Here is a 57,097-nt window from a genome sequence, read left to right as displayed (position 1 = left end):
TTCGAGGGCGAGCAGAAGAGCAGCACCTTGGTCTCGTCGGTCCGGGCGGACTCGAGCTGGTCGACGGTGACCCTGTAGCCCTGGTCGGCCCCGGCGAACACCTCGACCGTGACGCCGCCGGCCAGCGAGATGGCCTCGGGGTAGGTGGTCCAGTACGGAGCGGGCAGCAGGACCTCGTCGCCGTCGTCGAGCAGGGCCTGGAACGCCTGGTAGACCGCCTGCTTGCCGCCGTTGGTCACGATCACCTGCGAGGTGGTGACGCTCGTGCCGCTGTCGCGGAGGGTCTTCTCCACGATGGCCTCGCGCAGCTCGGGCAGACCGGCCGCCGCCGAGTAGCGGTGGTTGCGCGGATCGCGGGCCGCGACCACCGCGGCCTCGACGATGTGCTCGGGGGTGGCGAAGTTCGGCTCGCCCGGGCCGTAGCTGATGATCGGGCGGCCGGCGGCCACCAGGGACTTCGCTTTCGCGTCGACCTTGAGGGTAGCGGACTCGGCGATGGACGAGATGCGGGACGAGAGACGGCGGGCTGGCGTGGTCACGGCGTCAGCCTAGCCGCGGCACGGTTCCCGTGACAGGAGACGACCGCGACGTCGTCGCGGTCGGCCGTGCGGGGGACGCCGCCGCCGCCGACCCGCCGGTGTCGGCCCGGCTTTACACGCCCCCGCGGCGTCGCCTACACTGGTCCAGGCGGTCGACGATTGCCAAGCTTTTGCGCGCCTCACGGTGTCGTGTCCCGCTCTTCGCGAACGGGGTCGAGCTTGGTGTCGACGCCGAAGGGCGGTGGCTCAATTGGTAGAGCAGCGGTCTCCAAAACCGCAGGTTGCAGGTTCGAGTCCTGTCCGCCCTGCAGCCCGGCCGGGGCGTCGCGACTGGTCCACCAGAGACTCAGCGCGGCGGCCCGGATCACGGACACAGGCCCTCGGGCCGAGCTCGGAAGGTACCCACAGTGGCGAGAAAAGACGTTGACGTTCCCAGTGAGGACGTCGTCGACAAGGCGAAGAAGGACAGCGCGACACGTCGTGGTCCCTTCGCCCGGATCGCGCTGTTCATCCGCCAGGTGATCAACGAGCTCAAGAAGGTCGTCACCCCGACGCGCAAAGAGCTGTTCAGCTACACGGGCGTCGTCCTCGTCTTCGTCGTCATCATGATGGCTCTGGTGAGCGGCCTCGACACGGTGTTCGGCATCGTGGTCGGCTACGTCTTCGGCAACGGCCCCACCGGCAGCTGAGTCCGGCGTCGTCCCGACGCCACACGAGATTCGCCGCCTCCCGATGGTCGGCCGATCCAACCCCCACGAACGGAAGTAGAACCCTTTGCCTGACAACGAGCGCGACGACATCGATCTCGCCACCGCTGCTGAGCAGTCCTCCGAGGTCGAAGAGGCCCAGGAGGGCGGCACGCTTGCCGCCGACGAGGACGCCGTCGAGTCCGCCGAGAGCGAGGCCGTGCACGTCGTCGACGAGGGCGAGTCCGGCTCCGACGACACCGGCGACCTCGACGGTCTGCTCGACTCGCTGGCCGAGGCCCGCGACCCTGAGGCCGACGCCATCGTCGACGACGCTCTCGACATCGATGACGCCGCCGAGGCGGAGGCCGCCGTCGAGGCGACCGACGACGAGGCCGACAGCGAGGGCGAGGCCCTCGCCGCCGAGGGCGACGCTCTCGGGGCGGACGCCGTCATCGCCGAGGCCGAGCAGTCCGTCCAGGACGCCGACGCGCAGGCCGCCTTCGGCGACGACGTCCTCGACAGCGACGACGTCGCGACCGACGACGACGCCGAGCCGGTCGAGGTCGACCCCTACGAGGCCTTCCGCTACGAACTGCGCGGCAAGCCCGGCAAGTGGTACGTCATCCACAGCTACGCGGGCTTCGAGCGTCGCGTCAAGCAGAACATCGAGAACCGCATGGTCTCGATGACCATGGAGGACTACATCTACCAGGTCGAGGTCCCGATGGAGGACGTCGTCGAGATCAAGAACGGGCAGCGCAAGCTGGTCACCCGCGTGCGGATCCCCGGCTACGTGCTCGTCCGCATCGACCTCAACGAAGACAGCTGGTCGGTCGTCCGCCACACCCCCGGTGTCACCGGCTTCGTGGGCAACGCGCACAACCCCACGCCCCTGCGCTTCGAGGAGGCCTTCAACATGCTGAAGAGCCTCGTCCAGGTCGACACCACGCCGGCTCCCGCCAAGGGCGGTGCGAAGGGCGGAAAGCAGGCCCAGCGCGTCATCCCCGCCGAGGTGGACTTCGAGATCGGCGAGACGATCACGATCAAGGAGGGCTCGTTCGCGGGTCTTCCCGGTACGATCAACGAGATCAAGCCCGAGAGCGGCAAGCTCACGGTGCTCGTCTCGCTGTTCGAGCGCGAGACCCCGGTCGAGCTCAGCTTCGATCAGGTCACCAAGCTCTAGCCCACATACTTATAGATCACCGGAGTCCGTCCGCGGACCACCGGGAGAGCCGATCGCGACCGCGACCGGCTCGACACCCACAAGAAGGAAAAGAAGAATGGCACCGAAAAAGAAGGTCACGGGTCTGATCAAGCTTCAGATCAACGCCGGCGCCGCGAACCCCGCCCCGCCCATCGGCCCGGCCCTGGGTCAGCACGGCGTGAACATCATGGAGTTCTGCAAGGCCTACAACGCCGCGACCGAGTCGCAGCGCGGCAACGTCGTCCCCGTCGAGATCACCGTCTACGAAGACCGTTCGTTCACGTTCGTCCTCAAGACCCCGCCCGCCGCGGAGCTCATCAAGAAGGCCGCCGGCGTCGCCAAGGGCTCGTCGACCCCGCACACCGACAAGGTCGGCAAGCTCACCATGGACCAGGTCCGCGAGATCGCCACCACCAAGCAGGCCGACCTCAACGCCAACGACATCGACGCCGCGGCGAAGATCATCGCCGGCACCGCCCGCTCCATGGGCATCACGGTCGACGCGTAGTCACCCGCCGTCACGGCACCCGCCGCGTCGGCCGCACGGCCGTCGCAGCACCGAACAGACATCCGTGGGAGAGCCGGCCAGGCTCGTTACCGCACTCTCGAAATCAGGAGATTTCCACATGGCTCAGAAGTCCAAGGCGTACCGCGCCGCTGCCGAGAAGATCGAGGCAGGCAAGTTCTACAGCACCAGCGAGGCCGTCGCCGTCGCCCGTGAGACCGGCTCCAAGAAGTTCGACTCGACCGTCGAGGTCGCGCTGAAGCTCGGCGTCGACCCCCGCAAGGCCGACCAGATGGTCCGTGGCACGGTCATCCTGCCCCACGGCACCGGCAAGACCGCTCGCGTCATCGTCTTCGCGACGGGTGCCGCGGCCGAGGCCGCCATCGCGGCCGGCGCCGACGAGGTCGGTGGCGACGAGCTCATCGAGAAGGTCGCCGGCGGCTACACGTCGTTCGACTCCGCCGTCTCGACCCCCGAGCTCATGGGCAAGGTCGGTCGTCTGGGTAAGGTCCTCGGCCCCCGTGGCCTCATGCCCAACCCGAAGACCGGCACCGTGACCCCCAACGTCGCGCAGGCCGTCAACGACATCAAGGGCGGAAAGATCGAGTTCCGTGTCGACAAGCACAGCAACGTGCACTTCGTCATCGGCAAGGCCGGCTTCTCGGAAGAGCAGCTGAACACCAACCTCGACGCCGCGCTCGACGAGGTCGTCCGCCTCAAGCCGTCCTCCTCGAAGGGCCGTTACATCACCAAGGGCACGCTCTCGACCACCTTCGGTCCCGGCATCCCCCTCGACATCAACGTCTTCTAGGCTCCGGTCTCGATCACACGATCGTCACGACAGGCCGTCCCGCTCTCCAGCGGGGCGGCCTTCGTCGTCCCCGCCGTGGGGCCCCGTCCACCCCACACGGGTGCGGTCCCACCCGAGCCGGGACGCCGTCTGCCGTGCCCTGTGTGCCGGGTGCCGTCTACGGACTCGTCGGCCCTCCACGCTGTCGGCAACTCCTGCGCCCTGCGCCCGCGGCCGTTCGTCGCACGCGTGTCGCGGGGTGTCTGCGGCAGGAGTGTGGAGTTGCCGACGCCCGCTTGGTAGTACCGCACCCGTGCGCGCCCGGTCGGTAGTACCGCCCCCGTGCGCGCCTGGTCGGTAACTCCGCACCCCTCCTCTGCGCCCCCGGTCGGTAACTCCGCACTCTTGCGCCCGCAGCCGTCCGTCGCAGGCGTTTCGCGGGGTGCGTGCGGCAGGCGTGCGGAGTTGCCGACGCCTGGTCGCCCCAACTCCGCACCCGTGCGCGCGGTCGCTAACTCCGCACCTGTGCGCGCCCGGTCGGCAACTCCGCACTCCCGCGCCCGCGGCCGTTCGTCGCAGGCGTGTCGTGGGGTGTGTGCGGCAGGGGTGTGGAGTTGCCGACGCCCGGTCGCCGACTCCGCACCCGTGCCCCCGGCCGGTAATTCAGCACCTGTGCGCGCCCGGTCGGTAACTCCGCACTCCTGCGTCCGCGGCCGTTCGTCGCAGGCGTGTCGTGGGGTGTGTGCGGCAGGGGTGTGGAGTTGCCGACGCCCGGTTGCCGACTCCGCACCTGTGCGCGCCGGTTCGGTAACTCCGCACTCGTGCGCCCGCGGCCGTTGGTCGCCGGGGTGTCGTGGGGTGTGTGCGGCAGGGGTGTGGAGTCGCCGGCGTGCGGGAGGGGCGAGGGCGGCCACGATCCGGCGGCAGGAGAGCAGGGCTGCCGAGCGGCTGCGCGAGCCGAGTGCGGCCGGGTGCGGCACGATGGGCGGGTGACCGTCTCCATCCGCCTCGCCGTCCCCTCCGACGCCCGCGCGCTCGCCCACGTGGCCGCCGTGACCTTCCCGCTCGCCTGCCCTCCCGGGACGACCCTCGTCGAGATCGCGCGGTTCGTGGTCGAGAACCTGAGCCAGGATCGTCTCTCCGAGTACATCGCCGACGCCCGCCGCACGGTGCTCGTGGCCGTCGACGAGGACTCCCTCGACCTCGTCGGCTACTCCATGCTGGTCGAGGGCGAGCCGACCGACGGTGACGTCGCGCGCGCCGTCGAGGCCCGTCCGACGGCGGAGCTGAGCAAGTTCTATCTCATGCCCGACGTGCACGGCAGCGGCGTCGGCGGGCGTCTCATGACGGCCACCCTCGAGGTCGTGAGCACGGGCGGGGCCGAGTCGGTCTGGCTCGGCGTGAACGCCGAGAACGGCCGGGCCCAGGCCTTCTACGCGAAGCACGGTTTCGAGCAGGTGGGGACGCGTCGATTCGTCGTCGGCGGTCGCACCCACGACGACCTCGTCTACGAGTGCGCCCTCTAGCGGTGCGGGCTCATTCGTCGGCGACCCGGAGGACGAGCTTGCCCCGGGTGTGGCCCTGCTCCAGCCGTCGCTGGGCGTCAGCCGCGTCGGCGAGGTCGTAGACGTCGTCGACGTACACGTGGACGTCGCCTGAGTCGAGCAGGCGGCCGATGACGGCGAGCGTCGCCGCGTCAGGAGTCACGGCGAAGCCGGTCGCCCGCAGTCCTGCGTCCGCCGCCCGGCCGACCAGCGCCTCCCGGTTCGAGGACGGTGCCTGCACCATCAGCCCGCCGGGCCGCAGGACGGCCAGCGAGCGGGTCGCCACCTCGTCGTCGTCGAGGAGGTTGAGCACGACGTCGACGTCGCGCGTCGTCCGATCGAACTCGGCCGACGAGTAGTCGACGACCTCGGCGGCACCGAGCTCCCGCAGCCAGCCGGAGTTCCGCTGCGACCCGGTCGCGACGACGTGCGCGCCGAAGTAGGAGGCGAACTGGACGGCGAAGTGCCCCACCCCGCCGGCGCCGGCCTGGATCAGCATGCGCTGACCCTCGTGCGCCTTGGCCACCTCGACCACCATGCCCCATGCCGTGAGCGCGGCGAGCGGAACGCCGGCCGCCTCGACGTGCGACAGCGACGCGGGCTTCCGCGCCACCGACATCGACGGCACGCTGATGTACTCGGCGTAGCTGCCGCCGCCCCGCGGGAACGTCCCCATGCCGTAGACGGCGTCGCCCGGACGGAGCGGATGCGCCGCGTACGGCGTCTCGACCACGACGCCGCTGAAGTCGTGTCCGAGCACGGCTGGGAACGTGGCGAGGGCGGCGCCGTCCGCCCTGCCCTCGCGCGCCTCCACGTCGCACCGGTTGACGCCCGCTGCCGTGACCTTGACCAGCACCTCGCTGCCGACGCGCTGCGGCCGGGGGACGTCCCTGGCGACGAGACGGTCGGGTCCGCCGACCTCCTCGATCACCATGGCGTGCATCGTCGTCGGCGTCATCGCTCTCCCCTGGACTGGTGGTGCGCGGTGCAGAGCAGGCGCGTGGTCGCCACCAGTAAAGAGCGGACGTGAGTCGGTCGTGTTTCGTCGGTGTCACTGGCGCGCAAACTATCGCGCCGGCGGCCCGGAGCGGGCTCCGCGTCGAGGTCGGGAGGGGGCGGACGACCCCCGTGGCCCGCGGCGGAGTCAGTGCAGCGGGTCGTAGGGCGGCGGCACGTAGGCCCGCCGTCCGGGTGCGAAGGGGTCGACGGGAGCCTGCCGGGCGAGGGTGTCGAGCACGCGATCGGCGAGGTCGACGAGTCGGTGGATCTCGTCGTCGTCGCGATCGACCCATCGGCACAGGGGGACGTCGTCGACGGGCACGAAGTCGAGGTGCTGCTCCCACACGACGAGGGTGCGCTCGGCGCCGAGCACGTACTGCTGCCAGAAGACCTGGCGCAGGTAGGTGCGGGGGATGCTCGACCAGGCCTTCTTCGTCGTCTTGATCTCGCAGAGCTCGACGCGGCCGTCGTCGCGGACCACGACGCCGTCGGGGGTGGCGAGGTGACGGCGCTGCTGAGCGGCGTGGAAGAGACGCGAGCTGGGGGCGATGCCGTGCTCGTCGAGCACCCAGCGGGCGATCTCCGGCTCGCGGGCGCGCCCGTGATCGGTGTACGCGTTGCCGCCGAACCCGTTGCCGTAGAGCTTGTCGAGGACGACCGCCTGTACCGCCCGCGGGCTCGACAGACGGGCCACGTCGGTGGCCGTGATGCCCTGGCTGCGGGCCCGCAGCCAGGCGATGCGGTCGGACGAGTCGGCGAGCACCCGGTCTTCGTGGGCGGCCCGAGGCACGGGTCGAGGAGGCGCGGTGACGGTCTCGTCGTCGTCCCACAGCGAGAGCATGGGCTGGACGACGGTCATGCCTCCATTGTCCCTCGTGCGGAGCGCGTGGTCGACCCGTCCGCGGTGCCGTGTCGCCGCCTGCGGGTCAGACCGCGGCCGCGAGCTCGTCGATCGCGGCGGGGGAGAGGGCGTGGTGGATCGCGAGCATGCTGGCCCCGATCATCGCGGCCCGGTCGCCCGAGCGCGACTGGACGATGCTGAGATGCTCGGTGGCGAGCGGCATCGACCGGGTGTAGACGATCTCGCGGACGCCCGCGATCAGGTGCTCGCCGGCCTGGGCCATCGAGCCCCCGATGGCGATGACCGAGGGGTTGATGACGTTCACGCAGGCGGTGAGCACCTCGCCGAGGTCGCGGCCCGCCTGTCTCACGGCCTGGATGGCGTCGATGTCGCCGCGGCGCACGAGCTCGATGACCTCGCGGCCGCCGGCGACGTCGTGGCCGGACGCCCGCAGGGCGCGGGCGATGGCGGGCCCCGAGGCGACGGCCTCGAGGCAGCCGACGTTGCCGCAGTGGCACGCGATCCCCGCGCCGCGGGGGATCTGCACGTGGCCGATGTCGCCCGCGATGCCCTGGGCGCCGCGCTGCAGGCGGCCGCCCGAGATGATGCCCGACCCGATGCCGGTCGCGACCTTGACGAAGAGGAAGTGGTCGGTGTTCGGGAAGGAGTGGCTCCGCTCGCCGAGGGCCATGATGTTCACGTCGTTGTCGACCAGGACGGGCACGTCGAGGTGGCGTCTCACCCAGCCGGGCACGTCGAAGCCGTCCCAGCCGGGCATGATCGGCGGGTTGACCGGGCGGCCGGTGCTGAACTGCACGGGGCCCGGCAGGCCGATGCCGACGCCGATCAGGTCGGCGCGACTGCGTCCGTAATGCGAGAGCAGGGCGTCGGCGGTGGCCACCATCGCGGTGAGACCGGCCTCGGGGCCGTCGGCGATGTCGATCTCGGTGCGCCGGCTGACGAGCTCGTCGCCCATCAGGTCGGTGAGCGCGAGGTTGAGGTGGCCGGCGCCGAAGTCCGCACCCAGCACGACACGGGCGGAGGGGATCAGCGCGACCCGCGAGGGCGGTCGACCTCCCGTCGAGACGGCGTCGGCGAACGGGCCGACGAGGCCCAGCTCGGTGAGGGCGTCGAGGCGCAGGCCGATCGTCGACCGGGCGAGGCCGGTCATCGTCGCCAGCTCGGCCCTGGTCCGCGGGCGACCGTCGCGCAGCAGCTGGAAGAGCTCGCTGGCCCCGGTGCTGCCGAGGGCGGACGACCGGGTCGTGTCGGACATGGGAGCAGTAAAGCACAGGCTCAGGTGACGATCGAGACAAGGTCGTCGATTCGTGTCGACTTTTGCTTGCGCGTCGACAGAAGCGGTCCTATGGTGAGTTCCGATCACCGGCGATCGACTCCCGAACGGGGGTGGTTCGCCGCTGCCACCACCACTCGAAGAGGAGTCCACCAGGTGACCACACCGATCTCGGTCCAGCTCTACACGGTCAGAGGGGCCATCGCGGCCGATCTGCCCGGCACCCTCCAACGACTCGCCGACATCGGCTACACCCAGGTCGAGCCCTGGGGCTTCGTCGAGCGGGTCGACGAGTACGCCGAGGCGCTCCCCGCGGCCGGCCTCGTCGCTCCGAGCGCGCACGCCAAGCTCGTGGGGCAGGACCTCGAGCCGATCTTCGAGGCCGCCGTGCGACTCGGGGTCGGCACCGTCATCGACCCGCACATCGACGAGACCCGCTGGATCACCCGCGAGGACGTCGAGGCCGTCGCGGCCGAGCTGGGCCGGGTCGCCGAGGCGGCCAAGGCCCACGGGCTCACGGTCGGCTACCACAACCACGCCTTCGAGCTCGAGAACCTCATCGACGGCACCCCGGCGCTCGAGGTCTTCGCGGCGGCGCTGCCCGCCGACGTGGTGCTCGAGGTCGACACCTACTGGGTGGAGGTCGGCGGCGTCGACGCCGCCGAGCTCCTCGCCCGCCTGGGAGATCGCGTGCAGTTCCTGCACGTCAAGGACGGCCCCAAGACGAAGGACGACACCGAGCAGGTGGCCGTGGGCCGGGGCGACATGCCCGTCCGCGACATCCTGCGCGCCGCACCGCAGGCGCTCGCCGTCGTCGAACTCGACGACCACGTCGGAGACGTCTTCACGGCGCTCGAGCAGAGCTTCGCGTTCCTCGAGGGGGTGCGCGCGTGACCGACACGACCACCGCCTCCTCGACCTCTTCCCTCGGCGCGGCGAAGACCGGCCCGGTCGGCGTGGGCCTCATCGGCGCCGGCGTCATCAGCGACCAGTACCTCGGTAACCTCACGCGGTTCCCCGACCTGCGAGTGCTGTTCATCGCCGACATCGACGAGGCGCGCGCTGCCGCGCAGGCCGAGAAGTGGGGCGTGCCGGCCAGCGGCTCGGTCGACGAGCTGCTCGCGGTCGACGACGTCGAGATCGTGGTCAACCTCACGATCCCCGCGGCGCACGTCGAGGTCGCCCTCAAGGCCGTCGCCGCCGGGAAGAACGTCTGGGGCGAGAAGCCCTACGCCCTCGACCGCGAGAGCGGGGCCCGACTGCTCGCCGCCGCCAAGGAGGCGGGCGTGCGCGTGGCCGTGGCCCCCGACACGTTCCTCGGCGCGGGCCTCCAGACCGGCCTGCGGGTCGTGCGTCGCGGCGACATCGGCACGCCCCTGACCGGGCTGGCGCTCTTCCAGGTGCCCGGCCCGGAGTCGTGGCACCCGAGCCCGGAGTTCCTCTTCGCCCACGGCGCCGGCCCGATGTTCGACGTCGGCCCGTACTACCTGACCACGCTCGTCCAGGTCTTCGGGCCGGTCGCCAAGGTCACGGCCACGGCGTCGAAGGCCCGCGAGACCCGGGTGATCGGCTCGGGTCCGAAGGCGGGCACCGAGTTCCCCGTCGAGGTGCCCACGCACATCAGCGCCCTCCTCGAGTTCGAGAGCGGGGCGAGCGCGCAGGCCGTGTTCAGCTTCGACTCCAAGCTGGCCCGCGCCGGCTTCGTCGAGATCGCCGGCACGACGGGCACGGCGGTGTTCCCCGACCCGAACGAGTTCGAGGGCGACACCGTGGTGCACACGGGCGCCGACGAGCCCACGGTGGTCGCCGCGAGCGGGTCCACGTTCACCCGCGGCACGGGGGTCGCCGAGCTGGCTCAGGCCATCCGCGGCGGCCGTCGGGAGCGCGTCCCCGGCGAACTCGCCTTCCACGTGCTCGACGTCATGGTCTCGCTCGCCGAGTCCGCCGACCGCCACGAGGGCGTCGTCGTCGACTCGACCCTGGAGCCCACGCCCGAACTGCCCGAGGACTGGGACCCGTCCGTCCCGACCCTCGGCTGACACCGTCACGGGTGCCGTCCTCGACGGCGAGGTCGGCACCCGGACGCGACACCCTCCCCTACCCCCGATAAGCACCACCGCACCACCGCACCACCGCACCACCGCACCGCACACAGCACCACCAGCTCGCTCCCCGCTCGAAGAAGAGAAATCTCGAAGATGAGACACCAGGAGAAGTCATGAGAACGAAGTTCCGTTGGATCGCGGCACTCGCCGTCGGAGTCGTCGCCGCAGGGTCGATGACCGCCTGCTCGGCATCCGGCAGCGATGGCGACAGCGACACGATCACGTACTGGGCCAGCAACCAGGCCCCCACGGTCGAGAAGGACGCAGAGATCCTGCAGGAGTCCATCGACCGCTACACGGAGGAGACCGGGGTGAAGGTCGACCTCGAGGTCATCCCGTGGTCCGATCTCTACAACCGGATCCTCACCGCCGTCTCGAGCGGCGAGGGCCCCGACGTGCTCAACATCGGCAACACCTGGGCCGTGTCGCTGCAGTCCAGCGGGGCCTTCGTCCCCTGGGAGGGCGACGCGCTCGACGCCGTCGGCGGACAGGACCGCTTCGTCCAGTCGAGCTTCGCCACCGGCGGCGCCGAGGGACAGGCGCCCACGTCGGTCCCGCTCTACGGGCTCGCCTACTCGCTGTACTACAACACGGCCATGTTCGAGGCCGCCGGCATCACCGACCCGCCGGCCACCTGGGACGAGTTCGTCGAGGACGCCAAGAAGCTGACGATCGACACCGACGGCGACGGCACCATCGACCAGTGGGGCGTCACCATGGCCGGGTCGAGCATCTCGAACAACTCGCACCAGGCGTTCGTCCGCGGGCTGCAGAACGGCGGAGCGCTCTACGACGACAGCGGCGAGCCCGACTTCGCGAACGACGGCGTCGTCGCCGGCGTCAAGGAGTGGGTCGACCTGATGGCGGTCGACAAGGTGGTCTCGCCCTCCGACGCCGAGAGCGTCAACGGCTCGGACATGGCGGCGACCTTCGCCGACGGCCAGGCCGCGATGTTCTTCGACCAGGCGCCCGACGCCAACCTCGCCGCGCGTGACTTCACCGACTACGCCGCGGCGCCGGTGCCGATGGAGACCGCCGACGCGACGGACCTCCTCGGCACGCAGAGCCACGTCGCCGGCATCAACATCAGCGTGTTCGACAACTCGGACAACAAGGATGCGGCGATCGACTTCGTCAAGCACCTCACGAGCGACGACGAGCAGGTCTACCTCAACCAGGCGTTCAGCTCGCTGCCCGTCGTCACCAGCGCCTACGACGACCCGGCGTTCCAGTCGGACACGATCAAGCTGAAGCAGGTCACGCTCGCCGACCACGCTCAGCCGATGCCCCTCTTCCCCTCGGAGGGACAGATGGAGACCCTGGTCGGCACGGCCATCAAGGGACTCCTCGCCACCGCAGCCCAGGGCGGCTCCGTCAGCGAGGCCGACGTGAAGTCGGCGCTCGAGGACGCGAACAGCCAGATGAGCACGGGTCAGTAACCCGACCCACCGCCGCAGGTCGGGGCGGCCGGTCCACGCGACCGGCCGCCCCGGCCGAGGCCCCGAGAGGACCCTCATGACCGTCAACGTGCTGCCCCCCGCCACCTCCGAGAAGGACACCCCGCCCGACCCGCACCAGCAGGCTCCCCTCGAGCCCGCGAAGCGCAGGAAGCACCGCTCGCCGCTCGCCTACATCCTGGTGACCCCGGCCGCTCTGGCCGAGCTGCTCGTCCACATCATCCCGATGGTGCTGGGCGTCTGGATCGCCTTCATCACCCTGAACCAGCTCAGCATCGCGAACTGGGTCAACGCCCCCTTCGTCGGTCTGCAGAACTTCGTCACCGCTCTCGATCCGAGCTCGCCCATCGCGGGTCAGCTCTACGGGGCCCTGGGCCGCACCCTCCTGTTCACGGTGATCGTCGTCGCCATCGCCTGGAGCATGGGCATGCTCGGCGCGGTCCTCCTCACCAGCTCGTTCAAGGGCCGTGGCGTGCTGCGCACGCTGTTCCTCGTGCCCTACGCGCTGCCCTCGTACGTCGGCACCATCGCGTGGGCGTTCATGTTCAACCAGCGCGACGGGGCCATCAACCGGTTCCTGGTCGACGACCTGGGCATCCTTCAGGACCGCCCGTTCTGGCTGCTGGGCGGCAACTCGTTCTGGGCCATCGTCATCGTCACGGCCTGGCAGTTCTGGCCCTTCGCGTTCCTCATGCTGCTGGCCGCGCTGCAGAACATCCCGGGCGACGTCTACGAGGCGGCGAGCCTCGACGGCGCGAGCCTCTGGAAGCAGTTCACCCAGATCACGCTCCCCATGGTGAAGCCGGCCAACGCCGTCCTGCTGCTGATCATGAGCCTCTGGATCTTCAACCAGTTCAACGTGCCCTACGTCCTCTTCGGGCCCGCGTCGCCCGAGCAGGCGACGCTGATCTCGCCGCTCATCTACCAGCAGTCCTTCAACAACTGGAACTTCGGCCTGGGCGGTGCGATGAGCGTCATGCTCCTGGTCGTGCTGCTGATCGCGTCGGCGTTCTACATCCGCATGGTGCTCCCGAAGGGACAGAACGACAATGATTGAGACGCGCGGCTTCAAGATCTTCCGGTTCTTCGGACTGGCGTTCCTGTCGATCGTCGTGATCGTGCCGCTCTACGTGGTGCTCACGACGTCGATCAAGCCGCTGGCCGACGTGCAGGGGCTCTTCACCTGGATCCCCTCCCGCGTGACCCTCGAGCCGTACCTGCAGATCTGGCAGACCGTCCCGCTGGCCACGTACTTCAAGAACAGCCTCATCGTGACGGTGTCGGCCACGATCCTCTCGGTGGCGATGGCCGTGCTGGCCGCCTACGCCCTCGCCCGGATGCGGTTCCGCGGGCAGCGGAGCTTCAGCCTGGTCGTGCTCTCGACGCAGATGTTCCCCGGCATCCTGTTCCTGCTGCCGCTGTTCCTCATCTTCGTGCAGATCCAGCGCACGGTCGGGGTGCAGCTGACCGGCAGCTACCTCGGGCTCATCATCACCTACATGACGTTCTCGCTGCCGTTCTCCATCTGGATGCTGACGGGCTACTTCGCGTCGATCCCCAAGGAGCTCGAGGAGGCCTCGATGATCGACGGCACCGGCCGCCTCGGCGCGCTGTTCCGCGTCGTCATCCCGGTCGCCAAGCCGGGCATCATCGCCGTCGCCGTCTACGCGTTCATCACGGCCTGGGGCGAGGTCCTCTTCGCCTCCGTGCTGACCAGCAAGGACACCCGCACCCTGTCGATCGGTCTCCGGGCCTACGCCTCGCAGCAGGACGTCTACTGGAACCAGCTGATGGCGGCCTCGGTCGTCGTCTCGCTCCCGGTGCTCATAGGCTTCATGCTCGTGCAGAAACACTTGATCACCGGGCTGTCGTCCGGGGCCGTGAAGTGACCGACCTGGGGGAGGTCGCGGCGGTCGGGGTGGCCGAAGCGACCGCGGGAGGCGCGGTGCCGGTCGAGCCGTTGCGCATCGGCATCGTGGGCGGGGGCTTCATGGCCCGTGTGCACGCGGCCGCCGCTCGGTCGGCCGGCGCCCGTGTGGTGGCGCTCGCGTCGTCCAGCGCCTCCCGCGCGGCGGAGGCCGCGACCCTGCTGGGGATCGACACCGCCCACGACAGCGTCGACGATCTCGTGCGCGACCCCCGTGTCGACGTGGTGCACGTCTGCTCGCCGAACGCGACGCACGCGCCCGTGGCACTCGCGGCCCTCGACGCCGGCAAGCACGTCGTCTGCGAGAAGCCGTTGGCCACCTCGGCGGCGGACGCCCGCGCCCTCGTCGACGCCGCACGCGAGCGGGGCCTCGTCGGGGCGGTGCCGTTCGTCTACCGCTACCACCCCCTGGTGCGCGAGGCGCGCCACCGGATCGCCCGCGGCGGGGTCGGACGCGTGCTCAGCATCCGGGGCACCTACCTGCAGGACTGGCTGCTGGGCAGCGACGACGTCGACTGGCGGGTCGACGCCGCCGCGGGCGGCCCGTCGCGGGCGTTCGCCGACATCGGCAGCCACCTGGTCGACCTGCTCGAGTTCGTCGTCGGCGACCGTCTGGCGCGGCTGACCTCGACCACGAGCCGGGTGCACGACAGTCGCGGGGGGACGGCCGTCGACACGGAGGACGAGGCCGCGGTCCTGTTCGAGACGAGCCGAGGCGCGATCGGCACCCTCTTCGTGTCGCAGGTCGCCCCGGGGCGGAAGAACCGCCTCCTCCTCGACGTCTCGGGCACCGCCGAGAGCCTCGAGTTCTCGCAGGAGGAGCCCGAGACGCTCTGGGTCGGCCGGCGCACGGGCAGCCGGCTCGTCGCGCGCGACGCGGCGGTGCTGTCACCCGACGCGGCCCGCCTCTCCACCGTGCCCGCCGGTCACCCGATGGGCTACGTCGACGCGTTCGCGGGGTTCGTCCGCGACGCCCACGCCGCCGTCCGGGGTCCGGCGCCCGAGGGTCTCCCGACCTTCGCCGACGGCCTCCGCGCCGCGCAGGTCACCGAGGCCGTGCTGGCGTCGGCCGAGTCCCGAGCCTGGGTCGACCTGCCCTGAACGACCCGCACGCACCCCACCGACACCGCGCACCGAGAAGGACCCCCATGACCGAGAGCTCCCGTCCCGTCACCCTCTTCACCGGCCAGTGGGCCGACCTGCCGTTCGAGGAGGTCGCCGCGCTCGCCGCGGGCTGGGGCTACGACGGGCTCGAGATCGCGGCGTCGGGCGACCACCTCGACCTCGAGCGCGCCGACCAGGACGACGCCTACCTGCGGTCGCGTCTCGAGGTGCTCGACCGGCACGGCCTGAAGGTCTGGGCGATCTCGAACCACCTGACCGGGCAGGCGGTCTGCGACGACCCGATCGACTTCCGCCATCAGGCGATCGTCCGGCCCTCCACCTGGGGCGACGGCGACCCCGAGGGGGTGCGTCGGCGCGCGGCGGAGGACATGAAGAGGGCGGCCCGCGTCGCCCGCAAGATGGGCGTCGACACCGTCGTCGGCTTCACCGGCTCGAAGATCTGGCCCTACGTCGCGATGTTCCCCCCGGTCCCGGCGAGCGTGATCGACGCCGGGTACCAGGACTTCGCCGACCGCTGGAACCCGATCCTCGACGTGTTCGACGCCGAGGGCGTGCGCTTCGCCCACGAGGTGCACCCGAGCGAGATCGCCTACGACCACTGGACGAGCGTGCGCGCCCTCGAGGCGATCGAGCACCGCTCGGCGTTCGGCTTCAACTGGGACCCGTCGCACCTGCTCTGGCAGGGGGTCGACACGGTGTCGTTCATCACCGACTTCGCCGACCGGATCTACCACGTCGACTGCAAGGACACCCGGATCAAGCCGCCGACCGGCCGCTCGGGCGTGCTCGGCTCGCACCTGCCCTGGGGCGACCCGCGGCGCGGGTGGGACTTCGTCTCGACCGGGCACGGCGACATGAACTGGGAGGACGCGTTCCGCGCCCTCGACTCGATCGGCTACGACGGCCCCATCTCGATCGAGTGGGAGGACGCCGGCATGGACCGCCTGCACGGCGCACCCGAGGCGCTGGCCCACATCCGCTCGCTGCTCTGGCGGCGACCGAGCGCCTCCTTCGACTCCGCCTTCTCGAACCAGTGACGCGGTACTGATCCCATGCCCCGCACCCTTCTCCCCGGCCAGCGCTGTCGCGTGCTGATCGTCGACCCCGCGACCGGGGCGACCGAGATCGTCTTCGAGAGCAGGACCGTGCTCGTCGAGGCGCCGAACTGGAGCCCCGACGGCCGATGGCTGGTCGTCAACGGCGACGGCCTGCTGTGGCGCCTGCCCTCCGACGCGCGCGGCGTCGACGAGACCGCTCTCGAGGCCGTGCCGATGGGCGACGTCCCCGAGATCAACAACGACCACGTCATCGCTCCCGATCAGCGGACGGTCGTGGTCAGCTCACGCGACGGGCACCTGTACGAGGTGCCGTGGGGCGGGGTCGACGCCGGGCGCACGGCCCGACGCATCACCCGCGACCACCCCGCGGGTCGCAACCACAAGAACTACCTGCACGGCGTCTCGCCGGACGGCAGCACGCTCAGCGTCATCGTCGGCGCCCTGCCGGCCCCGGTCGCCGATCCCGAGGAGGCGCGGTCCGGCTGGCGCACGAACGTCACCCTGGTCGCGACGGCCGACGGAGCCACCGCAGCCGTCACCGACGACGAGCACCCCGACGACGGCGCCGGGTTCTCGCCCGACGGCGTGTGGCTCTGGTTCAACTCGGAGCGCGCGTCCGGGGGAGTCGCCGGCCACGCCCAGCTGTTCCGCGCCCGCCTCGACGGTGCGGACGCCGTGCAGATCACGGACGACGAGCGGGTCAACTGGTTCCCGCACGTCTCGCCCGACGGGCGCACCCTGCTCTACGTGTCGTTCGAGCCCGGCACGCTCGGCCACCCCGAGAACCGTGACGTCGTGCTGCGCACCCTCCCGCTCGGCGACGACGGGCTGCCCGTGCCGGGGTCGACGCCGCACGACGTCCGGGCGCTCTTCGGCGGTCAGGGCACGATCAACGTGCCGTGCTGGGCCCCCGACTCGACCCGGTTCGCCTGCGCCGACTACCCGCTCGCCTGACGGCGGGTCCCGGCCGGGAGCCCGACGCGGATCAGATGTCGCGCACCTGCCCGCCCTTGAGGTGCAGGCGACGCTGGGCGCGGCGGGCGACGGCCGAGTCGTGCGTCACGATCACGAGGGTCAGCCCCCGATCCCGCCAGACGCCTTCGAGCAGGTCCATGATCTCGTCGCGGGTCGCCTCGTCGAGCGAGCCCGTCGGCTCGTCGGCGAGCAGCACCGAGGGCTCCTTGACCAGGGCGCGGGCGATCGCGACGCGCTGCTGCTGACCGCCCGACAGCTCGGCCGGCAGGTGCTCGGCCCGCTCGGCAAGTCCGACCGAGGCCAGCGCCGCCGCCGAGCGACGACGCCGTTCGTCGCGGGGGACCGATCCGTCCGCGAAGGCCGTCTCGACGTTCTCGGCGGCCGTCAGGGTCGGGATCAGGTTGAAGCCCTGGAACACGAAGCCGATCTCGCTGCCGCGGGCCGCGGCCAGGGCGTGGTCGCCCGCCTTGGAGAGGTCCTGGTCGCCGAGCATGACCGTGCCGCTCGTCGGGCGGTCGAGGGCGCCGAGCATCTGCAGCAGCGTCGACTTGCCGCCGCCGGTCGGCCCCTGGATCGCGACCATCTGCCCCGCGGGGATCTCGAGGTCGACGCCCGAGAGGGCGGTGACGGTGCGCTTCTTCTGCGTGTACGTCTTGGTGACGTCGGTCAGGGTGTACATGGGTCGTGAGCCTCCGGAGGCGCGGGTCGGGTGGGTCGGGTCGGCGGGCTGGGTCTCGACGGCGGTCATGCGACGCTCCGCAGGGCCTCGGCCGGACGCAGCCGCGAGGCGCGCCAGCCGCCCACGGCGCCGGCGAGCAGGCCGCCGACGATCGCGAGCCCGACGGCGATCAGGATGATCGAGAGGGTCACCGGCACGTGCAGGGCGATGTCGCTGGTCGTCTGCGCGACCTGCTGACCGAAGCCGCCGGTCGGGGCGCCGCCCTCGGCGCCACCGGGCATGCCCCCGCCCGGGCCGGCCGCCTCGGCGGCGGCGCCGGCCGACAGCGTCGGCGCGATCAGGTTGACCACGAGGATGCCGACGAGGCCGACCGCGACGCCGACGACGCCGCCGATCAGACCCTGCACGAGCGACTCGCCCGCGACCTGCCGGGTGATGCGGGCGTTGCTCCAGCCGATCGCCTTGAGCGTGCCGAACTCGCGCGTGCGGCGGCTGACCCCCGACACGGTGAAGAGGATCGCGATCAGGAACGCCGCCGCCAGGACGGTGATCGACAGCCAGGTGCCGAGGTTGGAGACCAGGTTCGACGCCGTCGTGAGCGAGCCCGATACGCTCGACGCGAGGTCGGACTGGGTGCTGACGGTCGCGTCGGGCAGCGCCGTCTCGAGGTCCGACTTCAGGGCGTCGACGTCGCTCGCGCTCGCCGCGGTGACGTAGATGTCGCTGATCTGGCCGGTCAGGCCGCTGAGGGTCTGGGCGGTGTCGAGGGGGATGTAGGTGTCGGAGGCGGTGGCCGCGTCGGACGAGGTCGAGGCGACGATGCCGATCACCTGGAAGTCGGTGCCGCCCACGCTCAGCGTGTCGCCCACGGCGAGGTCGGCGCCGGTGGCGTAGGTCTGGTCGAGCACGACGACGTCGGTGCCGGCGTCGTCGGCGGTGAAGGTGCGGCCGTCCGCGAGGGTGACGCTGGTGAGCGGTCCCACGGCGTCGGCGGTCACGTCGATGCCGGTCACGGCGAACTGGTCGACGTCGAACGAGCTGCCGCCCGCGCCGTCGGCCCCGCCGGTGGGTGGCGCCGCCTGGGTGCCCGACTCCGCGTCGGTGCCGGACCCCGGTGCGGTGCCCGTGCCTCCTGCGCCCTGGCTGAAGTCCGGCAGCGTCCCGGAGAAGCTCGAGTTCTGCAGGCTGAGCGTCGCGGTCGCGGCGGCGACGCCGTCGACCCCCTGCGCCGTGGTCAGGTCGCTCGCGTCGAACGTCGCCGTGCCGCGGGCGGCGGAGAGCGTGCTCTGGGCGACCTCGGTGCTGCCGTCGTCGGTGGTGCCGTCGTCGGAGCCGAAGGAGAACTGCTGCCCGGGCCCTCCGCCGTCCGCGCCGGGCTCGGCGGTCCGGCTGATCGTCACGTCGGTGCCGACGCCGTAGACGGAGTCGAGCACCGACGACTGCGCGTTCCGCACGCCGGCCGCGGCTCCGTTCACGATGATGACCAGCGCGATCGCGAGGGCCATGCCGATCGCGATGATCACGGTCTGCTTGCGTCTGTTGCTCAGCTCTCTGAACAGGTAGGTCAGGAACATGGGGTGGTGATCTCCTCGTGCTGTGGGGGCGTCGGTGCGGGCGGTGGGATCCGCCTCGCCGACCGTAGGGAGGAGCGTTATCGGGGCTCTATGGCGTCGCTATGAGCGGCATATGAGATCTGCACGGCTCCCGCATCGGTTCAGCACAGTCGACTCATAGGAATCTCTCGATACTTGGAGTCGTGACCACGACAACCCCCGCCACCGCAGCCGCCCCGAGACTCACCCGGGCCGACGGATCGCCTCTCCGCGTCCTCGTCGTCGACGACGAGAACAGCCTCACCGACCTGCTCTCGATGGCCCTCCGCTACGAGGGCTGGGACGTCAAGGCCGCCTCCGACGGGCAGACCGCCCTCACCCTCGCCCGCGACTTCAAGCCCGATGCGATCGTGCTCGACTGGATGCTGCCCGACATCGACGGCATCCAGGTGCTCGGTCGGCTGCGCCAGGGCGGCGACGACACCCCCATCCTGTTCCTCACCGCGAAGGACGCCGTCGAGGACCGCGTCTCGGGCCTCACGGCCGGCGGCGACGACTACGTCACCAAGCCGTTCTCGCTCGAGGAGGTCGTGGCGCGCCTGCGCGGGCTGATCCGCCGCTCGGCGTCGGCCATCAGCGAGAGCGGCGACTCGCGCATCGTGGTCGGCGACCTCGTGCTCGACGAGGAGAGCTACGAGGTCCACCGGTCCGGGCGCGAGATCGAGCTGACGGCGACCGAGTTCGAGCTGCTGCGGTTCCTCATGCGCAACCCCCGCCGGGTGCTGAGCAAGGCGCAGATCCTCGACCGGGTCTGGAGCTACGACTTCGGCGGCAAGTCGAGCGTCGTCGAGATCTACATCTCGTACCTGCGCAAGAAGATCGACGTCGGCGAGGAGCCCATGATCCACACCGTGCGCGGCGTGGGCTACGTCATCAAGCCCACGTCGTGAGCGACGCGCTCCCGGGGCGCACCCGGGATCGTCTCCGGCGCCTCGGACGCCGCCTGCCCGGCGTGGCGGGTCCGTTCACCCTGCGCCAGCGCCTGATCCTCAGCATCGTCGCGCTCGTGGTGCTGCTCACCATCGTGATCGGCGCGATCAGCGTGCTCGTGCTGCGGACCTCGCTCATGCGCCAGCTGGACGACGAGCTCAAGGGCGCCAGCGATCGCGCGACGCCGCTCGTGAACTCCCAGAGCTCGAACGCCCGGCCGAACCTGTCCCCGGACGGCGACGACCTCACCGGCCCCCGGCAGTCGCCCGGCACGTTCACGGCCGTCGTCGTCGACGGTCAGGTGATGGTGGCCTACCGTGTGGCCGACACAGGTCAGATCGTCACCCCGGCCCTGACCGACGATCTGACGACGACCGTGCAGTCGGTGACGGGCACGGCTCAGCCGGAGACCGTCTCGCTCGGGTCCGCACTCGGCACCTATCGCGTCGAGTCGCTGGCCGTCAGCTACCAGGAGACGACGGCGTCGGGCGTCACCTCGACGCCGGCCTACCTCGTCGTGGGTCTGCCGACCAGCAGCGTCGATCGCACGATCACGGTGATGGTCGTCACCATCGTCGCGGTCACCGTGATCGGTCTCGCCATCGCGATCGCGATCGCCTTCGCGGTCGTGCGGTCGGCCCTCCGCCCGCTCGAGCGCATGTCCGACACGGCCCTCCGGGTCGCTGAGCTGCCGCTCGACCGCGGAGAGGTCGCGCTCGCCGAGCGCGTCGACGAGCAGGACACCGACACCCGCACCGAGGTGGGGCGGGTGGGCGCCTCGCTCAACCGCATGCTCGGGCACGTCGCCGGGGCGCTGGAGGCACGGCAGCAGTCCGAGAACAAGGTGCGGCAGTTCGTCGCGGACGCCTCGCACGAGCTGCGCACGCCGCTCGCCTCGGTCCGCGGGTACGCCGAGCTCACGCGCCGGATGAACGCCGACCTGCCCGAGGACGTCGTCTACTCGATGGGGCGCATCGAGTCCGAGGCCGTGCGCATGACGTCGCTGGTCGAGGACCTCCTGCTGCTCGCCCGTCTCGACGAGGGGCGCGATCTCGTGCTCGCCGACGTCGATCTCACGCGCATCGTGCTCGACGCGGTCAACGACGCCCATGTCGCGGGCCCTTCGCACGACGTCGACGTCGTCGTGCCCGACGAGCCGGTCGTCGTCTCGGGCGACGGCATGCGTCTGCACCAGATCATCGCGAACCTGCTGACCAACGCGCGCACCCACACGCCGGAGGGCAGTCACGTGCACGTCACGCTCGGCGTCGAGTCCGGTGAGGCCGTGGTGCGGGTGGCCGACGACGGCCCGGGCATCGAGCCCTCGGTGCTGCCCGTCCTGTTCGAGCGGTTCGCTCGCGCCGACAGCTCCCGCTCGCGCAAGGCCGGGTCGACCGGGCTCGGGCTCGCCATCGTCGACGCCGTCGTGCACGCGCACGGGGGCACCGTGGGCGTCGACAGCTCCGACCGAGGCGCCACGTTCACCGTGCGGCTCCCGCTCGGCGCACCCGTGCCGGTGGGCGCCCCGCCGGCCGGTGCGGCGCACGTCTGACCGGAATCCCGAGAAGCCGAGGAGGCGCGACTTGCGCGGACGCGCCTCCTCGGTCTATTGTGATCGAAGCCCAAGACCGCCGGTTGTGGTCGCCTGCTCGCAGACGATCACCGAAGGTTCTCGAGAGAGAGCGACCAGCGCAGGTGTGTGAAGTCGTTCCTCTTCTCGAAGAGATCCAGCTCCGTGCCCTTGCGCCGGAGCTTTTTCTTTGCCCTGAGCGGATCGTCCGCGATCCGTCGGAGCAGATCGGGATCCCAGGGGCTGCCGGCACACCCACGTTTTAGGAGAGCCATGGCGAACAAGGAAGCATCGGTCGCCGAGCTCACGGAGAACTTCCGTGACTCGACCGCCGTTCTGCTCACCGAGTACCGCGGTCTCACTGTTGCCGAGCTGAAAGAGCTCCGCAAGTCCATCAGTGCAGACGCGACGTACGCCGTGGTGAAGAACACGCTCAGCAAGATCGCGGCGAACAACGCCGGAATCAGCTCGTTCGACGACGAACTCGTCGGACCTTCTGCGATCGCCTTCGTGCACGGTGACCCTGTCGCCGTCGCCAAGGGCCTGCGTGACTTCGCCAAGGCACACCCCGCTCTGATCGTGAAGAACGGTTACTTCGACGGTAACCCTCTCTCGGCAGACGAGGTCAAGAAGCTCGCCGATCTCGAGTCGCGGGAGGTGCTGCTGGGCAAACTGGCCGGCGCCTTCAAGGCTTCGCTGTTCGGCGCTGCTTACCTGTTCCAGGCACCGCTGTCGCAGGCCGTTCGCACGGTCGAGGCGCTGCGTGCCAAGCAGGAAGCAGACAGCTAAACAGCTGTCGCACCAACCCCAACTTTAGAAAAACCAGAAGGAGAACACCATGGCGAAGCTCACGCAGGACGAACTGATCGAGGCTTTCAAGGAGCTCACGCTCATCGAGCTCAGCGACTTCGTGAAGAAGTTCGAAGAGGTCTTCGAGGTCACCGCCGCCGCCCCCGTGGCCGCTGCCGGTGCCGCCCCCGCCGCCGCCGCTGAAGAGGTCGAGGAGAAGGACTCCTTCGACGTCGTCCTCGAGGCTGCCGGCGACAAGAAGATCCAGGTCATCAAGGAGGTCCGCGCGCTCACCAGCCTCGGCCTCGGCGAGGCCAAGGCCGTCGTCGACGGTGCCCCCAGCACCGTCCTCGAGGGCGCCAACAAGGAGGCCGCCGAGAAGGCCAAGGCTCAGCTCGAGGCTGCCGGCGCCACCGTCACCCTCAAGTAAGTCCGCTTCACCGCTTCACACGGAAGGCGCCGCCCCTCGGGGTGGCGCCTTCCGCCGTCTCCGCAGCCGATGCAGTGGTCGGGGCAGCGCGGCGTGGGGCGGCCGGGCTCGGAGCGGCGTGGGCTCAGGAGGCGCGGTCGAGCACCGAGTGCCGGCGCCCGTAGCCGAGGTACACGCCCGTGCCCACGAGCATCCACACGGCGAACGCCAGCCAGGTGATCCAGCCGAGCGTCACCATCAGGAGCACGCAGAAGGCGCAGCCGAGGATCGGCACGACGGGGTAGAGCGGCACGCGGAACGTGCGGTCGAGCTCCGGCCGGTTGCGGCGCAGCCAGATGACCGAGACGTTGACCAGGGCGAAGGCGAAGAGGGTGCCGATGCTGGTCGCGTCGGCGAGGGCTCCCAGGGGGATGAGCGCCGCGGCGATCGCGACGGCGACGCCCACGATCAGCGTTCCGGCCACGGGCGTCCGGGTGCGGGGCGAGATGCGGCCGAGGATGCGCGGCACGAGTCCGTCGCGCGCCATCGATACGAAGATCCGGGTCTGACCGTAGAGCACGGTCAGCACGACGCTCGCGATCGCGAGCACCGCGGCCACCGCGAACACGAACGCCACCCAGGGCTGTCCGGTGATCTCGGCGACGATGCCGACGAGCGACGCCTCGCCGTCGGTGAACGTCCGCCACGGGCGCGCGCCGATGGCGGCGACGGCGACGAGGATGTACAGCACGGTGATGATGACGATCGAGGCGATGATCGCGCGGGGCAGGTCCCGTCTGGCGTCGCGCGCCTCCTCGCCGGCCGTCGACGCGGCGTCGAACCCGATGTACGAGAAGAAGAGCCGCGAGGCGGCGGCCGAGACCCCGGCGGCGCCCATCGGGGCGAGCGGTTCGAAGTTGCCCGCGCTGAAGGCGGTGAACGCCACGACGACGAAGAACACGAGCAGGGCCACCTTGACGACGACGAGCAGCGTGTTCACCCAGGCGCTCTCTCGGGCTCCCGGCACGAGGATCAGCATGGCGACGATGACGAGCGCCGCCGCAGGCAGGTTGAGCACCCCGCCGGCCCCGGGCGGAGCGGCGACGGCGTCGGGCAGGGCGAGGCCGAACACCGACAGCGCCTCGTTGACGTACTGGCCCGCGCCCACGGCGACGGCCGCCACCGACACCGCGTACTCGAGCACGAGGCACCACCCGCAGACCCAGGCGATGCCCTCGCCGAGGGTCGCGTAGGCGTAGCTGTAGCTCGAGCCCGACACGGGCACGCTGCCGGCCATCTCGGCGTACGACAGGGCCGAGAGCAGGGCGGCGACGCCGGCGAGCACGAAGGCGATCCAGACGGCGGGCCCGGCGAGGGGGACGGCCGTGCCGAGCACGACGAGGATCCCGGTGCCCAGCGTGGCGCCGATGCTGATCGCGGTCAGGTGCCAGACGCCGAGCGATCGGCGCATCCGCGGCCCGTCGTCGGCCGAGGCCTCGCTCTCGGCCACGTACGTCTCGAGGGGCTTCCGCCGGCGCAGCTGGGCACCGAGGGGCGAGCGGGAGGAGGGGGAGGACCGGTTCTGTGACACCGCGAGAGGCTACCAGCCCACGACGGCCGGGTCAGTCGTCGATGTGCAGGCCGAGCTGCCGGACGCGGGCCATCGCCTCGCGCCGCGACGTCGCCTGGAGCTTGCGGTAGATGCTCCGCACATGGCTCTTCACCGTGTTGACCGAGATGTAGAGCTGGCTGCCGATCTGGCCGAGGGTCTGACCCGTCGCGAGATGGCGGACGATCACGAGCTCGCGGTCGCTCAGGGGCTCGGCCAGCTGGTGGACGGAGTCGACGGCCGAGCCGAGGAGGCGCTCCAGGCTCGCGCGGATCACCGGGGGCTGGTCGCGCTGGGCCGCCCGATCGAGCAGGTGCCGCAGCACGTCGGGGTCGAGCGTCGCGAACATCCAGACCGAGCCGTTGCGGCCGGCCGCGAGCAGGGCGCGGTCGAACGCGATGTCCGCGCGCGCCGCGTCGCCGAGCGCGAGGTGGGCCGCCGCCACGATGGCGTGCACGTGCGGCATGGTCCGTTCGCTGTGCAGGTCGCCGAGCGCGAGGCAGGGTCCGAGCGCGTCGAGGGCGGCCTCGGGCTCTCCCGCGGCGAGGTGGACGAGCGCCAGGACCCGTCCGGGGCACTGGATGTGTCTCGGGGTCGGGACCAGCGGTGCCGACAGACGACGCGCCTCCTGAGGCTGACCGAGCGATCGCATCGTCTCGGCGCGGAGCGACGCGACGGCTCCGGGCAGGGTCGGCTGGCCGGTGAAGCCCTCGACCAGCCGTGTGATGCGCGCGAGCAGGTCGAGCACCTCGATGTACCGCCGATCGGCGAGGCACGCGTTCGCCTCGGCGAACCAGCCGAGAGCCTCCCAGTCGCTGCCGCGGGTGGCCAGCCGGACCGAGTCGATCAGCGGCGCGACGCCGCCGAGCACCTCGTCGCGCTCGAGGGCGAGCTGCAGCCGGGTGATCTGGGCGAGCGCGGCGAACGAGCTGGTCATGAGGTCGGTGCCGTCGCTCAGCTCCACGGCGACCGAGAGGTGCTCGTCGGCCAGCGTGAAGTCGCCGAGCAGCATGGCCACGTAGGCCAGCGCCGACGCGCACTCCACGCGTTGGGCGACGCTCAGGTGCTCCTCGGAGAGACCGCTCGCGAGGCCGAGGGCGAACTGCGCCTGGTCGTACTCGCCGTAGTGGATCCGGATCAGCCCGAGCTCCAGCGAGAACTCCGCGCTCAGCGAGATGCGGGCGCTGATCGACTCCGTGATGTCGGTCTCGATCATCGTGCGGGCGACCTCGAGGTGCTCGTGCGCGACCACGAAGTTGCCGAGGGTGCGGAGCGAGGCCGCGAGATGCACGTGGTAGCCGGCTCGGACGTCGAGGGGCATCGCCGGATCGGCGTCGATGGCCTTCGCGACGCCGCGGAACCAGGGCAGGGCGGCGCTGCGCGAGCGCGAGCCGATCGAGCGGTGGCTGGCGGCGAGGGCGAGCAGGATGCGCGGGCGGCCGCGCCACTCCTCCTCGGGGGTGGAGCGGATGGCCTCGCGCAGTCGGGCCCCCTGCAGCGGCGCGATCGTGGTCCAGGCGCGTTCGATGGCGTCGAGTGCGGCCCGGTGGTCGGCGGGCTGGATCTCGGCGCTCGGGGAGTCGACGGCCGTTTCGTCAGGCGTGTTCACGGGTCCTACCTCTGCCGCATCGGGTAGTTCCTCGTCGGGTGTGAGGAATGCGGCGTCGGGATGGGGGTCAACCATCCGTCGCCCTCATCCTAAGCTGAGACTTCTTCTTGAACAGGGTTCTCCGCCGAAAACCCCGGATTGGGGGGACGTTCCTGTACCCCGGTCGAGCGGGTGTCCCGCGCGCATGACGTCGCCCGCGGGGGCGTACCGTGAGCGGATGAGCAGGATGGACTCCGTCGCCTCGGGCGGCGGGATGCGCGGCGGCGGCACGCGCCCCGGTCGGGTCTCGAGCGGCGACGCCCGCGCACAGAAGGCCGCGAACGCCGACGCGCCGCGGATCCCCGACCTGTTCCGCCGCATCCGGGGGCTCTTCGCGCCGCACCGTCGGGCGCTCGTCGTCACGGTGATCCTCGTCTTCGTGGGCGCCGCGATCAGCGTGCTGCCGCCGCTGCTGACCAAGCAGGCCTTCGACCGGGGGCTGTTCCCGAGCGGCGGCCCCGACGTGCCCGTGCTGCTCGAGCTCGTCGGAGCCATGATCGGGCTCTGGGTGCTGTCGGCCGGCATCGGCGTCTGGCAGACGTACCTCACCGCGACGGTCGGAAACACGGTGATGGGCTCGCTGCGGATCCGGCTGTTCGGGCACCTCCAGCGGATGGAGCTCGCCTTCTTCACGCGCACGAAGACCGGCGTGATCCAGTCCCGGCTGCAGAACGACGTCGGGGGCGTCGCCAACGTCTTAAGCAACACGATCTCGAGCGTGCTCGGGAACACCGTCACGGTCATCGCCGCCTTCGTCTCGATGCTCGTGCTGAGCTGGCAGATGACCGTCGTCACGGTGATCCTGCTGCCGCTGCTCGTCGTCGCCCAGCGGCGGGTCGGCCAGGTGCGGGCGCGCATCGCCACCAGGACGCAGGAGTCGCTGAGCGACATGACCGCCATCACGCAGGAGGCGTTGAGCGTCAGCGGGATCCTGCTCGCCAAGAGCTTCAACCAGCAGCGCGCCGAGGTCGAGCGCTACTCGGCCGAGAACCGCACGCAGATCGGTCTGCAGGTGCGCCAGCAGATGAGCGGCCAGTGGTTCTTCGCCGTCGTGCAGATCTTCCTGTCGGTCATCCCCGCCGTCATCTACCTGGTCGCGGCCTGGCTCATCCTCCGCGACGTCCCGGTCACGGCGGGCACCATCGTGGCCTTCACCACGGTTCAGGCGCGGCTGACGTTCCCGCTGATGGGGCTCCTGCGGGTGGCCCTCGACCTGCAGACCTCCGGCGCGCTGTTCGCCCGCATCTTCGAGTACCTCGACCTGCACCCGGCGATCAGCGACGACGGCTCGGCGCGACGCGTCGACGAGTCCGCGCTCGGCCGCGTCGAGTTCGACGACGTCTCGTTCTCGTACCCCGACGCGGAGCCGGGACAGCGGACCCTCGACGGGGTCTCGTTCGACATCGAGCCGGGCCGGTTCGCCGCGTTCGTGGGTCCGAGCGGCGCCGGCAAGACGACGGTGTCGTACCTGATCCCGCGGTTCTACGAGGCGTCGGGAGGCGCGGTGCGGTTCGCCGGGACGGACGTCCGCGACCTGCAGCACGAGTCGCTGATCGAGCACATCGGCATCGTCAGCCAGGAGACGTACCTCTTCCACGCGACCATCGGCGAGAACCTCCGCTACGCGCGCCCCGACGCGACCGACGAGCAGCTCGTCGCGGCGGCCCGCCAGGCCAACATCCACGAGACCATCTCATCGTTCCCCGACGGCTACGACACAGTCGTGGGCGAGCGGGGCTACCGGCTGTCCGGCGGCGAGAAGCAGCGCATCGCGATCGCCCGCGTGCTCCTCAAGGACCCCGCGGTGCTCGTGCTCGACGAGGCGACCAGCGCGCTCGACACCGTGTCCGAGCGCGTCGTGCAGGACGCCCTCGACACCGCCGCCCGTGGGCGCACCACCATCGCCATCGCCCACCGGCTCTCGACCGTGCGGCACGCCGACGTGATCTTCGTCGTCGACGCGGGGCGCATCGTCGAGCGGGGCAGCCACGACGAGCTCGTCGCACGGGGCGGGGTCTACGCGGGGCTCTACGGGCAGCAGGCCTCGGCGGCGCGGTGAGGGGGAGCGGGTCGCTGCGGACGCCGTGTCGTCGCGGGCGCCGTCAGGGAGTCGGAGGGCGCGTCACTCGCGTTCGGCCAGCATCTCCTGCATCGCGGTGATCTCGCTCTCCTGGCTCTGCACCATGCCGGTCGCGAAGACCCGCACCTGCCGCACGTCGCTGCGGGCGAGGATCGCGTCGGCCATCTCGACGCCGCCGCGGTGGTGGGCGATCATCAGCGTGAGGAACAGCCGCTCGGCCTCGACGCCGCTCGCCGCCTGCAGCGCGGCCAGCTGATCGTCGGTCGCGAGCCCCGGCATGCGACCGCCGGGCTCGTGGGTGGCGACCGGCGTGGCGGTGCCTCCCGTGCCTCCTGCGGTGGTCGCCTCGTGCTCGTGGTCGCCGTAGGCGCCGTCGAGCGTGGGGCGGGACATCCAGGTCATGGTCGGTTCGGACGGCGCCTGCGGCAGGCTCCAGAGCTCGAGCCAGGCGAACATCTGGCCCGCCTGCTGGGACTGCGTCAGGGCGATGTCGTACGCCAGCGAGCGGACGGCGGGGTCGTCGGTGCGTTCGCGCACGATCATCGCCATCTGCACGGCCTGCTCGTGATGCACCTGCATGTCGCGCGAGAAGCCCGCCTCGACGCTCTCGGTGCCGGGCGTGACGGGGTTCGGCGAGCTCAGCCGGCCGACGGCGATGCCCACGAGCAGCACCAGCGCCACCGTCAGCACGCCGGCGACGACGAGCCGGAGTCGACGCCCCCGGGAGGCGCGGGTCGGCACCGCCGCGTCGGTCGCCTCGTCACGCCCCGTGTCGGTCACGCGATCTTGCCCTCGCCGTCCACGCCGCCGGTGCAGGGCGCGCCGGGCTCGGGGGCGTCGCCGGACTTCCAGTACTTGGTGACGAAGTCCGAGACGGAGGCCTCGTCGTCGGTGACGTTCGCGAACGGCAGCTGCGCGCCCCAGGCCGAGACGTACATCGGCGAGTCGAGGCCCTCGAAGGGCGAGACGACGGCGTACGTGTCGGGCGCGAAGTCCTGCAGGGCCTCGATCTCGGCGTCGCTCACCTGGGCGGGGTCGTACGTGAACCAGATCGCCCCGTGCTCGAGGTCGTGCACGGCGTTCTCGTTCGGGACGGGCTCGGTGTAGACCCCGCAGTTGAGCCAGATCTGGTTGTGGTCGCCGCCGGCCGGGGGAGTCATGGCGTAGTCGACGGCGCCGGCGACGTGGTTCGCCGTGAGGTCGGAGTAGGTCTGGACGCCGTCGATCTCGATCGCCTGGGGGTCCTGTCGGGGCTGTCCGCTGGTGACCACGTAGGCGACGACGAGCGCCACGACGGCGGCGCCGGCGACCGAGGCGGTCACGATGCCGATGAGGCGGTTGCGCCTGGCCCGCTCCTGCTGCTTCTTGAGAGCCGCGACCTTCTCCTGTCGTCGGGCGTCGCGCTGCTGCTTGACGGAGGGCTTGTCGTTGGTGCCGTTGGCCACGTGGGGTCCTGTCGTCCGGGGATCGATCGAGATCGGGGATGCGTCACCATTGTCTCTCACGGTTCGCTGGGAACTCCTTCCTTCTTTGCACGCCGTGCAGCGCGTCCGTCCCGTCGTCCCCCGTAACACGCCAGGGCGCGTCGTTAGACTCGACGCCGGGCCGCCACCGTCGCGACGCCCGCCCGCCACCCCGATCCGCACCCCACGACGGCAGCGGAGAACCCGGAGCACCCGTGAAGTACGCCGAGACCGTCCTGGACCTGGTGGGCGACACCCCGCTGGTCAAACTGAACAAGGTCACCGAGGGCATCGCCGCCACGGTCCTCGTCAAGGTCGAGTACCTGAACCCCGGCGGCTCGTCGAAGGACCGCATCGCCACCCGCATCATCGACGCGGCCGAGCGCGAGGGTCTCCTGAAGCCCGGCGGCACGATCGTCGAGCCGACCAGCGGCAACACAGGCGTCGGGCTCGCGCTCGTCGCGCAGCAGCGCGGCTACCGCTGCGTCTTCGTGCTGCCCGACAAGGTCGGCGAGGACAAGCGGAACGTGCTGAAGGCCTACGGCGCCGAGATCGTGGTGACCCCGACGGCCGTGGAGCCGACGAGCCCCGAGTCGTACTACAGCGTCTCCGACCGGCTGGTCACCGAGATCCCCGGCGCCTTCAAGCCGAACCAGTACGCCAACCCGAACGGGCCGCTCAGCCACTACGAGACCACCGGTCCCGAGATCTGGCGCGACACCGACGGTCGCGTCACGCACTTCGTCGCCGGCGTGGGCACCGGCGGCACGATCAGCGGCACCGGCCGGTACCTGAAAGAGGTCTCGGGAGGCGCGGTGCAGATCATCGGCGCCGATCCCGAGGGCAGCGTCTACAGCGGGGGCACCGGTCGGCCCTACCTGCTCGAAGGGGTGGGCGAGGACTTCTGGCCGAGCGCCTACGACCCGAGCGTCGTCGACCGCATCATCGCCGCCTCCGACGCCCGCTCGTTCGAGCTGACCCGTCGGCTCGCCCGCGAGGAGGGCCTCCTGGTGGGCGGCTCGTCCGGACTGGCCGTGGCGGCGGCGCTCGACGTGGCCCGCGAGCTCGGCCCCGACGACGTCGTCGTCGTCCTGCTGCCCGACAGCGGGCGAGGCTACCTGGGCAAGATCTTCAACGACGCCTGGATGCGGTCGTACGGGTTCGCGGACAGCACCGACGAGCGCACGGTCCGCGACCTCCTCGCGTCGAAGACCGGCTCGCTGCCCGACCTCGTGCACGCCCACCCCTCGGACACGGTGCACGACGTCATCGGCATCATGCAGACCTACGGCGTCTCGCAGATGCCCGTCCTGTCGGCCGAGCCCCCCGTCGTCATCGGCGAGGTCGTCGGGGCCATCGAGGAGAAGTCCCTGCTCGAGGCGCTGTTCACCGGCGGCGCCACCATGGGCGACGCCCTGTCGTCGTTCGTCGGCGCCCCGCTGCCGCTGATCGGCATCAACGAGTCGGTCACGGCGGCGCGCACGGCGCTGCAGACGACCGACGCCCTCCTCGTGACCGACGACGGCAAGCCCGCGGGCGTCGTGACCCGTCACGACGTGCTGGCCTTCGTCTCGGCCTGAGCCGTCCCCTTCTCCGTTCCGTCGTCCCCCTCGAAAGGACACCTCGCATGACCCACGGCTTCTCCACCCGCGCCATCCACAGCGGCCAGGCCTTCGACCCCACCACGGGTGCGGTCGTCCCGCCGATCTACCAGTCGTCGACGTTCGTGCAGGACGGCATCGGCGGCTTCCGCGGCGGGTACGAGTACGCCCGGTCGGCGAACCCGACGCGCGACTCCCTGCAGACCCTCCTCGCCGACCTCGAGGGCGGAAGCCACGCCTTCAGCTTCGCCTCCGGACTCGCCGCGGAGGACGCCCTCCTCCGCTCGGTGCTGAGGCCGGGGTCGCGAATCGTCATGGGCAACGACGTGTACGGCGGCACGCACCGCCTGGTGAACCGCCTGCACGTGCCGTGGGGCGTCGTGCTCGAGACGGTCGAGATGACCGACCTCGACGCCGTCCGCGCCGCCGTGCGCCCCGGCGAGACCGCGGTGCTCTGGGTCGAGACGCCGAGCAACCCGCTCATGAAGATCAGCGACGTCACCGCTCTCGCCGAGATCGGACACGCCGCCGGCGCCCTCGTCGTCGTCGACAACACCTTCGCGTCGCCGTATCTGCAGCAGCCGTTGGCGCTCGGTGCGGACGTGGTCGTGCACTCGACCACCAAGTACATCGGCGGACATTCGGACGTCGTCGGCGGGGCCGTCGTCGTCCGGGACGACGAGCTGGCCGACAAGGTCGGGTTCCTGCAGTTCGGGGCCGGAGGCGTCTCGGCGCCGATGGAGTCGTGGCTGACCGTCCGCGGCATCAAGACCCTCGGCGTGCGCGTCGACCGCCACTCGTCGAACGCGGCGACCATCGCCGACGCCCTCGAGGGGCACGCCGCCATCGAGCGGGTCTACTACCCGGGGCTGGCGTCGCACCCGGGTCACGAGATCGCCGCCCGGCAGATGAAGGCGTTCGGCGGCATGATCTCGGTGTCGTTGGCGGCGGGCCCCGCGGCGGCGCGCCGGTTCGCAGAGTCCACCGAGCTCTTCCAGCTGGCGGAGTCGCTGGGCGGCGTCGAGTCGCTCATCGGCTACCCGACCGAGATGACCCACGCGTCGGTGCGCGGCACCGAGCTCGAGGTGCCCGAGACGGTCGTCCGCCTCTCGGTCGGCATCGAGGACGTCGACGACCTGCTCGCCGACGTGCTCCAGGCGCTGGACCGCGTCACGGCCTGATCGGAGGGCCCGGCGCGGCCTAGGGTGGGTGGATGTCCCACGGCGCGCCGAGCACCCGACCCGAGGGGGTGCTCAGCCGGCGGTATCGGCTGGCCACCCTCGGCATGTGCGCGCTCATCGCCATCGCGGCCTTCGAGTCGCTGGCCGTCACGACGATCATGCCGATCATCAGCGCCGAGCTCGACGGCGAGTCGCTGTACTCGCTCAGCTTCGCGGCCCCCCTCGCCTCCGGCCTCGTCGGCATGGTCGTGGCGGGCAACTGGGCCGATCGGAGCGGCCCGAGGGTCGTCGTGATCGCGTCGATGCTGCTGTTCGCCGTCGGGCTCGTCGTGGTGGGGACCTCTCCCGACATGGTCGTGCTGCTGCTCGGTCGTCTCGTGCAGGGGCTGGGCTCCGGGGCGGTGATCGTCGGTCTCTACGTGATGGTCGCGCGTCTGTACCCGCCCGCCCTGCATCCGTCGATCTTCGCGGGCTTCGCCGCGGCGTGGGTCGTCCCCGCGCTCGTCGGCCCCCTGATCGCCGGGGTCGTGGCCGACACGGTCGGGTGGCACTGGGTGTTCCTCGGCGCGGTCGGCCTGGCGGTCCCCGCGTTCGTCATGATCCTGCCCAGCCTCGAACGGGTCCCGCCGCCCGTCGTCGGCGACGGCGAGCGGCCGGTGCGCTGGAGCGTGGCGCGCATCCTGTGGGCGGTCGGCGCCGCCGTCGGCGTGCTGCTGCTCAACCTCGTCGGCGAGTTCCCGGCCGGCGTCTCGGCGGCGGTCATCGTCGGCGCGGTCGCTGTGCTCGCGATCGCTCTGCGGCCATTGCTGCCGACGGGCACCCTGCGGGCCGCCCGGGGCCTGCCCACGCTCGTCCTGCTGCGGGGCCTGGTGGGCGCCGCGTTCCTGGCGAGCGAGGTCTACATCCCGTACATGCTCGCCGCAGAATACGACTTCAGCTCGTCCACCTCGGGCATCGCTCTGACGCTCGGCGCCCTGGGGTGGGCGTTCGCGAGCTGGCTGCAGGGGCGACTGGGCGACCGGGTCCGCCAGCGGGCGGGCATCCGTCTCGGCATCGCTCTCGTCCTGACCGGGCTGGTCGCGGCCACGCTCACGCCGCTGCTGCACCTCGCGCCCGTCGGGCTGATCGCCACGTGGACCGTCGCCGGCTTCGGCATGGGGTTCATGTACCCGCGCTTCTCGGTGCTCGCCCTGGCCCTGTCGACCGCGGCCGACCGCGGGTTCAACAGCTCCGCCCTCACGATCTCCGACTCCGCCGGTTCGGCGGTGGTCCTCGCGCTCAGCGGCGCCGCCTTCGGGGTGCTCGGGGGAGCGTCGAACCCCGCCGCGTTCGTGGCCTGCTTCGCGATCGGGGTGGCCGTGGCGGCGCTCGCGCTGGTGCTCAGCGGACGCGCGGTGCCCCGCGGTCGCTGACCCGCGCTGGTCGTCCGGGTGCCCGCGAGTCTGCATAATGGTCTGCAGACAGCGATGTGTACGGTCACACCGCTCGGCAGCAGAGCGACGGAGCGACGGTGAAGCCTGACATCGACAAGGTGCGCGCGCCGAACATCCGCGACGTGGCCGCGCTCGCCGGGGTCTCGTACCAGACCGTCTCCCGCGTGCTCAACGACAGTCCGAGCATCCGACCCGCGACGCGTCAGCGGGTGCTCGACGTCATCGAGCAGGTGGGCTACCGTCCGAACCAGGCCGCCCGCGCCCTGGTCACCAGCCGCTCGCGCGCGATCGGCGTCCTGACCCTCCAGAACGTGCACTTCGGTCCGCAGACCATGGTCAACGCCATCGAGGTGGAGGCCCGGGCCGCCGGCTACCGGCTCAGCATCGCCAGCACGACGCGGGCGGACGGCGACGTGCGGGCGAGCCTCGACCTCCTGACGAATCAAGCGGTGGAGGCGATCATCGTCATCGCGCCCCAGAGGAAGTTCTTCGACGTCATCGACGAGCTCGACCTCGACGTGCCGATCGTCGCGCTCGACTCGACGCAGCGGACCCGTGCCCACAGCCTCTCGGTCGACCAGTTCGCCGGGGCCCGTCTGGCGACCCGGCACCTGATCGATCTCGGGCACCGGCACATCGTGCACGTCGCCGGCCCGCAGGACTGGATCGAGGCCGACGAGCGCATGCAGGGCTTCCTGTTCGAGATGGGCGAGGCCGAGCTCTCGATCGAGCCGCCGATCCTCGGCGACCTCACGGCCGACTTCGGCTATCTGGCGGGTCGGGAGCTCCTCCGCCGACGGGACTTCACGGCCGTGTTCGCCGCGAACGACCTGATGGCCGTGGGGCTGCTCCACGCGTTCCGCGAAGCCGACGTCGACGTGCCGCGCGAGGTGAGCGTGGTCGGCTTCGACGACGCCCCCACCGCCGCGCACCTCTGGCCGCCCTTGACGACGGTGCGGCAGGACTTCGAGCTGATCGGCCGTCGCGCCATCGAGCTCGTCATCGCCGAGCTCGAGGGCAACGAGGTGGTCGACCGCACCCTGCTCGCACCGGAGCTCATCGTGCGGGCGTCGACGGACCGGCCCTGGTTCCTGTGACGAGAGCCGTCCCGGTCGGTGTCACGAGCCTCCCCGGCCTCGATCCGGTCGCCTGCCGACGGGCCGTTCATAACAGATCGGCATCGGCATTTGACACGGAGCATTCCCAGGATTAGCTTTGCTCCAGTCGCGGTGTGAACGGTCACATTCGTTTGCTCGCATCGACACCGGTGCCGAGTGCACGGGCCGCCACCACGACGACGATCAGAGAGTGCCCACCACGCCCTTCCGGCGCGGCGGACCGACGAGGAAGTCGAACGTGGAGGTCAGCGTGCCCGGTGCACACATCACGACGAGCGGGACCCCTGGGGGTGCCGAGCGTGGTTGAGTCCCCGATCATCCTCGAGATGCGCAGCATCACGAAGGAGTTCCCCGGCGTCAAGGCGCTCGACGCCGTGTCCATGCAGGTCAGGGCCGGCGAGGTCCACGCGATCTGCGGCGAGAACGGCGCCGGCAAGTCGACCCTCATGAAGGTCCTGTCCGGGGTCTACCCGTTCGGCACCTACGCGGGCGACATCGTCTACCAGGGCGACGAGATGCGGTTCCGCGACATCAAGTCGAGCGAGTCCGCCGGCATCGTGATCATCCACCAGGAGCTCGCGCTGATCCCCGAGCTCTCGATCACCGAGAACATCTTCCTCGGCAACGAGCCCACCCGCTTCGGCGCGATCGACTGGTCGGCCGCCAAGCTCCGGGCGATCGACCTGCTCGCGCGGGTCGGCCTCAAGGACGACCCCGACACGGCCATCAAGAACCTCGGCGTCGGCAAGCAGCAGCTCGTCGAGATCGCCAAGGCGCTGAACAAGAACGTCAAGCTGCTCATCCTCGACGAGCCCACCGCGGCCCTCAACGAGGCGGACTCGCAGCACCTGCTCGACCTCATCCGCGGTCTCAAGGGCCGGGGCATCGCGTCCATCATGATCAGCCACAAGCTGAACGAGATCGAGGCGATCGCCGACTCCATCACGATCATCCGCGACGGCAAGACGATCGAGACGCTCGACGTCAAGGCCGACGGCGTCAACGAGGACCGCATCATCCGCGGCATGGTCGGCCGCAACCTCGCGAGCCGGTTCCCCGACCGCACGCCGAAGATCGGCGAGGTCTTCTTCGAGGTCAAGGACTGGTGGGTCCGCCACCCGCAGACCGCCGAGCGCTTCGTCTGCAAGGGCTCGAACATCACCGTCCGCCGCGGCGAGATCGTCGGTCTGGCCGGACTGATGGGCGCGGGCCGCACCGAGCTGGCGATGAGCGTCTTCGGCCGTTCGTACGGTCAGTTCGTCTCCGGCACGATCGTGAAGGACGGCCGCGAGGTCGAGATCAAGAACGTCCGCGACGCCATCGACAACGGCCTCGCCTACGTCTCCGAGGACCGCAAGGTGCTCGGCCTGAACCTGCTCGACGACATCAAGCGCTCGACCGTCTCGGCGAAGCTCGCCAAGATCTCGCGCGGCACGGTCGTCGACCGCGACCAGGAGCACACGATCGCCGAGGAGTACCGCAAGAGCCTCCGCGTCAAGACGCCCACGGTCGACGAGGGCGTGGCCAAGCTGTCGGGCGGGAACCAGCAGAAGGTCGTGCTGGCCAAGTGGATGTTCACCGACCCCGACATCCTGATCCTCGACGAACCGACCCGCGGCATCGACGTGGGCGCCAAGTTCGAGATCTACAACATCATCAACCAGCTGGCGGCTCAGGGTAAGGGCGTCATCGTCATCTCCTCCGAGCTGCCTGAGCTGCTGGGCCTCTCGGATCGCATCTACACGATCTTCGAGGGCACCGTGACCAACGAGATCGACGCGTCGGAGGCCGACGCCGAGACGCTGATGAGAACAATGACGTCCAAGAAGAAGGAGCACGCCGCATGAGTGGCATCAAAGACCTGAAGAAGGTGTTCGGCGGCAACCAGTCGAACGCCCGACAGTTCGGGATGATCGCGACACTCGTGGTCGCCATCGTGATCTTCCAGGTGCTCACCGGCGGGCTCACCCTCGACCCGCCGAACCTGATCGCCCTGGTCAGCCAGTACTCGTACATCCTGATCCTCGCGATCGGCATGGTGATGGTGATCGTCGCCGGCCACATCGACCTCTCGGTCGGTTCGGTCGCCGCCTTCGTCGGCATCATGGTCGCGACGTCGATGACCACCTGGAACTTCCCCTGGCCCGTCGCCATCCTCTTCGGCCTCGTGGTCGGTGCGGCGATCGGCGCCTGGCAGGGCTTCTGGGTCGCCTACGTCGGCGTGCCCGCGTTCATCGTGACGCTGGCCGGCATGCTCCTCTTCCGCGGTGCGAACCAGTTCGTCGGCAACGCCGTCACGCTGCCCGTCCCCGAGGGCTTCACCGTGATCGGCGCGGGGTACCTGCCCGAGTTCGGCCCGAACACCGGCTACAACAACGCCACGCTGCTGCTCGGCCTGCTGCTGGCCGCCGTCGTCGTCTGGCGCGAGTTCCGCCTGCGCCGCAAGCAGCGCGCCCTCGGCTCCGACATGGCGCCCCTCTGGGTCAGCCTGGTGAAGGTCGCCGTGCTGGTCGCCATCATCATCTACGCCGCCACGCTCTTCGGCGGAGGCCGCGTCGGCACGTCGTTCCCGATCTCGGGCATCATCCTCGGCGTGCTCGTGCTGGTCTACGGCTTCATCACCCAGAACACGATCTTCGGTCGTCACATCTACGCGGTCGGCGGCAACTCGCACGCCGCCGAGCTGTCGGGCGTCAACGCCAAGCGCGTGAACTTCCTGGTGATGATGAACATGTCGATCCTGGCCGCCGTCGCGGGCATGATCTACGTGGCCCGTGCCGGCGCGTCCGGCCCGCAGGACGGCCTCAACTGGGAGCTCGACGCCATCGCCTCGGTCTTCATCGGAGGCGCCGCCGTCGCCGGCGGCATCGGGACGGTGACCGGTTCGATCGTCGGTGGTTTCGTCATCGCCGTGCTGAACAACGGGCTGCAGCTGCTCGGCGTCGGCTCGGACAAGGTGCAGATGATCAAGGGCCTCGTGCTGCTGATCGCCGTCGCCGTCGACGTCTACAACAAGAGCCAGGGCCGCCCGTCCATCACGGGCTTCCTGACCCGTGGTCTCCGCCGTGACAAGAACGGCGTCGCCGCTCCCGCCTCGGCCGAGACCGCACCCGGCACCCAGAACGGCGTCGGCAGCGAATCCGACTCGGCCGCTCCCGTCCTCACCCCGAACGGCGACATCTCGGACGTGCAGCGTCCGGGATCCACCACGCCCAACTAGACCCGCACCCCGTGCGGCCGTCCATCGACGGCCGGCCGCGCCTCCTCCGGGTCGTCGCACGACGACCCACCCGCACCACCTCACTCACGAGAAAGAGACACAGCATGCGCAAAATCGCGCTGGCGACCATGGCGGTCGCCGCAGCAACGACGCTGATCCTGAGCGGCTGCTCGAACTCCGCTCGCACCGACGCCGGTTCCGGCGACGCGGCCGCCGGTTTCGACCAGGGCTCGATCGTCGGGGTCGCCCTCCCCGCCAAGACCAGTGAGAACTGGGTCCTGGCCGGCGACCTCTTCAACGAGGACCTCACCTCGGCGGGCTTCAAGCCCGACGTGCAGTACGCAGCGGCCAGCGGCACCGTCGCGAACCAGCAGGAGCAGATCCAGTCGATGGTGACCAAGGGCGCCAAGGTGATCGTCATCGGCGCGGCCGACGGCGGCCAGCTCGGCACGCAGGTCAAGGCGGCGCACGACGCCGGCGCGATCGTCATCGCCTACGACCGTCTCATCCTCAACACCGAGGACGTCGACTACTACGTCGCCTACGACAACTTCAAGGTCGGCGAGCTCCAGGGCCAGGCCCTCCTCGACGGCATGAAGGCCAAGAAGGCCGACGGCCCCTACAACATCGAGCTGTTCTCCGGCTCGTCGGACGACGCCAACTCGGCCGTCTTCTTCAACGGCGCCATGAGCGTGCTGCAGCCGGCCATCGACGACGGCACCGTCGTCGTGGGCTCGGGCCAGACCGACATCAAGCAGACGGCGACCGACGGCTGGAAGGCCGAGAACGCCCAGCGTCGTATGGACTCGCTGCTGACCAGCACGTACACCGACAAGGAGCTCGACGGCGTCCTGAGCCCCAACGACACCCTCGCCCGCGCCATCATCACCTCGGTGAAGCAGGCCGGCAAGGACATCCCCGTCGTCACGGGTCAGGACAGCGAGGTCGAGTCGGTCAAGTCGATCATGGCCGGCGAGCAGTACTCGACGATCAACAAGGACACCCGCAACCTCGTCAAGCAGGCCGTCGCCATGGTGACCTCGGTCTCCGAGGGCGACACCCCCGAGACGAACGACGACGAGTCGTACGACAACGGCTCGAAGGTCGTCCCCGCGTACCTGCTGCCCCCGCAGATCGTGACCAAGGACAACGCCGCCGAGGCCTACGCCAACGACCCCACGCTGGGCCCGTTGACCAAGTAGTCCCGAACCACGCACCACACGAGAGCCGATCGCCCAGCCGGGCGGTCGGCTCTCGCCGTCCGTGGGGCCGGATCGTCGTCCGTCGAGCCGCCTCGCTTGGTACCGTGACCGGATGCACGAGGAGGAACGGGTCGGCACGGAGACGCCCGTCACCGTCGAGCTGCTGCTCGCGTCGCCGCGGGCCCGGTACGTCGGCCGTCCGGCAGACGGCCCCGAGCCGTCGTCCGGCCGCGAGACGCACGACCGGGTCGAGATCCGGGCCGGCCTCGGCGTGGTCGGCGACCGCTACTTCGGACGGCCCGCGCACCGGCAGGCGTCGGTGACCGTGTTCGCGGCGGAGTCCCTCGAGACCGTCGCGCGCCTCCTCGGCTCCGGACCCCTCGACGCTGCCGCCACCCGCCGCAACGTCGTGCTGCGCGGCACCGACGTCGACGCCCTGCGCGGTGAGACGTTCAGCCTCGACACGGGGGAGGGCCCGGTGGTGTTCCGGGCCCATCGTGCGGCCAACCCGTGCGCCTGGATGGACGTCGTGCTGGCGCCCGGCGCGTTCCGCGCGCTCCGGGGGAGGGGAGGGGTGCGCTGCGAGCCCCTGACGAGCGGAGCGCTCAGCCTCGGGCCCGCCGTGCTTCGCGTGCGGTCAGCGGACTCAGCGGAGCCCGTCGCCGGCGTCTGACCCGACGGTCAGCGCCACCACGACGGGATCATCGCGGTGATCGTGTCGAGCAGCGTCTTGCGGCTGGTCCGCTTGCCTCGCAGCCAGGCCTCGATCGCGCCGACCAGGGCGTGCGCGAAGAAGCCCGCGGCGATGTGGGGCGCCACCCCGCTCGGCACCGCGCCCTCGGGGAGGTCGTCGACGTGCTGCAGCGAGGTCGCCTCGAAGTGCGCCGCCAGCGCGTGGTGGATCGACGCGTCGAGGCGGTCGGGCAGGGCGAGGCGGTACATCTCGCGGTAGCGGACGACGTGATCGACGACCCGCTCGACCGCGAGCCGGGTGAGGGCCTCGGGGTCGGAGCCCGGCTCGGACCGGAGTCGGGCGTCCTCGTCGCGGATGGCGTCGAGCTCGGGGGTCAGGACGTCGGTGAGGAGGCTCCCCGGCGAGGTCGCATGGCTGTAGAACGTCGCACGGTTGATGCCGGCGGCCCGGGTGACGTCGGCGACCGTGATGGTCGAGACCGGCTGCCGGGAGGCCAGCTCGACGATCGCGGAGTGCAGCGATCGGGTGGTCTGGACGATGCGGGCGTCGACCATGGGCGGCCTCCTGTGGTGCGGAACGGAGCCCGCCGACGCGGGACCTCCCTGAGCCTAGACCGTGCCCTCGTCTCGTCGCGCATCGGCGCGACAGGTGTCGCGGGGGCTGTCGCGTGCTCCCGTCCGCCCACTACAATCGTTGGCGACGGCGTCCCGCTGCAGGCCACGATCGTCACCCTCCCCCTCCCTTCCGACCCTGTCGTCGCGCCGGTGGATCGAACCGATTCGACCCGTGCCGTGTCGGAGCCCCGCACGGTGCTCCGGCCGCCCCGTGCCTCCTCGGTCCCCACCTCGCATCGGAGCTCCGTGACCACCGTCGTCCACCCAGGTGACTCGCTCACCCGCCGTCAGCGACTGGTCTACGTCATCGTGCTCGGGGCCCTGACCGCTCTCGGGCCGTTCACGATCGACCTCTACCTGCCCGCGTTCCCCCAGCTGAGCAGCGAGTTCGCGGTCGACAGCGGGGTTATCCAGCTGACGCTGACGGCGACGACCATCGGCTTCGGGGTCGGACAGCTGCTCGTCGGGCCATGGAGCGACAAGGTCGGTCGACGACTGCCCCTGATCGTCGCGACGGCGGTGCACATCGCCGCGAGCATCGGCGTGGCGACGGCGCCCTCGATCGAGGTGCTCGGGCTGTTCCGCGTGCTGCAGGGCATGGGCGCGGCGGCCGGCGGCGTCGTCGCGATGGCGACCGTGCGCGACCTCTTCGGCGGGCTGCCGCTGGTCAGGATGCTCTCGCGGCTGGCCCTGGTCAACGGCCTGGCGCCGATCGTCGCGCCGGTGATCGGCTCGCAGCTGCTCCAGTTCACCAGCTGGCGAGGCATCTTCGTGTTCCTGATCGCCTACGGCGCCTTCGTGATCATCGCGGCGATCTTCCTCATCGTCGAGACGCTGCCGCCCGCCCGTCGCCAGGAGGCCGGGCACTCGACCCTGGGCCAGCGCTACAAGGTGCTGTTCAGCGACCGGATCTTCGTCGGCGTCGCCCTGATCGGCGCGATGACGTTCTCCGGGCTGTTCTCGTACCTCTCGGCGTCGTCCTTCCTCTTCCAGGAGGTCTACGGCCTCGACCCCCAGCAGTACGGCTACCTGTTCGCGATCAACTCGCTCGGCATCGTCGCGGGGGTGCAGATCAGCTCGCGGCTGGCGCGTCGGGTCGGACCGCAGTGGATCCTCGCCTGCTCCACCGTCGTGCTGCTCCTCTCGGCGACGGCCATCGTCGTGCTCGACTCGGCGGGGGCCGGGCTGGTCGGAATCCTCGTGCCGCTGTGGTTCTTCATCGCCGCCTGCGGGTTCTCGTTCCCGCAGGTCCAGGTGCTGGGGCTCGCCAACCACGGGAAGGAGGCCGGCACGGCCGCGTCGCTGCTCGGCGCGCTGAACTTCGGCCTGGCCGGACTGATCTCGCCCGTCGTGGGGTTCCTCGGCATCGGGTCGGCGGTTCCGATGGGCAGCGTCATGATCGCCACGTCGTGCGTCGCGATCGCGAGCCTGTGGCTGCTGGTGCGGCCGCGGACGGTACCGGCGCTGGGGAACTGACCCGCGCCTCCCTCGGCCGCCGGTCCCGCCTCGCGTCCCGGCGGACCCGTCGACCCGTGGAGGCGCGGGCCGGGCCGTCCGCCGCCGGGTACGGTCTGGGGATGCGCACCGACCCCCTCTCGCCGAAGCCCGCGTCCCCCGCCGAGGAGCGCGTGGCGCGGCGGGTGCAACGACGCTGGTGGGTGTTCAGCGCGCTCGGCGCGATCGGCGTCGTGCTGCTGCTCGGCGTCGTGATCACGGCCCGCTCGGGGGTGATCGGCGTCGACGAGGAGTTCATGGGCGAGCTGGTCGAGCATCGCAGTCCGTTCTGGGACGCCCCGTCGTTGGTGTTCAACGTGATCGGCGCCGGTGTCGTCGGGGTGTTCGTCGTGCCGCTCGGCGTGGCGGCCGTGCTGCTGCTCCGCCGTCGACGGTGGGCCGCGTTCTACTGGATCACCGCGTGCGCGCTCAGCGCGGGCGTCGTGCAGGTCGTCAAGCACGCTTTCGGGCGGGCCAGGCCGGCCGACATCATGGTCGTGAGCGACTACGGGTCGTTCCCCTCCGGGCACACCGCCAACGCGGCGACCCTGGCCGTCGTGCTGGGCGTCATCCTGCGTCGCGTCTGGGTGTGGGCGGCGGGCGTCCTCTACACGGTCGCGATGCTGCTCAGCCGGACCTACCTCGGCGCGCACTGGCTGACCGACACCATCGGCGGCCTCCTGATCGGCGCCGGCGTCGCGGTGGTGCTCTGGGCCCCGTTCGCCCACCGGCTGCTGGCCGAGCAGGAACGCGTGCGCGGACGAGGCTGGATCTGGCAGCACCGCGAGAGCTGATCGGTGCCTAGGCTGACGGCATGACGGACGCGCTCGAGCAGGCCAGGGCGGAGGCCGCCGCCGCGGTCGCCGCTGCCGACAAGGCGAGGCAGGACGCGGAGGCGGCGCTCGCCCGGGCGGAGCAGCTCGCCGCCGATGCGGCCGCGGCCTCCGCCGCGGAGCAGGCGTCCGCCGAGGCGAGCGTCGCGGAGGCGGCCGGCTCCGCGGGCATCGCCGATCCGTCGGCCGACTCCGGCCCGCTCGGCGAGCCCGCGATCGACGCCATCCGCACCGGCTACGGCTTCGACGGTCCGGCCCTCGAGCTGGGCGCCCTGGTCAACGGCGAGGCCCGGGCCGACGTGCCCGTGCGCATCCCTCTCGCCATGCTCAACCGGCACGGCCTGGTCGCCGGCGCCACCGGCACCGGCAAGACCAAGACGCTGCAGGTGCTCGCCGAGCAGCTCTCGGCGGCGGGCGTTCCGGTCTTCGCCGCCGACGTGAAGGGCGACCTGTCCGGCATCGCGAGCCCGGGCGAGCCGAGCGAGGCGCTGCTCTCCCGCACGGCGGGCGTCGGACAGAGCTGGGTCCCGCAGTCGGCGCCGACGGAGTACTTCGCGCTCGGCGGCATCGGCACGGGCATCCCGGTCCGCGCCACGGTCAGCGGCTTCGGGTCGCTGCTGCTCAGCAAGGTGCTGGGCCTCAACGACACGCAGGAGTCGAGCCTCGGTCTGGTCTTCCACTACGCCGAGCAGGCCGGCCTGCCGCTGCTCGACCTCACCGACCTCCGGGCCGTGCTGACCTATCTGACCAGCGACGGCGGCAAGGGCGAGCTCGACGGTCTCGGCGGCCTGAGCAAGCAGACCGTCGGGGTGATCCTCCGCGAGCTGATCACGTTCGCCGACCGCGGCGCCGACGCGTTCTTCGGCGAGCCAGAGATCGACACGGCCGAGTTCCTCCGCACGGCCGCCGACGGCCGCGGCGTCGTCAGCCTGCTCGAGCTGCCCGGCGTGCACGACCAGCCCGCGCTCTTCTCGACCTTCCTGATGTGGCTGCTGGCCGACCTGTACAACGACCTGCCCGAGGTGGGCGACCTCGAGAAGCCCAAGCTCGTCTTCTTCTTCGACGAGGCGCACCTGCTCTTCACCGACGCCTCGAAGGAGTTCGTCGCCCAGATCACGCAGACCGTGCGGCTGATCCGCTCCAAGGGCGTCGGCATCGTGTTCGTGACGCAGACCCCGAAGGACGTGCCCGGCGAGGTGCTCGCCCAGCTCGGCTCCCGGGTGCAGCACCAGCTGCGCGCCTTCACGCCCGACGACGCGAAGGCGCTGCGGGCGACGGTCTCGACGTACCCGACGAGCGACTACGACCTCGCCCAGGTGCTGACCACCCTCGCCACCGGGGAGGCGGTCGTCACGGTCATGAACGAGAAGGGGGCGCCCAGCCCGGTCGCCTGGACGCGCCTCCGTGCGCCGCAGGGCTCGATGTCGCCCACCCCGGCCGAGGAGATGCAGGCGACGGTCGCCGCCTCGCCCCTCCTGGCCGCCTACGGGACGGCCATCGACCGCGACTCGGCGCGCGAGATCCTCGCCCGCAAGCTGGAGGCCGCGGCGCTCGACGCGCGGGAGCGCACCGACGCCGCCGCTCGACAGGCGACGATCGAGGCGCAGCTCGAAGAGGCCGCGGCCCGCGAGAAGGCCGACGCGAAGGCCGCCACCGCCGCCGAACGCGAGCGGAAGGCGGCCCAGGCCGAGTACGAACGTCAGCAGAAGGAGTTCGAGCGAGCCGAGCGCGCCGCGGCGGCGAAGCGGGCGGGACGGTCGTCGACGACCTGTGCCTCCTCGGGTTCACGCGCTCCCGTCGGGTCGACCGGAGGGGTCATCGGCGACGTGCTCGGGTCCCGTGCGGGCAAGGCCATCGTGCGCGAGGTCGTCAAGGGCATCTTCGGCACCCTCCGTCGCCGCTGATCCGACGGGTCAGCCGCCCAGCGCGCGATAGACGAGCACGAGGCCGCCCGTGGCCAGCGCGAACAGTCCGATCAGGGCGGGCGCCGTGAGGTGGGGACGGCCCTCGTACCAGTACCGGGCATGCGGATAGCGACGGTAGAAGTCTCCGAGCGCCATCGGCTTGGGCGCGGCGGGCGCCGCCCCGAGGGCGTCTCCGACGGCGGTCATCGCCTCGTCGGGCCAGTAATGGCCTCGCATCCGGAACAGCTTGACGCCGACCGCGTCGAAGGCGACCAGCTGGAGGACGACGTCGGTCGAGTGCGGGCGGTAGGTGCTCACCATGACGACCTCGGCGATGCGGTCGCGTCGCACCCGGACGAACCCCGGCAGCCAGCCGCGTTTGACGAAGTCGTCGGCCGTCACCCCGGCGAACGAGATGCGGTAGCGCCGGTACGCCACCAGGCCGAGCGCGAGGGCCGCACCGGCGAGGGCGACGATGGCGGGCCAGCGCCCCGAGGGCCAGCAGAGCCAGAACAGCGCCACGCCCACCGGCAGCAGGATGGCGACGCAGGTGAGCGTCGCGCTGAGGGCGAGCGAGCGTCGGGGCAGGACGAGCGTCTCGAAGTCCTCTCGCGCGACCCCTGCCACCATCTCAGCCCCCTCGGCCGGCGTCGCCGCCCTCGCCCGCGGCGACGGGCCCACCGCCCCCGATGGAAGTCGCCGTGACCCTCGATCTTAGGGCGTGCGGCGGCTGCGCACCGACCGATCGGTGTCCCCCGAGGAGGCGCGGATCAGCGGTCGCGGAGCCTCTCGAGCTCGCGACGCTCCCGTTTGGTCGGGCGACCGGCGCCCCGGTCGCGCACGGGCACCGTGGCGACCTCCTCGCGGGGCGGGGGAGGCGGGGTCAGATCGTCCATCGCGAGAGCGGCCACCGGGGCGCCCACCCGTCTGACCAGGCACTGCCGCACCACGAGGATCCGCTCGACACCGCCGAGCCGCACGCGCACCTCGTCGCCCGGACGGATCGACTGGGCGGCCTTGACGCGCTCGCCGCCGACCCTGACGTGCCCGGCCCGGCAGGCGGCGGTCGCCGCCGAACGCGTCTTGACGATGCGCACCGCCCAGAGCCAGGCGTCGACGCGGCACGAGGCGGGGGAGTCCATGCCCACGATCGTACGTCGCGGGGCCGTCACTCACCGGGGTGCGCATCCGCTAGAGTGGACGAGGTTCGCGCGCCGGTAACCGGTGCGCCGCCTGGAGGATTCGCCTAGTGGCCTATGGCGCACGCTTGGAAAGCGTGTTGGGTGCAAGCCCTCAGGGGTTCGAATCCCCTATCCTCCGCCGCACGACCGAGAAGCCCCCGCATCGACACCTCGATGGCGGGGGCTCTCGTCGTAGGAGGCCTCGGGATCGGCGGCGGCCCGTCGCCGCCGACCGGCTCGAGGCGCGCTACGGTGGGCGGACAGTCGTCACCGATCCGGGGGGAACACCATGACCGACCAGCAGCCGAACCAGCCGCCGCAGCCGTACGGCGAGCCGCCGCAGCCGTACGGACAGCAGCAGCCGTACGGTCAGCCGCCGCAGCCCTACGGACAGCAGGCCCCCGGGCAGGCTCAGCAGCCGTTCGGCACGGACGGGACCCCACCGCTCCGGGCCCCCTACTACGGCGCGCCGCTGTCAGCGGCGGTGTCGCGGTTCTTCCGCAAGTTCTTCGACTACTCGGGTCGGGCCAGCCGCAGCGAGTACTGGTGGTTCGCGCTCGCCCAGGGCGTCGTCACGTTCGGCCTCGTCATCGTGACGGGCCTCGTCGCCTCGATCGGCAGCACGGTGGACGCCACGGGTCAGGCCGTCTCCGACCCGCCCCTGGCGATCTTCGTCCCTCTCGTCGTCCTCAACCTCCTGCTGTGGCTGGTGGTGCTCGTCGGCTCGTTCTCGCTGACGGCTCGCCGGCTGCACGACGTGGGCCTCAGCGGGTACTTCCAGTTCCTGTACCTCGTGCCGTTCGGCTCGATCGCCGTGTTCGTCATGACGCTGCTCGACTCGAAGCCCGAGGGCGCCCGCTTCGACACGCCCCGCGACTGAGGCGGCGTCCCCCGGCCCCGGGGTGCTCCCGGGGTGGGGGAGTGTGATGGCGCGATGAGCGACCCCATCTTCCAGCCGCGTGGCATCTCGCACGTCCGGCTCACCGTCACCGACATCCGGCGCAGCAAGGCCTTCTACCAGCAGCTGTTCGGCATGCCGCCGGGCAGCGACTTCAGCGATCAGATCGACGACCCGACGATCCACGACGACCCGCAGCGCACCTACGGCGGCTGCTCGTTCACCTTCGGCGGTCAGACGATGGGCCTGCGACCCGTGGCACCGAGAGGGGACCGCTTCGATCCCGACCGGGTCGGCCTCGACCACCTCAGCTTCGTCGTCGACACGGTCGACGAGCTGCACGAGGCGGCCCGGCGCCTGTCCGAGGCCGGCATCGAGCACGGCGACGTGACGCCGATCCCGGCCTTCGGCCTCGTCATCCTGTCGGTGCAGGACCCGGACGACATCAACCTCGAGCTCGCGGCGCGGGCGCCGGCCGACGAGCGGTAGCGGTCAGCTCAGCGCGCGGGTCATGTAGCGGAGGTCGAGCCACCGGCCGAACTTCGTGCCGACCTCGCGCAGGACGCCGGCGTCGTCGAAGCCGAGCGAGGAGTGCAGGCGCACCGACGCCTCGTTGCCGGCCTCGATCAGGGCCACCATCACGTGCAGGCCGTCGGCGCTCGCCCCGGCGATCAACGCCTGCAGCAGCGATCGCCCGATGCCCTTCCCCTGGTGCCCCGGGCGCACGTAGACGCTGTTCTCGCAGGTGTGGCGGTAGCCCTCCTTCGCGTGGAACGGGCCGTAGCTCGCGTAGCCGACCACCAGGTCGTCCTCCACGGCGACGAGGGCGGATCGGCCGGCGACCGAATGGGTCGCCAGCCAGTCGCGCCGACCGTCGAGCGTCGGGGGCTCGTCGGTCCAGATGGCGGTCGAGTGCGCGACGGCGTCGGCATGGATCTCGAGCACGCCGGGCAGGTCGGATTCGATGGCTGGTCGGATCTGCATGGCGAAGATCCTAGGGGAGCCGTCCCGCTCACCGCCGCCTCCGAGGCGACCGCCCTAGTGTTGTGGCCGTGTCGACCCGCATCTACATCACGTCCGCAGAAGGCCACACCGGCAAATCCACGATCGCCCTCGGGGTGCTCGACACCCTGAGCCACGAGCTCGGGCGCGTCGGGGTGTTCCGCCCCGTCGCCCGCTCGACGGACGAGCGCGACTACGTGCTCGAGCTGCTGCTCGCGCACGACGGCGTCGACCTCGGCTACGACCAGTGCGTCGGCGTCACCTACGACGACGTCCACGCCGACCCCGACGCGGCTCTCGCGACGATCGTCAGCCGGTTCGCGGCCGTCGAACGGCAGTGCGACGCCGTCGTCGTCATCGGCTCCGACTACACCGACGTCGGCAGCCCCACCGAGCTCTCGTTCAACGCCCGCGTGGCCGCCAACCTCGGAGCCCCCGTGCTGCTGGTGCTCGGCGGTCGGAGCTCCGACGGCGGTTCCGCACGCAGCGGGGCCGAGATGCGCCAGGTGGCCGAGGTCACGACGGCGGAGCTCCGCAGCGAGCACGCGAGCCTGCTCGGGGTCGTCGCCAACCGGGTCGAGCCCGAGCGCCTCGACGAGGTCGTCTCGGGCATCGGCGGCGCCCTCGCCTCCTCGCCCTGGGGGGCCGTCCCGGTCTGGGCCCTGCCGGAGGACCGCCTCCTGGTCGCCCCGACCGTCCGAGCCGTGCTCTCCGCGACGGGCGCCACGCTGCTCAGCGGCGACGAGGCCCTGCTCGATCGCGAAGCCGTCGGCGTGGTGGTCGCCGCCATGTCGATGGAGAACGTCCTGCCGCGGCTCACCGAGGGCGCGATCGTCGTGGTGCCGGGCGATCGGTCCGACGTCCTGGTCGCCACCGTCCTCGCGCACGCGTCCGAGACCTTCCCCTCGCTCGCCGGCATCGTCCTCAACGGCGGCTTCGAGCTGGCCCCGCAGGTCGAGCGGCTGATCGCCGGTCTCGACAGCCCCCTGCCCATCGCCCACAACGACCTGGGCACCTACGACACCGCCCTCGCGATCACCCAGACACGGGGCCGTCTCGCCGCCGACTCGTCGCGGAAGCACGACCTCGCCCTGTCCCTCTTCGAGACGCACGTCGACGGCGAGCAGCTGCTGCGCCTCCTCCAGGTCAGCCCCTCGGGTGTGGTGACGCCCCTCATGTTCGAGTACCAGCTGCTCGAGCGGGCACGGGGCGTGCAGAAGCACATCGTCATGCCGGAGGGCGACGACGACCGCATCCTGCGGGCGGCGTCGACCCTGCTGCAGCGCGGCGTCGCGCGCATCACCCTGCTCGGCGACGAGCCGGCGATCCGCGCACGCGGGGCCGAGCTCGGACTCGATCTGGCCGAGGCGCGCATCCTCGATCCGTTCGACCCCAGCCTGCAGGTCCAGTTCGCGGCCGAGTACGCCAAGCTCCGGGCGCACAAGGGCATCTCCGCCTCGATGGCCATGGACACCGTCACCGACGTGTCGTACTTCGGCACGATGATGGTCAAGCTCGGACTCGCCGACGGCATGGTCTCCGGCGCCAAGCACACCACCGCCCACACCATCCGCCCCGCCTTCGAGGTGATCAAGACGCTGCCGGACGTCGGCGTCGTCTCGAGCGTGTTCCTCATGGCGCTCGCCGACCGGGTGCTCGTCTACGGCGACTGCGCGGTCATCCCCGATCCCACCGCCGAGCAGCTCGCCGACATCGCCATCTCGTCGGCCCAGACGGCCGAGCAGTTCGGCATCGAGCCTCGGGTCGCGATGCTGAGCTACAGCACCGGCGACAGCGGCTCGGGCGCCGACGTCGAGAAGGTGCGCGCCGCCACCGCGCTCGTCCGCGAGCGTCGACCCGACCTGCTGGTCGAAGGGCCCATCCAGTACGACGCCGCAGCCGACCCGACCGTGGCCGCGGCCAAGATGCCCGACTCCGAGGTGGCCGGCCGTGCGACGGTGTTCATCTTCCCCGACCTGAACACCGGCAACAACACGTACAAGGCCGTCCAGCGCAGTGCCGGCGCCGTGGCGATCGGCCCGATCCTGCAGGGGCTCCGCAAGCCGATCAACGACCTGTCGCGCGGCGCGCTCGTCGGCGACATCGTCAACACCGTCGCGATCACCGCCATCCAGGCCGGGACCGACAGCGCCCCGACCACCGTCACCACCCCCGAAGGGATCCCCTCGTGAGCGCAGTCCTCGTCGTCAACTCCGGTTCGTCGTCGTTCAAGTACCAGCTGATCGAGCTCGATGGCGAGCGGACCCTCGCGAGCGGTCTCGTCGAACGCATCGGCGAGGACGTCGGGTCGACGCGGCACCGCAACGAGGTGACCGGCGACGAGACCCGCAACGACTCGCAGCCGATCGCCGACCACGCCGCCGGGTTCGCCGCGATGCTCAGCGCCTTCGAGTCGCACGGCCCCTCCTTCGACGAGTACCCGCCGATCGCGGTCGGCCATCGGGTCGTCCACGGCGGGGAGGAGTTCGACCGGGCGACGGTCGTGACCGCCGACGTCGAGAAGGCCATCGATCGGCTGTCCACCCTCGCGCCCCTCCACAACCCCGCGAACCTGCAGGGCATCCGGGCGGCGAAGAAGGCGTTCGCCGACGTGCCGCACGTCGCGGTCTTCGACACCGCCTTCCACCAGACGCTGGCGCCGGCGGCCTACACCTACGCCATCGACGCCGAGCTCGCCCGCCGGCACCACGTCCGTCGATTCGGATTCCACGGCACGTCGCACAAGTACGTCAGCGAGAAGACGGCCGAGTTCCTCGGCAGGCCGCTCGCCGAGCTGAAGATGATCGTGCTGCATCTCGGCAACGGGGCCTCGGCGGCGGCGATCGACGGTGGACGCTCGATCGACACGAGCATGGGCATGACGCCCCTCGAGGGTCTCGTCATGGGCACGCGCTCGGGCGACATCGACCCGGCGGCCGTCTTCCACCTGCACCGTGAGGCCGGCCTCGACGTGGCCGAACTCGACACCCTGCTCAACAAGAGGTCCGGTCTGCTGGGTCTGACCGGCAGCGGCGACATGCGCGACGTGCAGGACAGCGCGTCCCGGGGCGACGCCGTGGCCGAGGCGGCGCTCGCCGTCTACCGGCACCGGCTGCGTCACTACATCGGCGCGTACGTCGCCCAGCTCGGCGGCCTCGACGCCGTCGTGTTCACGGCCGGCGTCGGCGAGAACAACGCGCTGCTCCGGCGGCGCACCCTGGCCGGGCTCGGGTTCTTCGGCATCCAGGTCGACGACGATCGCAACGAGCTCGCCTCGCGCGACGCGCGGCTCATCTCGCCCGACGGCGCCCCCGTGTCGGTGCTGGTCGTGCCGACGAACGAGGAGCTCGAGATCGCGCGTCAGGCCGCGGCCCTCAGCTGATCCCGGTCCGTTCGTCCCGGCGACGCACGAGGGCCCGGAGGCGCAGGTCGCGCCTCCGGGCCCTCGGTCGTCTCCCCGGGATCGAGGAGGCGCGGGTCAGTACTTGATGGTCGCGAGCGCGTCCGAGACGGAGACGTCGCCGGAGACGGCTTCGAACTGGGTCTTGACGGCCGTGCCCTCGCTCAGCGCGGTGGCGATGATCTCGGCGACGTCGGCCCGGGGGATCGTGCCGCGCTCGACGGTCGTGCCGACCGTGATCTGGCCCGTCCCGGCGTCGTCGGTCAGTCCGCCGGGGCGCACGATGGTCCAGTCGAGGCCGTCGCGGCGGCGGAGGTCGGCGTCCGCCTCGCTCTTGGCGCGCATGTACACCTGGTACAGGTCGTCGTCGTTCGCGGCGGGGAGCTCGGCGCGGGCCGGGTCGAAGTCGTCGGTGCCGATGGCCGACACCATCACGTAGCGGGCCACCCCGGCCTTCTCGGCCGCGTCGGCGAGCAGGATCGCGCCGTCACGGTCGATCGTGAGCTTGCGTTCCGCACCGCTGCCGCCTCCGCCGCCGGCGGCGAAGACGACCGCGTCGGCCCCGTCGAGGTGACCGGCGAGGGTGTCGACGTCGGTCTTCTCGAGGTCGAGCACGAGGGCGCGCGCCCCCGCCGTCTCGAGGTCGGCGGTGTGGTCGGGGTTGCGGACGATGCCGACGGGGTCGTGCCCGGCGTCGGCGAGTCGGCGTTCGAGGAGCAGGGCGATCTTGCCGTGTCCTCCGGCGATGACGATTCTCATGCCCCCAGGCAACACCCCGGGTCGCGCGAGTCACTCAGAAGCCGCTAAACTTCTCGAGGCTCCTCACGTGGCGCCATCCAGGCCAACTCCCCCAGGGCAGAAATGCAGCAAGGGTAACCGGGCTCTGGCGGGTGCGTGAGGGGTCTTTCTCTTTTCCGGCGTCCATCCCCCGTTCGCGGGGTGCGAGATTCCCTCGTCTGTGCATAGTATTGCGACACCGCCGACGCCAACCACGTCGACGGCACGTCGCCAACCACGACGTCGCCAGGCCCCTCACCACGGCCCGGCTGTCCCGCCCCTCACCACGGCGAGACGAGATCGAACGACCCGAGAGGACCGCGACCGTGACGTCGCACAGGATCAGGACTCCCTCGTCGACCCACCCCGTCGACGACACCGCACCGGAACCCGCCGCCCCCGCGCAGCCGAACCGGTCGACGCGGGCGACCCACGCCGCGTCGGTCGATCCGTCCGTCGCGTCGACGGCCCCGGTCCGGGGCCCGCGCCGCACCGCGTCGCGCGTGGCCCTCGCACTGGCCGTGCTCGTGCTCGCCGGCCACCTGGGCGCCACGCTCCTCTGGTCGTCGGCCGGCAACCCGGTCCGCACCGCCGTCGGAGAGCAGACGCTGCGCGGCTACATGCTCCCGTTCTTCCAGCAGAGCTGGTCGGTGTTCGCCCCGGAGCCCGTCTCGAGCGACATCTCGCTCGACGTGCGGGCGCACCGGGCCGGCTCGACCGACGCGACCGAGTGGTTCACCGTCACCGACCGCGACATCGCCAACGGCGTCACCCACCACCTGATCCCGTCGCGCGCCTACCTGACCAACTTCTCGCTGGCCCGGGGGTGGTTCCAGTCCTACGACGCCCTCGGCGACGGGGCGGGCGCCGCCGTCGGACGATCGCAGATCGGCGGCGACTGGCGCCAGGCCCTCAACGACGACGTGCAGGCCTCGTCCACGGCCTCGGAGCCGACGGTCGCGGCGTACGTCGACTACGAGGACGCCCTCAACCGCATCGCCTCGAGCGTCGCCGTCGCCCAGTGGGGCGAGGTCGACGACGTCCAGGTCCGCGTCCGCATCACTCCGGTGACGCCCTTCGAGCAGCGTGCCGATCCCGTCGCCGACCCCGAGTTCCGATTCGTCACGAGCGGATGGCGCTCGCCGCTGCCGGCGTCGACGATGGACCAGGGCGCGATCGACGTCCTCTACGGGCGCGGGGGCCGGTCGTGAGCGCCCTCGTCGACCGGGGCCGCGCCTCCTCGGCTCGCCTGCTGGGTCGTCTCGAATGGTGGTTCCTCGACGGGGCCAAGGCCCTCTACGGGGCGGCGGCGGCGCGGATGGTCAGCGGACTGGGCATCCTGCTCTTCGTCCTGGCGAACGCCAGCAGCGCGGCCTACACCTGGGGCGGGGCCTCCGGATGGGCCGAGTCGGTCAACCGCTCGTCGACCTGGGGCTTCCCCTTCGTCGCCTTCGACGCCGCCCGGGTCGGCGGCCCCCTGTTCTGGACCGGATACCTGCTGCTCGGGCTCGCCGCTCTCGCGCTGCTCCTCGGCTGGCACGCCCGCGTCGCGACGATCGTCACCCTGTGGCTCTACACGAGCCTGACGACCTCCAACCTGATGGCCGTCGATCAGACCGACAACGCCGTCCGGCTCTTCCTCTTCTACTTCTGCTTCCTCGACCTGTCGCGGGTCTGGTCGCTCGACGCGAGACGTCGGGAGCGTCGCCAGGCGCGGGGCGGGCTGCCTCTCGGCTCCGGCTCCGCGGTGCTCGGCCGGATCCGCGCCGAGTGGGGCTGGCTGCGGGTGCTGGCGCACAACACCGCCCTCGTGGCCGTCGCCGGACAGCTGTTCGTCGTCTACGTCGTGGCCGGGCTCTCGAAGGTGCAGGGGCCGCTCTGGCGTGACGGCACGGCGATCTACTACCCGTTGCACGTCGAACGGTTCGCCCCGTGGCCCGCGCTCAGCAGCCTGCTCACCGCGAGCGGCGTGCTGGTCGCCCTCGCCACCTGGTTCGCGGTCGCGGTGCAGCTGTTCTTCCCGTTCATGCTGCTGCAGCGCTGGACGCGCGTGCTCGCCCTGCTCGGGGTGACCGGCATGCACGTCGGCATCGGCCTCTTCATGGGACTCCCGCTGTTCTCGCTCGCGATGCTCGCGGCCGACATGATCTTCATCCGGACGATCACCTTCCAGCGCGTGGCAGCCTTCGTGGCCGCGCGAGCGGACGTCGCCCGGGCCCGGTTCTCGAGATCGAGGGGAGGGATCGGCGAGCTGCCCGAGGCGACGGCTCGCGATCGGACGTCGCCCGTCGTCTCCTGACGGGGAGCGGACGGCACCACGGCACCACGGCACCACGGCACCACGGCACCACGGCACCACAGAACGCAGCGTCGCGATCGACCTTCGAGGCGCGCAGCACCCTCCCGGCCAACCACCGGGGGAGTCGGATCAGGCGGCAGGCTCCGGTCTGCCAGAAAGAGGCACCCGTGCGACAACTCAAGCAACGCGGCCCGTTGGGGACGCTCGGACTCTGGGGGTCCGCCGTGGCCGTGGGGGCGCTCGTCGCCACCGCGACCGTGGTCCCCGCCCAGGCCGCACCACCGGACGTCACCGAGGCGGAGGGGCTCTTCCTCAGCGGCAGCGGCATCGTCGACGTGGACACGATCGCCGAGCTGCAGGGCGCCTACTCGTCGTATGCGGGAGGCACGGCGGGCGACCCGCAGGCGAACCCGCTCGACCTGACGGTGCTGCAGTCGCTCGGCATCCAGATCGGCGGCGGCGTCCAGCTGCTCGGCCAGAACGGCATCCTCCAGCTCGGGGCCGCCTCGCAGTACGGCGCGACCTCCGCGACGGGGAGCACCGCGGCCTCGGGCCTCATCACGGCCGACGGCGCCGTGCAGGCGGGCGACGGGTCACCGGCGCAGCAGGCGTCTCTCGACCTGTCGGGCTTCCTCTCGGACGCCCAGGTCGCGGGTCTCGCCGACCAGCTCTCGCTCGAGCTCGGCGCCCTGTCGTCGAGCGCGACGGCGACCCGCACGGACGACGGCTACGACGTCGCGAGCGACTATCAGGTCGACGGTGCGCGACTGCAGCTGCACAGCCCCGCGGTATCGGCGCTGACGGGCGACCTGAACGAGACCATCGGCGACCTGGACACCGCGGTGAACGGCACCACGACGGCCCTGCCGGGCACGATCGAGGCGGGCGTCCTGACGCCGATCCGCGGTGCGCTGTCCGCCCTGGGCAACACGCTCACCCTCGCCGACACCCAGGCCGTGGTGACGGCGAACGTCGACCTTCCGGCGGTGACCGACCCGATCCTCGCCGCACCGCTCACGAGCGGTCCCGTCACCGTCGACCTGTCGACCGGCGACGTGACCGTCGACGTGGCTGCGCTGCAGTCGCTGGACGGGCTGCCGGCCAACACCGAGCTGCTGACCGGCGACGCGGTGAACGCCGAGCTGCAGACGGCCCTGTCGTCGATCTTCGACACGACCCTGCCCGACGCGCTCCGCACCGCCGTGACGCAGGCGGTCAACACGACGGAGGCGCGGGTCCTCATCACGACGACGCCCACCGTCAACGTGAACGTGCTGACGCTCGGGACGGTCACCGCCCCGCTTGCAAGGCTCTCCATCGACGTCGACACGACGCTCGGTGCCCTCGTCGGAACCGACCCCACCCGGCCGGTGGCCACGACGAGCGTCACGCCCCTGCCGAACTCGAACGGGGCCGTCGAGGTGCTGCTCGCGCCGCTCAGGGGGACCCTGGGCACGCTGACGACCGGTGTGTCCGACGCGGTCGAGACGGCGCTGCCCGGGCTCACGCAGCCGACCCTCGGGCCGATCCTCGGCGGCGCCGCTCTCGAAGGCGTCGGCGACACGCTGTCCGCGGCGACCGGTGCGGTCGCCGACGTGCTGAGCCCGCTGCTCGACGTGGTGAACGACCTCGTCTCGGTCACGGTCAACTCGCAGACCGGACCCGGCTTCCGCGACCCGAACGGGACGGACTCGGGTGCCTCGACGGTGCGTGCTCTGCGACTGGCCGTGCTGCCGGGTGCCGACGCGCTCGTGGTGGATCTGGCCGGCTCGACCGTGAACGCGCAGGCGCTCGACGCCCTGACGATCAACACGCCCGCCCCGAACGACGGATTCGTCGTGTTCGGGCCGAACGGCACCACCACGGTCACCGTGGGCGGTCTGTCCGCCCCTGGCGCCGTGATCGACGTCGCCATCGGCGACGCGACGGCTCAGACGACCGCGTCGGCTGAGGGAACCTGGTCCGTCGGAGTCCCCGGAGTCGTCGCCGGCCTGGACCAGACCGTGTCGGCGACGCAGACCATCGACGACGGGGCCCCGTCGGCGCCGGTCAGCGTCCTGATCGATGTGCGCGCCGCAGCGGCCGTCGCGATCACGGACCCGGACGACGGCGACGTGCTGACCGTCGGATCGAGCACCTCCATCCGTGACGTGGTCGTGACCGGCACGGTCGAGCCCGGTGCCACCGTCGTGGTGAGCCTCGACGGCGACGAGTCGGACCCGGTCGTCGCCTCGGACCCGGGAGGCACGTGGACCGTGACCTTCCCCGGCGTCGGCATCGGCTCGTACGACCTCGTCCCCACCGAGACCGTGGGCGGAATCGACTTCGAGGGCGAGACCGTCACGGTCGTCGTCCGCGAGGTCGGAGCCGGCACGGACACCGCCGGTACAGCCACGGACTCGAC

General features: G+C 71.1%; 51 protein-coding genes, 2 tRNA genes and 1 other RNA gene (1 of these 54 cut by a window edge). 39 read left to right on the top strand and 15 right to left on the bottom strand.

Annotated elements, in window-relative coordinates:
* Positions 1-539, bottom strand: the 5' portion of a protein-coding gene (locus tag FFA01_RS10340; protein ID WP_146855765.1) for a pyridoxal phosphate-dependent aminotransferase. 664 nt of this gene lie to the left of the window's left edge; 539 of the gene's 1,203 nt are visible here — the first part of the coding sequence; the start codon lies at positions 537-539; the stop codon falls past the left edge of the window.
* Positions 540-774: 235 nt separating this feature from the next.
* Here FFA01_RS10340 and FFA01_RS10335 point away from each other — a divergent pair.
* From FFA01_RS10335 to FFA01_RS10310, 6 genes are all read left to right on the top strand, one after another.
* A tRNA-Trp gene (locus FFA01_RS10335) sits at positions 775-847 on the top strand.
* A gap of 99 nt (positions 848-946) precedes the next feature.
* Positions 947-1,228 carry a preprotein translocase subunit SecE gene (secE, locus tag FFA01_RS10330; RefSeq protein WP_146855763.1) on the top strand — a complete coding sequence of 94 codons (282 nt, stop codon included), beginning with the start codon at positions 947-949 and terminating at the stop codon, positions 1,226-1,228.
* An 85-nt stretch (positions 1,229-1,313) separates the two neighbouring features.
* Positions 1,314-2,411, top strand: a complete 1,098-nt coding sequence (gene nusG, locus FFA01_RS10325) for a transcription termination/antitermination protein NusG (RefSeq protein ID WP_146855761.1) — start codon at positions 1,314-1,316, stop codon at positions 2,409-2,411.
* A gap of 97 nt (positions 2,412-2,508) precedes the next feature.
* Positions 2,509-2,940 (top strand): 50S ribosomal protein L11, encoded by a 432-nt coding sequence (rplK, locus tag FFA01_RS10320; protein WP_123546698.1) that lies wholly within the window; start codon positions 2,509-2,511, stop codon positions 2,938-2,940.
* Positions 2,941-3,058: 118 nt separating this feature from the next.
* Positions 3,059-3,748 (top strand): 50S ribosomal protein L1, encoded by a 690-nt coding sequence (gene rplA, locus FFA01_RS10315; RefSeq protein WP_146855759.1) that lies wholly within the window; start codon positions 3,059-3,061, stop codon positions 3,746-3,748.
* 968 nt (positions 3,749-4,716) lie between these two features.
* Complete coding sequence (locus FFA01_RS10310; protein WP_146855757.1) at positions 4,717-5,253, top strand: GNAT family N-acetyltransferase; 537 nt, start codon at positions 4,717-4,719, stop codon at positions 5,251-5,253.
* 10 nt (positions 5,254-5,263) lie between these two features.
* On the opposite strand, the gene FFA01_RS10305 is transcribed toward FFA01_RS10310, so the two are convergent.
* The 3 genes from FFA01_RS10305 to FFA01_RS10295 all read right to left on the bottom strand — a co-directional run bounded on the left by FFA01_RS10305 (position 5,264) and on the right by FFA01_RS10295 (position 8,387).
* Complete coding sequence (locus FFA01_RS10305; protein WP_244289799.1) at positions 5,264-6,229, bottom strand: NADP-dependent oxidoreductase; 966 nt, start codon at positions 6,227-6,229, stop codon at positions 5,264-5,266.
* A gap of 186 nt (positions 6,230-6,415) precedes the next feature.
* On the bottom strand, positions 6,416-7,129 hold the full coding sequence (locus FFA01_RS10300) for a YqaJ viral recombinase family protein (protein WP_244289798.1): 714 nt from the start codon (positions 7,127-7,129) through the stop codon (positions 6,416-6,418).
* Positions 7,130-7,196: 67 nt separating this feature from the next.
* Positions 7,197-8,387 carry an ROK family transcriptional regulator gene (locus FFA01_RS10295; protein WP_146855755.1) on the bottom strand — a complete coding sequence of 397 codons (1,191 nt, stop codon included), beginning with the start codon at positions 8,385-8,387 and terminating at the stop codon, positions 7,197-7,199.
* Between the two features lie 174 nt (positions 8,388-8,561).
* On the opposite strand from FFA01_RS10295, the gene FFA01_RS10290 reads away from it, so the two are divergent.
* The 8 genes from FFA01_RS10290 (at position 8,562) to FFA01_RS10255 (ending at position 17,031) form a co-directional block, all read left to right on the top strand.
* A complete protein-coding gene (locus FFA01_RS10290) occupies positions 8,562-9,299 on the top strand; it encodes a sugar phosphate isomerase/epimerase family protein (protein ID WP_244289797.1) in 738 nt (245 codons plus the stop codon).
* On the top strand, positions 9,296-10,444 hold the full coding sequence (locus tag FFA01_RS10285; RefSeq protein ID WP_146855751.1) for a Gfo/Idh/MocA family protein: 1,149 nt from the start codon (positions 9,296-9,298) through the stop codon (positions 10,442-10,444). The genes FFA01_RS10290 and FFA01_RS10285 overlap by 4 nt, the downstream gene beginning before the upstream one ends.
* 179 nt (positions 10,445-10,623) lie before the next feature.
* Positions 10,624-11,949, top strand: a complete 1,326-nt coding sequence (locus FFA01_RS10280) for an extracellular solute-binding protein (protein ID WP_146855749.1) — start codon at positions 10,624-10,626, stop codon at positions 11,947-11,949.
* A 76-nt stretch (positions 11,950-12,025) separates the two neighbouring features.
* Positions 12,026-13,024, top strand: a complete 999-nt coding sequence (locus FFA01_RS10275; protein ID WP_146855747.1) for a carbohydrate ABC transporter permease — start codon at positions 12,026-12,028, stop codon at positions 13,022-13,024.
* Positions 13,017-13,856 carry a carbohydrate ABC transporter permease gene (locus FFA01_RS10270; protein ID WP_146855745.1) on the top strand — a complete coding sequence of 280 codons (840 nt, stop codon included), beginning with the start codon at positions 13,017-13,019 and terminating at the stop codon, positions 13,854-13,856. The genes FFA01_RS10275 and FFA01_RS10270 overlap by 8 nt, the downstream gene beginning before the upstream one ends.
* Positions 13,853-14,995, top strand: coding sequence for a Gfo/Idh/MocA family protein (locus tag FFA01_RS10265; protein WP_244289796.1), 1,143 nt, complete (start codon positions 13,853-13,855; stop codon positions 14,993-14,995). Before FFA01_RS10270 ends, FFA01_RS10265 begins: the two co-directional genes overlap by 4 nt.
* A 47-nt stretch (positions 14,996-15,042) precedes the next feature.
* Positions 15,043-16,056 (top strand): sugar phosphate isomerase/epimerase family protein, encoded by a 1,014-nt coding sequence (locus tag FFA01_RS10260; protein ID WP_146855743.1) that lies wholly within the window; start codon positions 15,043-15,045, stop codon positions 16,054-16,056.
* Between the two features lie 15 nt (positions 16,057-16,071).
* The gene (locus FFA01_RS10255) at positions 16,072-17,031 is read left to right on the top strand and encodes a TolB family protein (RefSeq protein WP_146855741.1); all 960 of its coding nucleotides are present in this window, start codon (positions 16,072-16,074) and stop codon (positions 17,029-17,031) included.
* A gap of 31 nt (positions 17,032-17,062) precedes the next feature.
* Here FFA01_RS10255 and FFA01_RS10250 read toward each other — a convergent pair whose 3' ends face one another.
* Complete coding sequence (locus FFA01_RS10250) at positions 17,063-17,731, bottom strand: ABC transporter ATP-binding protein (protein ID WP_146855798.1); 669 nt, start codon at positions 17,729-17,731, stop codon at positions 17,063-17,065.
* A gap of 65 nt (positions 17,732-17,796) precedes the next feature.
* Positions 17,797-19,305 carry an ABC transporter permease gene (locus FFA01_RS10245; RefSeq protein WP_146855739.1) on the bottom strand — a complete coding sequence of 503 codons (1,509 nt, stop codon included), beginning with the start codon at positions 19,303-19,305 and terminating at the stop codon, positions 17,797-17,799.
* A gap of 170 nt (positions 19,306-19,475) precedes the next feature.
* Here FFA01_RS10245 and FFA01_RS10240 point away from each other — a divergent pair, with 170 nt between their 5' ends.
* The 4 genes from FFA01_RS10240 (at position 19,476) to rplL (ending at position 23,063) form a co-directional block, all read left to right on the top strand.
* Entirely contained in the window at positions 19,476-20,234 is a 759-nt protein-coding gene (locus FFA01_RS10240) for a response regulator transcription factor (protein WP_167627345.1), read from the top strand.
* The gene (locus tag FFA01_RS10235) at positions 20,231-21,826 is read left to right on the top strand and encodes a sensor histidine kinase (protein ID WP_244289795.1); all 1,596 of its coding nucleotides are present in this window, start codon (positions 20,231-20,233) and stop codon (positions 21,824-21,826) included. Before FFA01_RS10240 ends, FFA01_RS10235 begins: the two co-directional genes overlap by 4 nt.
* A gap of 291 nt (positions 21,827-22,117) precedes the next feature.
* Positions 22,118-22,633, top strand: a complete 516-nt coding sequence (rplJ, locus tag FFA01_RS10230; protein ID WP_146855735.1) for a 50S ribosomal protein L10 — start codon at positions 22,118-22,120, stop codon at positions 22,631-22,633.
* A gap of 49 nt (positions 22,634-22,682) precedes the next feature.
* Positions 22,683-23,063, top strand: a complete 381-nt coding sequence (rplL, locus tag FFA01_RS10225) for a 50S ribosomal protein L7/L12 (RefSeq protein WP_146855733.1) — start codon at positions 22,683-22,685, stop codon at positions 23,061-23,063.
* 124 nt (positions 23,064-23,187) lie between these two features.
* Here the strand turns inward: rplL and FFA01_RS10220 are convergent, their stop codons facing one another.
* Entirely contained in the window at positions 23,188-24,633 is a 1,446-nt protein-coding gene (locus FFA01_RS10220; RefSeq protein ID WP_146855731.1) for an APC family permease, read from the bottom strand.
* A gap of 31 nt (positions 24,634-24,664) precedes the next feature.
* Positions 24,665-26,260, bottom strand: a complete 1,596-nt coding sequence (locus FFA01_RS10215; RefSeq protein ID WP_146855729.1) for a helix-turn-helix transcriptional regulator — start codon at positions 26,258-26,260, stop codon at positions 24,665-24,667.
* A gap of 226 nt (positions 26,261-26,486) precedes the next feature.
* On the opposite strand from FFA01_RS10215, the gene FFA01_RS10210 reads away from it, so the two are divergent.
* Complete coding sequence (locus FFA01_RS10210) at positions 26,487-28,358, top strand: ABC transporter ATP-binding protein (RefSeq protein ID WP_146855794.1); 1,872 nt, start codon at positions 26,487-26,489, stop codon at positions 28,356-28,358.
* A gap of 63 nt (positions 28,359-28,421) precedes the next feature.
* Here the strand turns inward: FFA01_RS10210 and FFA01_RS10205 are convergent, their stop codons facing one another.
* On the bottom strand, positions 28,422-29,159 hold the full coding sequence (locus tag FFA01_RS10205) for a DUF305 domain-containing protein (protein ID WP_244289794.1): 738 nt from the start codon (positions 29,157-29,159) through the stop codon (positions 28,422-28,424).
* The gene (locus tag FFA01_RS10200) at positions 29,156-29,824 is read right to left on the bottom strand and encodes a thioredoxin-like domain-containing protein (RefSeq protein WP_208720895.1); all 669 of its coding nucleotides are present in this window, start codon (positions 29,822-29,824) and stop codon (positions 29,156-29,158) included. Before FFA01_RS10200 ends, FFA01_RS10205 begins: the two co-directional genes overlap by 4 nt.
* Positions 29,825-30,057: 233 nt before the next feature.
* Here FFA01_RS10200 and FFA01_RS10195 point away from each other — a divergent pair, with 233 nt between their 5' ends.
* The 8 genes from FFA01_RS10195 to FFA01_RS10160 all read left to right on the top strand — a co-directional run bounded on the left by FFA01_RS10195 (position 30,058) and on the right by FFA01_RS10160 (position 40,270).
* Positions 30,058-31,422, top strand: a complete 1,365-nt coding sequence (locus tag FFA01_RS10195) for a cystathionine beta-synthase (protein ID WP_146855726.1) — start codon at positions 30,058-30,060, stop codon at positions 31,420-31,422.
* A gap of 47 nt (positions 31,423-31,469) precedes the next feature.
* A complete protein-coding gene (locus FFA01_RS10190; protein WP_146855724.1) occupies positions 31,470-32,624 on the top strand; it encodes a cystathionine gamma-synthase in 1,155 nt (384 codons plus the stop codon).
* A 32-nt stretch (positions 32,625-32,656) separates the two neighbouring features.
* On the top strand, positions 32,657-34,036 hold the full coding sequence (locus FFA01_RS10185) for an MFS transporter (protein WP_146855722.1): 1,380 nt from the start codon (positions 32,657-32,659) through the stop codon (positions 34,034-34,036).
* A 98-nt stretch (positions 34,037-34,134) separates the two neighbouring features.
* Positions 34,135-35,154 (top strand): LacI family DNA-binding transcriptional regulator, encoded by a 1,020-nt coding sequence (locus FFA01_RS10180; protein ID WP_182501091.1) that lies wholly within the window; start codon positions 34,135-34,137, stop codon positions 35,152-35,154.
* Between the two features lie 347 nt (positions 35,155-35,501).
* Positions 35,502-37,022 (top strand): multiple monosaccharide ABC transporter ATP-binding protein, encoded by a 1,521-nt coding sequence (gene mmsA, locus FFA01_RS10175; RefSeq protein ID WP_146855784.1) that lies wholly within the window; start codon positions 35,502-35,504, stop codon positions 37,020-37,022.
* A gap of 5 nt (positions 37,023-37,027) precedes the next feature.
* On the top strand, positions 37,028-38,395 hold the full coding sequence (gene mmsB / locus FFA01_RS10170; protein WP_146855786.1) for a multiple monosaccharide ABC transporter permease: 1,368 nt from the start codon (positions 37,028-37,030) through the stop codon (positions 38,393-38,395).
* 104 nt (positions 38,396-38,499) lie between these two features.
* Complete coding sequence (locus FFA01_RS10165; protein WP_146855720.1) at positions 38,500-39,597, top strand: substrate-binding domain-containing protein; 1,098 nt, start codon at positions 38,500-38,502, stop codon at positions 39,595-39,597.
* A 112-nt stretch (positions 39,598-39,709) separates the two neighbouring features.
* Positions 39,710-40,270, top strand: coding sequence for an MOSC domain-containing protein (locus tag FFA01_RS10160; protein ID WP_146855718.1), 561 nt, complete (start codon positions 39,710-39,712; stop codon positions 40,268-40,270).
* Positions 40,271-40,278: 8 nt separating this feature from the next.
* Here the strand turns inward: FFA01_RS10160 and FFA01_RS10155 are convergent, their stop codons facing one another.
* Complete coding sequence (locus FFA01_RS10155) at positions 40,279-40,845, bottom strand: TetR/AcrR family transcriptional regulator (RefSeq protein WP_146855715.1); 567 nt, start codon at positions 40,843-40,845, stop codon at positions 40,279-40,281.
* 306 nt (positions 40,846-41,151) lie between these two features.
* Here FFA01_RS10155 and FFA01_RS10150 point away from each other — a divergent pair, with 306 nt between their 5' ends.
* The 3 genes from FFA01_RS10150 (at position 41,152) to FFA01_RS10140 (ending at position 45,136) form a co-directional block, all read left to right on the top strand.
* Positions 41,152-42,381 carry a multidrug effflux MFS transporter gene (locus FFA01_RS10150; RefSeq protein WP_146855713.1) on the top strand — a complete coding sequence of 410 codons (1,230 nt, stop codon included), beginning with the start codon at positions 41,152-41,154 and terminating at the stop codon, positions 42,379-42,381.
* Positions 42,382-42,482: 101 nt separating this feature from the next.
* Complete coding sequence (locus tag FFA01_RS10145) at positions 42,483-43,193, top strand: phosphatase PAP2 family protein (RefSeq protein WP_146855711.1); 711 nt, start codon at positions 42,483-42,485, stop codon at positions 43,191-43,193.
* 20 nt (positions 43,194-43,213) lie between these two features.
* On the top strand, positions 43,214-45,136 hold the full coding sequence (locus tag FFA01_RS10140; RefSeq protein WP_146855709.1) for a helicase HerA-like domain-containing protein: 1,923 nt from the start codon (positions 43,214-43,216) through the stop codon (positions 45,134-45,136).
* Between the two features lie 9 nt (positions 45,137-45,145).
* Here FFA01_RS10140 and FFA01_RS10135 read toward each other — a convergent pair whose 3' ends face one another.
* Positions 45,146-45,766, bottom strand: coding sequence for a hypothetical protein (locus FFA01_RS10135; RefSeq protein WP_146855707.1), 621 nt, complete (start codon positions 45,764-45,766; stop codon positions 45,146-45,148).
* Between the two features lie 140 nt (positions 45,767-45,906).
* Entirely contained in the window at positions 45,907-46,278 is a 372-nt protein-coding gene (locus FFA01_RS10130; RefSeq protein WP_146855705.1) for an RNA-binding S4 domain-containing protein, read from the bottom strand.
* A gap of 93 nt (positions 46,279-46,371) precedes the next feature.
* Here FFA01_RS10130 and FFA01_RS10125 point away from each other — a divergent pair.
* The 3 genes from FFA01_RS10125 to FFA01_RS10115 all read left to right on the top strand — a co-directional run bounded on the left by FFA01_RS10125 (position 46,372) and on the right by FFA01_RS10115 (position 47,704).
* A tRNA-Ser gene (locus FFA01_RS10125) sits at positions 46,372-46,456 on the top strand.
* A 150-nt stretch (positions 46,457-46,606) separates the two neighbouring features.
* A complete protein-coding gene (locus FFA01_RS10120; RefSeq protein ID WP_146855703.1) occupies positions 46,607-47,197 on the top strand; it encodes a DUF805 domain-containing protein in 591 nt (196 codons plus the stop codon).
* A gap of 54 nt (positions 47,198-47,251) precedes the next feature.
* Entirely contained in the window at positions 47,252-47,704 is a 453-nt protein-coding gene (locus FFA01_RS10115) for a VOC family protein (RefSeq protein ID WP_146855701.1), read from the top strand.
* A gap of 3 nt (positions 47,705-47,707) precedes the next feature.
* On the opposite strand, the gene FFA01_RS10110 is transcribed toward FFA01_RS10115, so the two are convergent.
* Positions 47,708-48,199, bottom strand: coding sequence for a GNAT family N-acetyltransferase (locus FFA01_RS10110; protein ID WP_146855699.1), 492 nt, complete (start codon positions 48,197-48,199; stop codon positions 47,708-47,710).
* A 68-nt stretch (positions 48,200-48,267) separates the two neighbouring features.
* On the opposite strand from FFA01_RS10110, the gene pta reads away from it, so the two are divergent.
* Positions 48,268-50,409: a phosphate acetyltransferase gene (gene pta / locus FFA01_RS10105; RefSeq protein WP_146855697.1), complete on the top strand. Its 2,142-nt coding sequence runs from the start codon at positions 48,268-48,270 to the stop codon at positions 50,407-50,409.
* On the top strand, positions 50,406-51,599 hold the full coding sequence (locus FFA01_RS10100) for an acetate/propionate family kinase (protein ID WP_146855695.1): 1,194 nt from the start codon (positions 50,406-50,408) through the stop codon (positions 51,597-51,599). The genes pta and FFA01_RS10100 overlap by 4 nt, the downstream gene beginning before the upstream one ends.
* 96 nt (positions 51,600-51,695) lie before the next feature.
* Here the strand turns inward: FFA01_RS10100 and FFA01_RS10095 are convergent, their stop codons facing one another.
* Positions 51,696-52,376, bottom strand: coding sequence for an SDR family oxidoreductase (locus FFA01_RS10095; RefSeq protein ID WP_146855693.1), 681 nt, complete (start codon positions 52,374-52,376; stop codon positions 51,696-51,698).
* Positions 52,377-52,430: 54 nt separating this feature from the next.
* On the opposite strand from FFA01_RS10095, the gene ffs reads away from it, so the two are divergent.
* From ffs to FFA01_RS10075, 4 genes are all read left to right on the top strand, one after another.
* An RNA gene (gene ffs, locus FFA01_RS10090) (signal recognition particle sRNA small type) lies at positions 52,431-52,527 on the top strand.
* A gap of 193 nt (positions 52,528-52,720) precedes the next feature.
* Entirely contained in the window at positions 52,721-53,605 is an 885-nt protein-coding gene (locus FFA01_RS10085; protein ID WP_146855691.1) for a DUF5819 family protein, read from the top strand.
* Positions 53,602-54,693 carry an HTTM domain-containing protein gene (locus FFA01_RS10080; RefSeq protein ID WP_167627344.1) on the top strand — a complete coding sequence of 364 codons (1,092 nt, stop codon included), beginning with the start codon at positions 53,602-53,604 and terminating at the stop codon, positions 54,691-54,693. Before FFA01_RS10085 ends, FFA01_RS10080 begins: the two co-directional genes overlap by 4 nt.
* A 167-nt stretch (positions 54,694-54,860) precedes the next feature.
* The coding region (locus tag FFA01_RS10075) for a choice-of-anchor G family protein (RefSeq protein ID WP_167627343.1) at positions 54,861-57,097 on the top strand (2,237 nt) is incomplete at its 3' end.

This window comes from Frigoribacterium faeni, assembly GCF_007988805.1.
Classification (GTDB): domain Bacteria; phylum Actinomycetota; class Actinomycetes; order Actinomycetales; family Microbacteriaceae; genus Frigoribacterium; species Frigoribacterium faeni.
This window is presented reverse-complemented; position numbering and strand designations above follow the sequence as displayed.

Bases quoted from the DNA above. Each gene is read 5' to 3' on its own strand.
- rplK (WP_123546698.1), top strand. From the start codon at position 2,509: ATGGCACCGAAAAAGAAGGTCACGGGTCTGATCAAGCTTCAGATCAAC.
- rplA (WP_146855759.1), top strand. From the start codon at position 3,059: ATGGCTCAGAAGTCCAAGGCGTACCGCGCCGCTGCCGAGAAGATCGAG.
- FFA01_RS10305 (WP_244289799.1), bottom strand. From the start codon at position 6,229: ATGACGCCGACGACGATGCACGCCATGGTGATCGAGGAGGTCGGCGGA.
- FFA01_RS10300 (WP_244289798.1), bottom strand. From the start codon at position 7,129: ATGACCGTCGTCCAGCCCATGCTCTCGCTGTGGGACGACGACGAGACC.
- FFA01_RS10295 (WP_146855755.1), bottom strand. From the start codon at position 8,387: ATGTCCGACACGACCCGGTCGTCCGCCCTCGGCAGCACCGGGGCCAGC.
- FFA01_RS10280 (WP_146855749.1), top strand. From the start codon at position 10,624: ATGAGAACGAAGTTCCGTTGGATCGCGGCACTCGCCGTCGGAGTCGTC.
- FFA01_RS10275 (WP_146855747.1), top strand. From the start codon at position 12,026: ATGACCGTCAACGTGCTGCCCCCCGCCACCTCCGAGAAGGACACCCCG.
- FFA01_RS10270 (WP_146855745.1), top strand. From the start codon at position 13,017: ATGATTGAGACGCGCGGCTTCAAGATCTTCCGGTTCTTCGGACTGGCG.
- FFA01_RS10260 (WP_146855743.1), top strand. From the start codon at position 15,043: ATGACCGAGAGCTCCCGTCCCGTCACCCTCTTCACCGGCCAGTGGGCC.
- FFA01_RS10255 (WP_146855741.1), top strand. From the start codon at position 16,072: ATGCCCCGCACCCTTCTCCCCGGCCAGCGCTGTCGCGTGCTGATCGTC.
- FFA01_RS10250 (WP_146855798.1), bottom strand. From the start codon at position 17,731: ATGTACACCCTGACCGACGTCACCAAGACGTACACGCAGAAGAAGCGC.
- FFA01_RS10245 (WP_146855739.1), bottom strand. From the start codon at position 19,305: ATGTTCCTGACCTACCTGTTCAGAGAGCTGAGCAACAGACGCAAGCAG.
- rplJ (WP_146855735.1), top strand. From the start codon at position 22,118: ATGGCGAACAAGGAAGCATCGGTCGCCGAGCTCACGGAGAACTTCCGT.
- rplL (WP_146855733.1), top strand. From the start codon at position 22,683: ATGGCGAAGCTCACGCAGGACGAACTGATCGAGGCTTTCAAGGAGCTC.
- FFA01_RS10210 (WP_146855794.1), top strand. From the start codon at position 26,487: ATGGACTCCGTCGCCTCGGGCGGCGGGATGCGCGGCGGCGGCACGCGC.
- FFA01_RS10190 (WP_146855724.1), top strand. From the start codon at position 31,470: ATGACCCACGGCTTCTCCACCCGCGCCATCCACAGCGGCCAGGCCTTC.
- FFA01_RS10185 (WP_146855722.1), top strand. From the start codon at position 32,657: ATGTCCCACGGCGCGCCGAGCACCCGACCCGAGGGGGTGCTCAGCCGG.
- mmsA (WP_146855784.1), top strand. From the start codon at position 35,502: ATGCGCAGCATCACGAAGGAGTTCCCCGGCGTCAAGGCGCTCGACGCC.
- FFA01_RS10165 (WP_146855720.1), top strand. From the start codon at position 38,500: ATGCGCAAAATCGCGCTGGCGACCATGGCGGTCGCCGCAGCAACGACG.
- FFA01_RS10160 (WP_146855718.1), top strand. From the start codon at position 39,710: ATGCACGAGGAGGAACGGGTCGGCACGGAGACGCCCGTCACCGTCGAG.
- FFA01_RS10155 (WP_146855715.1), bottom strand. From the start codon at position 40,845: ATGGTCGACGCCCGCATCGTCCAGACCACCCGATCGCTGCACTCCGCG.
- FFA01_RS10145 (WP_146855711.1), top strand. From the start codon at position 42,483: ATGCGCACCGACCCCCTCTCGCCGAAGCCCGCGTCCCCCGCCGAGGAG.
- FFA01_RS10140 (WP_146855709.1), top strand. From the start codon at position 43,214: ATGACGGACGCGCTCGAGCAGGCCAGGGCGGAGGCCGCCGCCGCGGTC.
- FFA01_RS10135 (WP_146855707.1), bottom strand. From the start codon at position 45,766: ATGGTGGCAGGGGTCGCGCGAGAGGACTTCGAGACGCTCGTCCTGCCC.
- FFA01_RS10130 (WP_146855705.1), bottom strand. From the start codon at position 46,278: ATGGACTCCCCCGCCTCGTGCCGCGTCGACGCCTGGCTCTGGGCGGTG.
- FFA01_RS10120 (WP_146855703.1), top strand. From the start codon at position 46,607: ATGACCGACCAGCAGCCGAACCAGCCGCCGCAGCCGTACGGCGAGCCG.
- FFA01_RS10115 (WP_146855701.1), top strand. From the start codon at position 47,252: ATGAGCGACCCCATCTTCCAGCCGCGTGGCATCTCGCACGTCCGGCTC.
- FFA01_RS10110 (WP_146855699.1), bottom strand. From the start codon at position 48,199: ATGCAGATCCGACCAGCCATCGAATCCGACCTGCCCGGCGTGCTCGAG.
- FFA01_RS10095 (WP_146855693.1), bottom strand. From the start codon at position 52,376: ATGAGAATCGTCATCGCCGGAGGACACGGCAAGATCGCCCTGCTCCTC.